41 protein-coding genes, 1 tRNA gene and 1 pseudogene (1 of these 43 running past the window's edge) are annotated in these 40,576 nt (G+C 55.2%); 17 read left to right on the forward strand and 26 right to left on the reverse strand.

What is annotated here, in order from left to right; genetic code table 11:
* A protein-coding gene (gene ybaL / locus E5C26_RS05800; protein ID WP_135315446.1) for a YbaL family putative K(+) efflux transporter crosses the window boundary here: on the reverse strand, positions 1-1,211 show its 5' portion. 481 nt of this gene lie to the left of the window's left edge; only the first 1,211 of its 1,692 coding nucleotides appear in the window; it begins with the start codon at positions 1,209-1,211; its stop codon lies beyond the left edge, outside the window.
* 245 nt (positions 1,212-1,456) lie between these two features.
* Positions 1,457-2,677, reverse strand: a complete 1,221-nt coding sequence (locus E5C26_RS05805) for an MFS transporter (protein WP_135315447.1) — start codon at positions 2,675-2,677, stop codon at positions 1,457-1,459.
* 181 nt (positions 2,678-2,858) lie between these two features.
* Here E5C26_RS05805 and ushA point away from each other — a divergent pair, with 181 nt between their 5' ends.
* A complete protein-coding gene (gene ushA / locus E5C26_RS05810) occupies positions 2,859-4,514 on the forward strand; it encodes a bifunctional UDP-sugar hydrolase/5'-nucleotidase UshA (RefSeq protein WP_135315448.1) in 1,656 nt (551 codons plus the stop codon).
* A gap of 39 nt (positions 4,515-4,553) precedes the next feature.
* On the opposite strand, the gene ybaK is transcribed toward ushA, so the two are convergent.
* The 3 genes and pseudogenes from ybaK to E5C26_RS05825 form a co-directional block, all read right to left on the reverse strand.
* Positions 4,554-5,033 carry a Cys-tRNA(Pro)/Cys-tRNA(Cys) deacylase YbaK gene (gene ybaK / locus E5C26_RS05815; protein WP_135315449.1) on the reverse strand — a complete coding sequence of 160 codons (480 nt, stop codon included), beginning with the start codon at positions 5,031-5,033 and terminating at the stop codon, positions 4,554-4,556.
* A 225-nt stretch (positions 5,034-5,258) separates the two neighbouring features.
* Positions 5,259-6,062 carry a TraB/GumN family protein gene (locus E5C26_RS05820; RefSeq protein ID WP_135315450.1) on the reverse strand — a complete coding sequence of 268 codons (804 nt, stop codon included), beginning with the start codon at positions 6,060-6,062 and terminating at the stop codon, positions 5,259-5,261.
* Positions 6,063-6,255: 193 nt separating this feature from the next.
* A pseudogene (locus E5C26_RS05825) lies at positions 6,256-6,453 on the reverse strand (cation transporter); the annotation flags it as partial.
* A 105-nt stretch (positions 6,454-6,558) separates the two neighbouring features.
* Here E5C26_RS05825 and cueR point away from each other — a divergent pair.
* On the forward strand, positions 6,559-6,960 hold the full coding sequence (gene cueR / locus E5C26_RS05830) for a Cu(I)-responsive transcriptional regulator (protein ID WP_012005590.1): 402 nt from the start codon (positions 6,559-6,561) through the stop codon (positions 6,958-6,960).
* On the opposite strand, the gene E5C26_RS05835 is transcribed toward cueR, so the two are convergent.
* Both E5C26_RS05835 and E5C26_RS05840 read right to left on the reverse strand, forming a co-directional pair.
* Entirely contained in the window at positions 6,957-7,418 is a 462-nt protein-coding gene (locus tag E5C26_RS05835; protein WP_135315452.1) for an NfeD family protein, read from the reverse strand. The genes cueR and E5C26_RS05835 overlap by 4 nt on opposite strands.
* Before the next feature lie 2 nt (positions 7,419-7,420).
* A complete protein-coding gene (locus tag E5C26_RS05840; RefSeq protein WP_135315453.1) occupies positions 7,421-8,326 on the reverse strand; it encodes an SPFH domain-containing protein in 906 nt (301 codons plus the stop codon).
* A 240-nt stretch (positions 8,327-8,566) separates the two neighbouring features.
* Here E5C26_RS05840 and cfa point away from each other — a divergent pair, with 240 nt between their 5' ends.
* Positions 8,567-9,718: a cyclopropane fatty acyl phospholipid synthase gene (gene cfa, locus E5C26_RS05845; protein WP_135315454.1), complete on the forward strand. Its 1,152-nt coding sequence runs from the start codon at positions 8,567-8,569 to the stop codon at positions 9,716-9,718.
* A gap of 36 nt (positions 9,719-9,754) precedes the next feature.
* Here the strand turns inward: cfa and E5C26_RS05850 are convergent, their stop codons facing one another.
* From E5C26_RS05850 to tesA, 3 genes are all read right to left on the reverse strand, one after another.
* Entirely contained in the window at positions 9,755-10,609 is an 855-nt protein-coding gene (locus tag E5C26_RS05850) for a co-chaperone YbbN (protein WP_135315455.1), read from the reverse strand.
* A gap of 80 nt (positions 10,610-10,689) precedes the next feature.
* Positions 10,690-11,466 carry an SDR family oxidoreductase gene (locus tag E5C26_RS05855; RefSeq protein WP_135315456.1) on the reverse strand — a complete coding sequence of 259 codons (777 nt, stop codon included), beginning with the start codon at positions 11,464-11,466 and terminating at the stop codon, positions 10,690-10,692.
* A 25-nt stretch (positions 11,467-11,491) separates the two neighbouring features.
* Positions 11,492-12,130: a multifunctional acyl-CoA thioesterase I/protease I/lysophospholipase L1 gene (tesA, locus tag E5C26_RS05860; RefSeq protein ID WP_167796618.1), complete on the reverse strand. Its 639-nt coding sequence runs from the start codon at positions 12,128-12,130 to the stop codon at positions 11,492-11,494.
* Between tesA and ybbA the strand changes: the two genes are divergently transcribed.
* The 4 genes from ybbA (at position 12,101) to galE (ending at position 18,065) form a co-directional block, all read left to right on the forward strand.
* Positions 12,101-12,787 (forward strand): putative ABC transporter ATP-binding protein YbbA, encoded by a 687-nt coding sequence (ybbA, locus tag E5C26_RS05865; RefSeq protein ID WP_135315458.1) that lies wholly within the window; start codon positions 12,101-12,103, stop codon positions 12,785-12,787. The genes tesA and ybbA overlap by 30 nt on opposite strands.
* Positions 12,784-15,216 (forward strand): putative ABC transporter permease subunit YbbP, encoded by a 2,433-nt coding sequence (gene ybbP / locus E5C26_RS05870; protein ID WP_135315459.1) that lies wholly within the window; start codon positions 12,784-12,786, stop codon positions 15,214-15,216. Before ybbA ends, ybbP begins: the two co-directional genes overlap by 4 nt.
* Positions 15,217-15,619: 403 nt before the next feature.
* The gene (locus E5C26_RS05875; RefSeq protein ID WP_135315460.1) at positions 15,620-17,026 is read left to right on the forward strand and encodes a sugar porter family MFS transporter; all 1,407 of its coding nucleotides are present in this window, start codon (positions 15,620-15,622) and stop codon (positions 17,024-17,026) included.
* A gap of 22 nt (positions 17,027-17,048) precedes the next feature.
* On the forward strand, positions 17,049-18,065 hold the full coding sequence (gene galE / locus E5C26_RS05880; RefSeq protein WP_135315461.1) for a UDP-glucose 4-epimerase GalE: 1,017 nt from the start codon (positions 17,049-17,051) through the stop codon (positions 18,063-18,065).
* A 127-nt stretch (positions 18,066-18,192) separates the two neighbouring features.
* Here the strand turns inward: galE and purK are convergent, their stop codons facing one another.
* The 4 genes from purK to ppiB all read right to left on the reverse strand — a co-directional run bounded on the left by purK (position 18,193) and on the right by ppiB (position 21,174).
* A complete protein-coding gene (gene purK, locus E5C26_RS05885; RefSeq protein ID WP_135315462.1) occupies positions 18,193-19,260 on the reverse strand; it encodes a 5-(carboxyamino)imidazole ribonucleotide synthase in 1,068 nt (355 codons plus the stop codon).
* Positions 19,257-19,781, reverse strand: coding sequence for a 5-(carboxyamino)imidazole ribonucleotide mutase (purE, locus tag E5C26_RS05890; RefSeq protein WP_135315463.1), 525 nt, complete (start codon positions 19,779-19,781; stop codon positions 19,257-19,259). Before purE ends, purK begins: the two co-directional genes overlap by 4 nt.
* Positions 19,782-19,946: 165 nt before the next feature.
* The gene (locus E5C26_RS05895; protein WP_135315464.1) at positions 19,947-20,669 is read right to left on the reverse strand and encodes a UDP-2,3-diacylglucosamine diphosphatase; all 723 of its coding nucleotides are present in this window, start codon (positions 20,667-20,669) and stop codon (positions 19,947-19,949) included.
* A gap of 10 nt (positions 20,670-20,679) precedes the next feature.
* The gene (gene ppiB / locus E5C26_RS05900) at positions 20,680-21,174 is read right to left on the reverse strand and encodes a peptidylprolyl isomerase B (RefSeq protein WP_012005604.1); all 495 of its coding nucleotides are present in this window, start codon (positions 21,172-21,174) and stop codon (positions 20,680-20,682) included.
* 302 nt (positions 21,175-21,476) lie between these two features.
* Here ppiB and cysS point away from each other — a divergent pair, with 302 nt between their 5' ends.
* The gene (gene cysS, locus E5C26_RS05905) at positions 21,477-22,862 is read left to right on the forward strand and encodes a cysteine--tRNA ligase (RefSeq protein WP_017891882.1); all 1,386 of its coding nucleotides are present in this window, start codon (positions 21,477-21,479) and stop codon (positions 22,860-22,862) included.
* 68 nt (positions 22,863-22,930) lie between these two features.
* On the opposite strand, the gene ybcJ is transcribed toward cysS, so the two are convergent.
* Both ybcJ and folD read right to left on the reverse strand, forming a co-directional pair.
* Positions 22,931-23,143, reverse strand: a complete 213-nt coding sequence (gene ybcJ, locus E5C26_RS05910; protein ID WP_012005606.1) for a ribosome-associated protein YbcJ — start codon at positions 23,141-23,143, stop codon at positions 22,931-22,933.
* A 10-nt stretch (positions 23,144-23,153) separates the two neighbouring features.
* Positions 23,154-24,020, reverse strand: a complete 867-nt coding sequence (folD, locus tag E5C26_RS05915; RefSeq protein ID WP_135315465.1) for a bifunctional methylenetetrahydrofolate dehydrogenase/methenyltetrahydrofolate cyclohydrolase FolD — start codon at positions 24,018-24,020, stop codon at positions 23,154-23,156.
* A gap of 231 nt (positions 24,021-24,251) precedes the next feature.
* Between folD and E5C26_RS05920 the strand changes: the two genes are divergently transcribed.
* The 3 genes from E5C26_RS05920 (at position 24,252) to E5C26_RS05930 (ending at position 25,609) form a co-directional block, all read left to right on the forward strand.
* Entirely contained in the window at positions 24,252-24,461 is a 210-nt protein-coding gene (locus tag E5C26_RS05920) for a hypothetical protein (protein ID WP_135315466.1), read from the forward strand.
* Positions 24,462-24,637: 176 nt separating this feature from the next.
* A tRNA-Arg gene (locus tag E5C26_RS05925) sits at positions 24,638-24,714 on the forward strand.
* A 313-nt stretch (positions 24,715-25,027) separates the two neighbouring features.
* On the forward strand, positions 25,028-25,609 hold the full coding sequence (locus E5C26_RS05930) for a hypothetical protein (protein WP_135315467.1): 582 nt from the start codon (positions 25,028-25,030) through the stop codon (positions 25,607-25,609).
* Between the two features lie 30 nt (positions 25,610-25,639).
* On the opposite strand, the gene E5C26_RS05935 is transcribed toward E5C26_RS05930, so the two are convergent.
* Positions 25,640-26,329 (reverse strand): VIT1/CCC1 transporter family protein, encoded by a 690-nt coding sequence (locus E5C26_RS05935; protein WP_135315468.1) that lies wholly within the window; start codon positions 26,327-26,329, stop codon positions 25,640-25,642.
* Between the two features lie 245 nt (positions 26,330-26,574).
* On the opposite strand from E5C26_RS05935, the gene E5C26_RS05940 reads away from it, so the two are divergent.
* A complete protein-coding gene (locus E5C26_RS05940) occupies positions 26,575-28,119 on the forward strand; it encodes a glycosyltransferase family 39 protein (protein WP_135315469.1) in 1,545 nt (514 codons plus the stop codon).
* On the opposite strand, the gene E5C26_RS05945 is transcribed toward E5C26_RS05940, so the two are convergent.
* Entirely contained in the window at positions 28,104-29,036 is a 933-nt protein-coding gene (locus E5C26_RS05945) for a LysR family transcriptional regulator (protein WP_135315470.1), read from the reverse strand. The two genes, E5C26_RS05940 and E5C26_RS05945, sit on opposite strands and share 16 nt — an antisense overlap.
* A 94-nt stretch (positions 29,037-29,130) precedes the next feature.
* Between E5C26_RS05945 and E5C26_RS05950 the strand changes: the two genes are divergently transcribed.
* Positions 29,131-30,072, forward strand: a complete 942-nt coding sequence (locus tag E5C26_RS05950) for an MBL fold metallo-hydrolase (RefSeq protein ID WP_135315471.1) — start codon at positions 29,131-29,133, stop codon at positions 30,070-30,072.
* A gap of 22 nt (positions 30,073-30,094) precedes the next feature.
* Here the strand turns inward: E5C26_RS05950 and E5C26_RS24760 are convergent, their stop codons facing one another.
* Positions 30,095-30,256 carry a zinc-ribbon domain-containing protein gene (locus E5C26_RS24760; RefSeq protein ID WP_260516239.1) on the reverse strand — a complete coding sequence of 54 codons (162 nt, stop codon included), beginning with the start codon at positions 30,254-30,256 and terminating at the stop codon, positions 30,095-30,097.
* A 449-nt stretch (positions 30,257-30,705) separates the two neighbouring features.
* Between E5C26_RS24760 and E5C26_RS05955 the strand changes: the two genes are divergently transcribed.
* Positions 30,706-31,257, forward strand: coding sequence for a flavodoxin family protein (locus E5C26_RS05955; RefSeq protein ID WP_135315472.1), 552 nt, complete (start codon positions 30,706-30,708; stop codon positions 31,255-31,257).
* A gap of 607 nt (positions 31,258-31,864) precedes the next feature.
* Positions 31,865-33,313 (forward strand): GGDEF domain-containing protein, encoded by a 1,449-nt coding sequence (locus E5C26_RS05960; RefSeq protein WP_135315473.1) that lies wholly within the window; start codon positions 31,865-31,867, stop codon positions 33,311-33,313.
* 5 nt (positions 33,314-33,318) lie between these two features.
* Here the strand turns inward: E5C26_RS05960 and E5C26_RS24765 are convergent, their stop codons facing one another.
* Together E5C26_RS24765 and E5C26_RS05965 are read right to left on the reverse strand one after the other, a co-directional pair.
* Positions 33,319-33,480: a YnfU family zinc-binding protein gene (locus tag E5C26_RS24765; protein WP_240775904.1), complete on the reverse strand. Its 162-nt coding sequence runs from the start codon at positions 33,478-33,480 to the stop codon at positions 33,319-33,321.
* Positions 33,481-33,778: 298 nt separating this feature from the next.
* On the reverse strand, positions 33,779-34,258 hold the full coding sequence (locus E5C26_RS05965) for a cold-shock protein (RefSeq protein ID WP_017891897.1): 480 nt from the start codon (positions 34,256-34,258) through the stop codon (positions 33,779-33,781).
* A 166-nt stretch (positions 34,259-34,424) separates the two neighbouring features.
* On the opposite strand from E5C26_RS05965, the gene E5C26_RS05970 reads away from it, so the two are divergent.
* Entirely contained in the window at positions 34,425-34,934 is a 510-nt protein-coding gene (locus tag E5C26_RS05970; RefSeq protein ID WP_135315474.1) for a VOC family protein, read from the forward strand.
* A gap of 30 nt (positions 34,935-34,964) precedes the next feature.
* Here E5C26_RS05970 and E5C26_RS05975 read toward each other — a convergent pair whose 3' ends face one another.
* The 5 genes from E5C26_RS05975 to E5C26_RS05995 form a co-directional block, all read right to left on the reverse strand.
* Positions 34,965-35,792 (reverse strand): amino acid ABC transporter ATP-binding protein, encoded by an 828-nt coding sequence (locus E5C26_RS05975; protein WP_135315475.1) that lies wholly within the window; start codon positions 35,790-35,792, stop codon positions 34,965-34,967.
* A gap of 9 nt (positions 35,793-35,801) precedes the next feature.
* Complete coding sequence (locus tag E5C26_RS05980) at positions 35,802-36,689, reverse strand: amino acid ABC transporter permease (RefSeq protein ID WP_135315476.1); 888 nt, start codon at positions 36,687-36,689, stop codon at positions 35,802-35,804.
* A 48-nt stretch (positions 36,690-36,737) separates the two neighbouring features.
* Entirely contained in the window at positions 36,738-37,265 is a 528-nt protein-coding gene (locus E5C26_RS05985; RefSeq protein WP_135315477.1) for a GNAT family N-acetyltransferase, read from the reverse strand.
* A 42-nt stretch (positions 37,266-37,307) separates the two neighbouring features.
* The gene (locus E5C26_RS05990) at positions 37,308-38,633 is read right to left on the reverse strand and encodes an LLM class flavin-dependent oxidoreductase (protein ID WP_135315478.1); all 1,326 of its coding nucleotides are present in this window, start codon (positions 38,631-38,633) and stop codon (positions 37,308-37,310) included.
* A gap of 183 nt (positions 38,634-38,816) precedes the next feature.
* Positions 38,817-39,980, reverse strand: a complete 1,164-nt coding sequence (locus E5C26_RS05995; protein ID WP_135315479.1) for a M20 peptidase aminoacylase family protein — start codon at positions 39,978-39,980, stop codon at positions 38,817-38,819.
* A gap of 345 nt (positions 39,981-40,325) precedes the next feature.
* Between E5C26_RS05995 and cspE the strand changes: the two genes are divergently transcribed.
* Positions 40,326-40,535 (forward strand): transcription antiterminator/RNA stability regulator CspE, encoded by a 210-nt coding sequence (cspE, locus tag E5C26_RS06000; protein ID WP_002210315.1) that lies wholly within the window; start codon positions 40,326-40,328, stop codon positions 40,533-40,535.
* Positions 40,536-40,576 lie beyond the last annotated feature (41 nt).

A 40,576-nucleotide genomic window follows, 5' to 3' on the forward strand; every position in this document is an offset into this window, starting at 1 on the left:
TCTTCCAGGATTTGGTCTTCTATGGTCTCGGTCTTGGCCAGATAACGTTCGAGCAGGGTGAACAGCAACGGATTCAGCATGATCGACAAAATAGCCCCGGCCAGCACCAGATTGCGACCGTGCTCCGACATCATGCCCAGCGTGATCCCCAGCCCTGCCAGAATGAAGGCGAACTCGCCAATCTGCGCCAGGCTGGCGGAGATGGTCAGCGCGGTACGTTTGGAGTGGCCGAACATTTTCACCAGCAGGAAGGCGGCCGCCGATTTACCGAACACGATAATCGCCAGCGTGGCCAGTACTGCCAGCGGTTCGCGGATCAGGATCATCGGATCAAACAGCATACCGACCGAGACAAAGAACAGTACGGCGAAGGCATCACGCAGCGGTAGCGTGTCGTGGGCGGCGCGATGGCTCAGTTCCGACTCGTTCAGTACCATACCGGCGAAGAAGGCCCCCAGGGCGAAGGAGACGTCAAAGAAGCCGACAGCGCCATAGGCAATGCCGAGTGCCAATGCCAGCACCGCCAGGGTAAAGAGTTCGCGCGAGCCGGTACTGGCGGTTTTCGCCAGGATCCACGGCACCAGGCGGCGGCCAACTACGATCATCAGCGCGATAAAGGCGATGACCTTGCCGATAGTGATGGCCAGATCAATCAGTAGCTGGCTGCTGCTGGCATTGTTATTGCCCAGCATATTGGCGAACGCGGGCAGCAATACCAGCGTCAGCACCATCGCCAGGTCTTCAACAATCAGCCAGCCGATGGCGATTTGCCCGCGTTGACTGTCAATCAACTGACGTTCTTCCAGCGCACGCAGCAGCACCACGGTACTGGCGGTGGATAAGCAAAGCCCGAACACCAGACCGGAAATCAAATCCCAACCCAATAGCTTCGACAGCCCCATACCCAGCAGAGTGGCGACGGCAATTTGCGCGACGGCGCCGGGAATGGCGATATGTTTTACTGCGAGGAGGTCTTTAAGGGAGAAATGGAGGCCAACACCAAACATCAACAAAATCACGCCGATTTCCGCCAGTTCCGGAGCCAACGAGGTATCGGCGACAAAACCGGGGGTGAACGGGCCGGCGAGCACACCTGCGGCAAGGTACCCGACCAGCGGGGAGATGCGCAGGCGATTCGCCAGCATACCGAAGAGGAAGGCGAGTACTAACCCTCCGACAATGGTGGAGATTAACGGTGTTGAATTATGCATCCAGACTCCTTCTAGCTATGCATGGCAGCAGAGGGGAAACGCAACGGTGTTACGAAAAGATACATTTAGTTTATTGCATTTGTTCGCGACGCGCTTGGCTAAATATGGGTTTTTTGTGAAAAAGCAGAGAATTCCACTTTTGGCATGCCAATGGGGTGATTTAACACTTAATGAGTCAAATAATATGGATTTGCATGGGGGGTGACCCGGTTTTACTGTGGATTCAAACCGGGTCTACAGCAGGGTTACTGTGAGTTATGGTCTGTATTGGGCAGTAATGCGGTAATAATGCCGATCAGTGGCAAGAAAGCGCAAATTTGGTAAACCAGTTCGATGCTGGTCAAATCTGCGACATAGCCAAGAACTGCCGCACCTAATCCCCCCATGCCAAAAGCAAAACCGAAGAATAAACCGGAAACCATGCCCACTTTACCGGGGATCAGTTCCTGAGCGTAAACCAGAATGGCAGAAAACGCCGAAGCGAGAATTACCCCTATAAACACCGTTAAAATGCCGGTCCAGTACAGTGATGCATAGGGTAAAACCAGCGTAAAGGGGGCAGCACCCAGAATTGAGCCCCAAATAACACGTTTTCGACCTATCTTATCGCCAAGAGGCCCACCAATAATGGTGCCTGCGGCTACGGCGAACAGGAAGGCAAACAGATGGAATTGGGCATTTTGCACGGAAACGCCGAACTTGTGCATCAGATAAAAGGTGTAATAGCTGCTAATGCTGGCCAGATAGAAGTATTTGGAGAAAATCAGTATCAGCAGGATGCCAATGGCATAGGTAACCGTACGTTTCGGCAGCGGTTTCACCATGGAGGCGGTTTTAGGCTGGCCTTTTGTGGCCCGATGCTGCTGTTGATACCATTTGCTGACCTGCAACAGCACCACAATCGCCAGCAGCGCCGCCAGGGAGAACCAGGCGACGTTACCCTTGCCATAAGGCGCGATAATCAGCGCCGCAAGCAGAGGCCCGAGGGAACTGCCAAAGTTACCGCCGACCTGGAACAGTGACTGCGCCAGGCCATGTCGGCCACCGGAAGCCATCCGCGCTACGCGGGAGGATTCCGGATGGAATACTGAAGAGCCGGTACCGACCAAGGCCGCCGCCAACAGGACCAGCGGAAAGGTATTGGCCATGGACAGCAGCAGCAGCCCGCACAGGGTAAAGCCCATGCCGATCGGCAGTGAATATGGCTGCGGGTGTTTATCCGTGTAGTAGCCGATTAGCGGTTGCAATAAAGATGCTGTGAGCTGATAGGTCAGGGTGATCATACCGATCTGCACGAAGCTGAGGCTGAAGTCAGCCTGCAGGATCGGGTAAATCGCCAGGATCAGCGATTGAATCATGTCGTTGAGCAGGTGAGAGACGCTGATGGCACCGAGAATCGAGAAGGCAGTCCCTTTAACCGCACTGCCCTTGGCCGGTGGCAGGGCGGTTTCGCTACGGTCGGTCATTTTATTATTAGCCTGGTAAGTTTTAGAGGACAGAGCAGATATCTTAGGCAAGTTGTTCAATATTTACCATATCCGACATAATTTGACGCATATCGCAAAAATTTGAAATTAGTTGCCTTTGTTTCGCGCTACAATTTCGGCCATCTCAAAAAAGCAGTTAATTATCATATGGAGTTCCGCCATGCGCTTCTCGTTAAAGACCACCGCATGCGCTTTGGCCGTGTCCCTGACTTTCCTGTCGGGAGCCGCCAGCGCCTGGGAAAAGGATAAGACCTACGACATCACCATTCTGCATACCAACGATCACCACGGCCATTTCTGGCAAAACGATCACGGTGAATATGGTTTGGGCGCGCAGAAAACGCTGGTGGACAGCATTCGCCAGGAGGTCGCGGCCAAGGGCGGCAGTCTGTTACTGCTGTCGGGCGGTGATATTAATACCGGCGTGCCGGAATCAGACCTACAGGATGCCGAGCCAGACTTCCGTGGCATGAATCTGGTGGGCTATGACGCGATGGCCATCGGCAACCATGAATTCGACAATCCGCTCAGCGTGTTGCGCCAGCAGGAAAAGTGGGCCACCTTCCCGTTGCTGTCGGCCAATATCTATCAGAAAAGCACCCAGCAGCGCCTGTTCAAACCCTATGCCTTGTTCGATAAGCAGGGCATCAAGATTGCGGTGATCGGTCTGACTACCGATGACACGGCCAAGATTGGTAACCCGGAATACTTCACCGACATTGAGTTCCATGTGCCAGCGCAAGAGGCCAAACAGGTGGTGGAGCAACTGCGTAAGGACGAGAAGCCGGACGTGATCATCGCCGCGACTCACATGGGCCATTACGATGACGGCAACCATGGCTCCAATGCACCCGGTGACGTAGAAATGGCGCGCAGCCTGCCTGCCGGCTATCTGGATATGATCGTCGGCGGCCACTCGCAGGATCCGGTTTGTATGGCCGGTGAAAACCACAAGCAGGTGGATTATGTGCCGGGCACCCCGTGCTCGCCGGATCGTCAGAACGGTACCTGGATTGTGCAGGCGCATGAGTGGGGCAAATACGTGGGGCGTGCCGACTTCCAGTTTCGTAACGGTGAACTGAAGCTGGTGCATTATCAGCTGATCCCGGTCAATCTTAAGAAGAAGGTAGAGAAAGCCGACGGCACCAGCGAGCGTGTGTATTACACCCAGCAGATAGCGGAAGATGCCTCGATGATGAAACTGCTGACGCCATTCCAGGAAAAGGGCAAGGCGCAGTTGGACGTTAAAATTGGCAGCGTTAATGGCAAGTTGGAAGGCGATCGCAGTAAGGTGCGCTTTGTTCAGACCAACCTGTCACGGGTTTTGCTGGCAGCGCAGATGGAACGTGCCGAGGCCGATTTTGCCGTAATGAGCGGGGGTGGGGTCCGTGACTCGATTGAAGCCGGTGACATTACCTATAAAAACGTGCTGAAGGTACAGCCGTTTGGCAACACGCTGGTCTACGTTGAAATGAAAGGCAGCGAGGTGGAAAAATACCTGGCAGTGGTCGCTAACATGAAAGTGGATTCCGGTGCCTATGCACAGTTTGCCAACGTCAGCCTGACGGCGGACGGCAAACAGGGCGTCAGCAATGTCAAAATCAAAGGCGAGCCGTTGCAGGCGGATAAAACTTACCGTATGGCCACGCTGAACTTCAATGCGTTGGGCGGTGACGGTTATCCGAAGCTGGATACTTTGCCAAGCTACGTCAACACCGGCTTTATCGATGCCGAAGTGCTGAAACAGTATATCGAGAAGCACTCACCGCTGGATGCGGCGGTCTATGAGCCGAAGGGCGAGATTGTTTATCAGTAAGTCTCCAGTGGGGGGAGGCATAAGTCTCCCCCTGTCGATTCAGTCGCGCTTGGCGATATCGGCAAAATTGCCGGCCAACAGTCGGCAAAGATCCTCTGCCGCCAGCTCGATGTCCAACCCGCGTTTACCGCCGGAGACATAAATGGTGGCGAACTGCTGTGCCGGGCTGTCAATCACCGTCGGCAGGCGCTTTTTTTGCCCCAGCGGGCTGATGCCGCCCACCAGATAGCCGGTGACGCGCTGTGCCAGCAGCGGATCGGCCATTTCGGCCTTTTTAGCCCCCAATGCGCGGGCGACCTTCTTCAAATCCAATTGGCTGGCAACCGGGGTGACCGCCACCGCCAGATGTTTGGCATCACCGTTCAGTGCCACCAGCAGCGTTTTATAGACGCGGTCGGCATCCAGCCCAAGCTTCTTCACCGCTTCGTCACCGAAATTGGTTTCGGCACTGTCGTGATGATAGGGATGAAGAGTAAAGGCGACTTTTTGTTTTTCTAGCAGGATCACTGCGGGCGTCATGTGTTTTCCTATTTCTCCCGGCGCGCAAGGTTGCAACGGGATGCAACAAAATTACAAAAATATAACGGTAACAGCAACCTGAGCAACGGCAGCGTAAAGCGGGTTGCCAAGATGTTCACTCGGTTGCTACCCTGTGTATTGTAACCGTTAACACGGTTGCTATGCGTATAACTACAATACAAGAAATTCCTCTTTGACTGGCCAGTAGCGATATTGGCCACTTTTTTACTGCCCCTGCAGCATTGCCGGCAGATTATCCTCGCCGTACAGATGCAGTGCACCCACCGCTACTACGTAGTTGCCGGCCGGTAACGCCTCCAGTTTTTGTCGCCAGTCGCGGTTGCGCTGATGCATCAGCACGTCGTAAAGATCGGCACTGAAAGTGGCGGGTAGGGTTTCCAGCATGTTGCTGGGTTTGGCGTCCAGCCACCAACTCACCATAGTTTGCAGCAGCCGTGCGTTGGTATGCCAGTGTTCCAGCGTATCACGCAGCAGCGCCATGCCCCCTTCAGGCAACTGCTCCAGCATCGCCATTTGCTGTTCCGCGCCCTCCAGCTCGATCACCTTTTTATGCTGTGCTCTGGCGGCTTGCAGCAGTTGATAATCCACTCCGTATTCGGCGCGCAACCCCAAACGCTGTGCCTGGCGGGCCTGCATCATTAGTGCCACCTGCCAGCCGGGCAGGGTGGAAAAGGTTTCTGCATCGGTGCCCAGTTCCTGACACAGCGTCAGCAACTGCTGAAATTCGGGTTCAGAGAGTCGTTGACCAAGATCTGTTTGCTGTTCGATAGGGTCAAACGGCGAGGCAGAGCCGGTAATATCGGCTTCAACAATCAAGGCATCCGCCTGTTTTAGGCGTGCGGCCAGTTTGGCCGGCAGCGGAGACATATCTACCGTGCCCATATGAATGCTGCCGACCAGATGGAACTGACGATCGCCGGGCAGTCGAATATCCAGCGCCGGGTAGGCGTAGGTCATGGGAGAGATCAGACCGAGAAAGGCGGCGATGCGGCGTAACAGTTGACCCATACAGCGTGGCTCCTGAATAACTTGTTCGCCTTTCGCCTTTCGGCTTGAAAGGTGAGGGGCGTAACATTTACCCCATGCTAAACGCTATCAGGCAGACAAGAAAGTCTGAAGAGTGAAGGAATTATCCCAAAGGAAACGAGGCGCATTGATTTGCGCCCCGTGGTCTTGTCTCGGTCTCGGTCAATGAGAGTCAGGCAAGGGTGGCTTGATAACCGGCCTGTTCCACCGCCGTAATCAGCGTTTGTGGCGCGACATCGCCGGTCACTTTGGCGCTATCAAGGGCGACTTCCACGGCGGTAACGCCAGGCACGGCTTCCAAAGCTTTACGTGTGCTGCCAACACAATGCATGCAGGTCAGCCCCTGCAATGCCAGTACGGTAATTTGTGACATGCTTCGATTCCTCTCAAAAGTGGTGTTTAAAGGTTGACCGCTTTACCCGTTTTCACTAAGAATGAAGGATAAACCTTCCAGCAAGGGGAAGGTCAAGGAGTGAAAATGAATATCAGCGACGTAGCGAAAAAAACCGGTTTAACCAGCAAGGCCATTCGCTTTTATGAAGAGAAAGGGCTGGTGACTGCGCCGATCCGTACCGACAACGGCTATCGCAGCTACAGCCCAAAGCACATCGAAGAACTGACGCTGCTGCGCCAGGCGCGGCAGGTGGGTTTTAATCTGGATGAGTGTCGTGAGCTGGTGGCTCTGTTTAACGATCCGGCCCGCCACAGCGCCGATGTGAAAGCGCGCACGCTGCAAAAAGTGGCGGATATTGAAAAGCACATTGCCGAACTCGGTGAGATGCGCCAGCGTTTAGTGGCGCTGGCGGATCAATGCCCGGGTGATGACGGTGCCGAATGCCCAATCATTAATAACCTGGCGGGCTGTTGCCATAAGCATTAACGGGCAATGGCACGGATCACCAGAGTGATGCCTTCGACGGCGACGACTTCGACCTCGGTGCCCACCGCAAGGTCTTCACTGGCCTGCGCCCGCCAGCTGCTGTCGCCGATGTTAATACGGCCCATACCGTTGTGCATAGGTTCGGTCAGCGTAGCGCGGGTGCCAATCAACTGACGATTGCGCTGGTTCAGCACCTGCGAACCGCTGGAAGCCGCTGCCGGGCGCTGGCGTAACCAGTACCACCACAGGTAGGCCACCACCACGGTCAGTACGGCAAAAATCACCCCCTGCCACTCCCAGGCCAACTGCGGCAGCAGCCAGACGATGGCACCGACCACTACCGCCGATACGCCACTCCACAACAGGTAGCCGCTGGCACCAAGCATTTCTGCCGCCAGCAGCAGCCCGCCGAGGGAAAGCCAAAACCAGTGCGGGTTTGCTGCAATTTGTTCGAGCATGATTACTTGCCTTTGTTGTCTTTCAACAGTTCGGCAATGCCACCAATGGAACCGAGCAGGCTGCTGGCGTCCAGCGGCATCATGATGACTTTACTGTTGTTGGCAGAGCCGATTTTTTGCAGCGCATCGGTGTATTTCTGTGCCACAAAGTAGTTCACCGCCTGGATATTACCGCTGGCGATAGCATCGGACACCAGTTGAGTGGCTCGCGCTTCTGCTTCAGCGGCACGTTCACGGGCTTCTGCCTGCAGGAACGCCGACTGACGCTCACCTTCCGCCTTGAGGATTTGCGACTGTTTGTCGCCTTCGGCACGCAGGATGGCGGCCTGACGCACACCTTCGGCCTCCAGAATATCCGCACGCTTGGTTCGCTCGGCCTTCATCTGGGCGTTCATTGCCGAGACTAACTCTGCCGGTGGGCGTACGTCACGGATCTCGATACGGGTGATTTTAATGCCCCACGGATTGGTGGCTTCGTCGACGATATGCAGCAGGCGGCTGTTGATGCTGTCACGCTGTGAGAGAATTTCGTCCAGCTCCATGGAGCCGAGCACGGTACGGAAGTTGGTCATGGTCAGGTTGACGATCGCCAGTTCCAGGTTGCTGACCTCATAAGCTGCACGAGCCGGATCGACCACCTGGATAAAACACACCGCATCGATGGCTACGTTGGCGTTGTCGCGCGAGATAATTTCCTGCGAAGGAATATCCAGCACCTGTTCCATCATATTAATTTTTCTGCCGATGCGGTCCATAAACGGCACCACCAGGTTTAAACCGGGCATCAGCGTTTTGGTGTAGCGGCCGAAGCGTTCCACCGTCCATTGGAACCCCTGCGGAACAATTTTGACGCCGGCGAATACAATGATCAGCGCGACGACAATCACGATGGGAATAAGGGTAAACATGGCAAACCTCCTGTCAGACATATGTAAACAGATATTACGCCAGCTACCGTGCAAAGACTAATAAATCAGGGGCGCTGAACCATTAACATTCCAAATTGGCATGTTTCCAATAATTTTAATTCATTTCATGACGTTGTCCGTCTTGGCTAGAGTAAAAAGCATTGCCGCTTTTCACTTCGAATATTTGTCATTTTTATTTGCGACTATGCTTTTTGAAATGACATTTCTCCAAGGATTGTTATGGACTCAATCAGTGTTGATGAACTCGCCCCAAAAAAAGATCGTTGGTATCGCATTGTGGAGGAGTTACTGTCCGCTGCCGGTATCGCCATCAACGGCAACCGTGCCTGCGATATCAAGGTACACAACCCGGCGTTGTTTAAACGTATTTTGCAGGAGGGGTCGCTGGGGTTCGGTGAAAGCTACATGGACGGCTGGTGGGACTGCGAGCGGTTGGACGCGTTATTTACCCGTGTCTTGCAGGCCGGTGTTGATGAACGTTTGCCAAAAAACCTGAGCGACATTGCACGCATTGCCTATACCCGGTTGTTCAACCTTCAGTCACGCAAACGCGCCTGGCAGGTGGGTAAAGAACATTACGATATTGGCAACGATCTGTTCCGTGCGATGCTCGATCCCTATATGCAATATTCCTGCGGTTACTGGAAAGAGGCTGATACGCTGGAGCAGGCGCAGTTGGCCAAGCTGAAAATGATCTGCGAAAAGCTGCAGTTGAAACCGGGCATGTCGTTGCTGGATATCGGCTGCGGCTGGGGTGGGCTGGCGCAGTATGCGGCGGAAAACTACGGCGTCACAGTGCACGGCGTGACCATTTCGGCCGAGCAGCAAAAACTGGCGCAGGAGCGCTGTGCCGGTCTTGACGTCGAAATTCTGCTGCAGGATTACCGCGACCTGAACCGCCAGTTTGATCGTATTGTTTCTGTCGGCATGTTTGAACACGTGGGGCCGAAAAACTACGACACTTACTTCCGGGTTGCCGCGCGTAATCTTAAACCCGATGGCTTGTTCCTGCTGCATACCATTGGCGCCAACCAAACCAATCTTCACGTCGATGCCTGGATAAACAAGTACATCTTCCCCAATGGCTGCCTGCCTTCGGTGCGCCATATTGCCGAAGCCAGCGAAGGGCGCTTTGTGATGGAGGATTGGCACAATATTGGCGCCGATTACGATCGCACGCTGATGGCCTGGTATGAGAATTTCAAACAGGCGTGGCCGATGCTGTCCGAGGGCTATTCTGAACGTTTCGAGAGGATGTTCACCTATTACCTGAACGCCTGTGCGGGCGCATTCCGCTCGCGTGATATTCAGCTGTGGCAGGTGTTGTTCAGCCCGAAAGGCGTTGAAGGCGGGGTGCGGGTTTACCGCTGAGAAGATAAGGGGCGCAGTGATTTGCGCCCCAAACTGTCAGTACAACAGCGAATACAGTTGGCGGCGGTATTTGGCGGCCAGCGTGTCGCCGGTGCCCAATGCGGCCAGAATATCCATCAGTGTTTTACGCGCGCTGCCGTTGGCGGCGGCAAGATCTTTCTTCAGATGCCCGATCAACAGCTCCAGCGCTTCTTCATTGCGCCCAACCTGATGCAATTGCAGCGCCAACTGCACGGCTAAGTCGACATTCTCCGGCTGCTGCTCCACTTGCTGTTGCAACAGCTGAATTTCCGGCGTATCGGCAGCCTGTTTCAGCAATTCAATCTGCGCCATCAGGCCCTGATAACGGGTATCTTTATCCTGCAACGGAATGGTTGCCAGCACGGCTTCGGCATCTTCTGTGCGGTTCAATGCGATCTGGGTTTCCGCCAGTGTCAAACCGATATCACTGCGTTGCTGGCTGGCTTGCCAGGCATCTTTTAACAGCGGCAACGCTTCTGCCGCATTGCCTTCGGCCAACAGCTCGGTCGCCTGCGCCAGTTTCAGATCTTCTTCCTTCGGCAGGAAACGCTGCAGGAATTCACGGATCATCTCTTCCGGCTGCGGGCCCTGGAAACCGTCGACCGGCTGGCCATCTTTGAACAGATATACCGTCGGCAGCGAACGCAGGCCAAACTGAGCGGCGATCGCCTGCTCGGTGTCACAATCCACTTTTGCCAGCAGGAACTGACCGGCATATTCCGCCGCCAGCTTATCGAGAATCGGGGTGAGTTGCAGACAGTGTTGGCTGCGATCCGACCAGAAGTAGAACACCACCGGCATGGACATTGACTGTTCCAGCGTCTGGTGCAGGTTTGTTTCGTTAATATCAACAACAGCTTGAGCTAGCATGTAATTTTCTCTCTGATCTTGCGGAGCCATTGGCTTTTAGATGGGGGCGGGGCGGCATTCTTCAACCCCGGGCAGCCAAATTAACCGTTGCTGCGTAACACCCAGTCCAGACAGCGGCCGGGCAGGATGCGGCGTAATACGCTTAGTGCATGCGCCAGCAGGGTCACCGGATACCGCAGTTTGGCTTTTGGGCTTTCCAGCGCGTGGCGTAATTTGGGTAAAATCGCCTCGGGCGGTAGCGTCAGACGTTTGGCAATGCCGGGGTTATGCACCGGTTTGTCGCTCTGCGCCTGATTGACGTTTTGGGTAAAGTGGGTGGAGATCGGGCCGGGTTCAATCAGGCTGACCTGAATGCCGGTGCCGTGCAGCTCCATCCGCAGCGCGTCGGACCAGGCTTCCAGCGCAAACTTGCTGGCGGCATAGGCACCGCGCCCGGCGCTGGACACCAGACCCATCACCGAACTGGTCTGAATAATTCGCCCCTCGCCGTGCGGCAGCATCGCCGGTAACAGCAACTGGGTTAATTGATGGGTGCCGAACAGGTTGGTGGCGAACTGCCGTTCCAACTGCTGACGGGAAATGCTGCTCAGCGGGCCGTAAACGCCAAAACCGCCGTTATTGAACAGGCCATACAGGCGGCCGCCGGTCAGTTCAGTCACCAGTGCGGCAGCGCGTTCGACGCTGGCACTGTCGTCCAAATCCAGCTCAATGCCTTCCAACCCCAGTTGACGCATATTTTCAACGTCCTGCGGCTTGCGACAGGCGGCCAGCACCCGGTAACCACGGTTACGCAGATCCTGCGCGGCAATCAATCCAATCCCGCTGGAACAGCCGGTTATCAATACTGCTTTTTGCATAACTTTACCTAGTGTACAGCCCTATTTAGTTGGACTCGTGTTTTACTAACGGTTCCAGGCGTTCCGCCATCCAGGTGGCGATAAACGGTTGGGCATCCTTATTGGGATGCAATCCGTCATCCTGCATCCATTCCGCTTTCACCACCACCTGTTCCATATAGAACGGCAGCAGTGGAATGTCGAATTGTTTGGCAAGCTGCGGGTAAATCGCACTGAAGGCCTCGGTATAGCGGCGGCCATAGTTGGGCGGAATACGGATTTGCATCAACAGCGGCTGCGCATCGGCTTGCTGCACCAGCGTGATGATTTGGCTGAGGTCGCGTTGCAGATCCTGTGCCGGGAAACCACGCAGACCATCGTTGGCACCCAGTTCAATCAGTACCCAGCGTGGTTTATGTTGTTTCAGCAGCTCGGGCAGACGTGCCAGCCCCTGAGCGGCGGTGTCGCCGCTGATGCTGGCGTTGACCAGCTGCGGTTCACCCGGTTTTTTCTGCCATTGGTCGGCCAACAGCGTCGGCCAGGCTTGCGCCACCGGCAAACGGTAACCGGCGCTTAAACTGTCGCCTAATATCAATAAGGTATCGGCGGCGACAGCGCGTAAACTGAATAATCCCAACAGCAAAAGGAAGGGAAGATGCCAGCGGAAAACGTTCTTGAAGTTCATCATCTTAGTAAACACGTTGGTCAGGGTGAGCATCAGCTCTCCATCCTTACCGGAGTCGAGCTGGTTGTCAAACCCGCACAGACAATTGCCCTGATTGGCGAGTCCGGTTCGGGCAAATCAACGCTGCTGGGGATCCTCGCCGGGCTGGACGACGGCAGTGAAGGGGAGGTGCATTTGTTGGGCGAGTCACTGACCGCGCTGGATGAAGAGGGCCGCGCCGCGCTACGCGCCAAAAATGTCGGCTTTGTTTTTCAATCCTTTATGTTGGTGCCGACGCTCAATGCGCTGGAAAACGTTCAGTTACCGGCGTTGCTGCGTGGTGAAAGCGATCGTCAGAGCCGTGAGCAGGCGGTGCAACTGCTGGAGCAACTTGGGCTGGGCCAGCGTCTTGACCACTTGCCGGCACAGCTTTCCGGCGGTGAGCAGCAGCGCGTAGCGCTGGCACGGGCGTTCAGTGGCCGACCGCGGGTGCTGTTTGCCGATGAACCCACCGGCAACCTCGATCGCCAAACCGGTGAACGCATCGCCGATCTCCTGTTTTCTCTCAACCGCGATTTCTCCACCACGTTAATCCTGGTCACCCATGATGAAACCCTGGCGGCTCGCTGCCAGCGTCGGCTGCGCCTGCGTGAAGGCCAGCTGTGGGAGGAAGCATGATCTGGCGCTGGTTTTGGCGTGAGTGGCGTTCGCCGTCACTGCTGATCGTCTGGCTGGCGTTGACGCTGTCGATGGCCTGCGTGTTGGCACTGGGCAGCATCAGCGATCGTATGGACAAAGGTCTGAGCCAGCAGAGCCGCGACTTTATCGCGGGCGATCGGGTATTGCGCAGTGCCCGGCCGGTACCGGAAGGCTGGCTGCTGGACGCACAACAACAGGGGCTGAAAGTCAGCCGACAGCTGTCGTTCACCACCATGACCTATGCCGGTGATCGACCCCAGTTGGCGGACGTGAAGGCCACCGACCTGGCCTATCCGCTGTACGGTAAGCTGGAGACCCGCCCGGCCAACGTCAAACTGGAACCGGGGAGCGTGCTGGTGGCGCCGCGTTTGCTGGCGCTGTTGAACGTGAAGGTAGGTGACAGGTTGGACGTGGGTGATACCAGCCTGCGCATCGCCGGTGAAATTATTCAGGAACCGGATTCCGGCTTTAACCCGTTCCAGACGGCACCGCGCATCATGATCAATCTGGCGGACGTGGACAAAACCGGGGCGGTGCAGCCGGGCAGCCGCCTGACCTACCGTTATATGTTTGCCGGTACTCCGCAGGATATCCAGCGTTACGAAGATCGCCTGACGCCGCAGTTGGGGCCTGACCAGCGCTGGTTTGGCTTGCAGGAGTCCGGCAGTGCATTGGGTAAATCGTTGCAGCGTTCGCAGCAGTTCCTGTTGCTGTCGGCGCTGTTGACCTTACTGCTGTCGATTGCCGCCGTCGCGGTAGCGATGAGCCACTATTGCCGCAGCCGTTACGACCTGATTGCGGTGCTGAAAACGCTGGGGGCCGGTCGCAGCGCATTGCGCAAGTTGATCGTCGGCCAGTGGCTGGCGGTAATTCTGCTGGCCGCTGTTGGCGGGGGCATTATCGGACTGGGGTTTGAAGCGGTGTTGATCCGCCTGCTGGCACCGGTGCTGCCGGCGGAACTGCCTGCAGCCGGGGCCTGGCCATGGCTGTGGGCAGTCGGCGCATTGCTGATGATTTCGCTGCTGGTGGGGTTGCGGCCGTACCGTCAACTGCTGGCGACCCAGCCACTGCGGGTGCTGCGCCGTGATGTAGTGGCCAACGTCTGGCCGCTGCGTTATTTCCTGCCGGTGACGGCGGTGATTGTGGTGGCGCTGCTGACCGCATTGATGGGGGCCAGCACGCTACTGTGGTCGATCCTCGCTGGTATCCTGGTGCTGGCGCTGCTGTTGGGCGGTATCGGCTGGGGCAGCCTGTTATTGCTGCGGCGAATTACGCTGAAGAACCTGGCACTGCGACTGGCGGTTAACCGGCTGCTGCATCAGCCCTGGGTCACGGTCAGCCAACTGGCGGCTTTCTCGCTGTCGTTTATGCTGCTGGCGTTACTGCTGGTGCTGCGTGGCGATCTGCTTGAGCGTTGGCAGCAGCAATTGCCACCGGACAGCCCGAACTACTTCCTGCTGAACATGACTGAGGCGCAGGTGCCACAGGTGAAAACCTTCCTGCAACAGCATCAAATCAAACCGGAAACCTACTATCCGATTGTCCGCGTGCGCCTGACCGAGATTAACCAGCAGGTGGCGACCGAGCGGGTGCATGAGGACGATCCGGGCGGCGAGGCGGTGAATCGTGAGCTGAACCTGACCTGGCTGGCAGATTTGCCGGCGCACAACCCTTTGCTGGCAGGCAGTTGGCCACCGAAGGCCGGCGAGGTGTCGATGGATCAGGGCATTGCCGGACGACTCAAGATCAAACTGGGCGATACGCTGACCTTCAGCGGTGATACCCAGTCGTTCAGCGCCAGGGTCACCAGCCTGCGCCAGGTGGATTGGGAAAGTCTGAAACCGAACTTCTATTTCATCTTCCCGCCGGGTGCGCTGGACGGCCAGCCGCAAACCTGGCTCACCAGTTTCCGTTACGACGGCGACGGGCAGATGCTGACCCAGCTTAATCGCCAGTTCCCGACGCTCAGTCTGCTGGACATAGGTTCGATCCTTAAACAGGTGGGCGGCGTGCTGCAGCAGGTGAGCCGTGCGCTGGAAGTGATGGTGGTGCTGGTGGTGCTGTGCGGCGGTCTGTTGCTGATGGCACAGGTGCAGGTGGGGATGCGCCAGCGGCGTCAGGAACTGGTGGTGTATCGCACGCTCGGCGCGGGCAAACGCCTGTTACGCAGCACGCTGTGGTGTGAGTTTGCCCTGCTGGGGCTGGTGGCGGGCATTGCCGCCGCGGTGGGCGCAGAAGCGGCACTGTGGTTGCTGCAAAGCCAGGTGTTTGACTTCCCGTGGGCGCCCACACCGGTGCTGTGGTGGGCACTGCCGCTACTCAGTGCGTTGCTGTTGTCGCTGTGCGGTGGTTGGCTGGGCGTGCGCTTGCTGCGCGGGCAGGCGCTGTTCCGCAGTTACGACGGTTAACTCACCCTAAATATCGAGCTGGCCCAGGTTAGCGGGCCAGCCGAACAACGATCGATCTTTCCCTCTATCTCTCCTTCGCTACTCCATCCAACTGCCGGTCTTTAATCCACGGCACCCGGACGTTTGTTGTGTGAAATCGGTTACATATGGCGGTCGTTTTATTAAAGAGGACGCCCTGCGATATGGTAAAAAGATGTTGCGGTCATCTTCATTTTAAAACAGCAAATACGGTTATTATCTTTTTTAATCAAGGTTATTTTACTGTTTTATCGCTTTCAGGATTTTATAACGCTTAAGATAAAGTGGTGTAATCGTTTCCACTAATGTGATCGCACTCACTTACCTCTGACGGATTGCCTCCTATCATAACGGCAACTTAAGAACGTTATCGATTGGAGGCAGTATGAGTACTACCGTCAAAGTGTCGGCGGCTGAGAAAAGCCAAAGCAATGCAGGCATGACTTTCTTCGTCTGTTTTTTGGCCGCACTGGCCGGGCTGTTATTTGGTCTGGATATCGGCGTTATTGCGGGGGCTCTGCCGTTTATCACCGATTCGTTTCATATGACCAGTTCCCAGCAGGAGTGGGTGGTTAGCTCAATGATGTTTGGCGCTGCGGTGGGCGCTGTGGGTAGCGGTTGGATGAACTTCCGCATCGGGCGTAAGTACAGCCTGATGATTGGTGCCGTGCTGTTCGTGCTGGGATCCTTGTGCTCAGCGGCAGCGCCTAACGTCGAAGTCTTGTTGGTGTCCCGCATTTTGCTCGGGCTGGCTGTGGGTGTCGCATCCTATACGGCGCCCATTTACCTGTCTGAAATAGCACCGGAAAAAATTCGCGGCAGCATGATTTCCATGTACCAGCTGATGATAACCATCGGCATCCTGGCGGCCTACCTTTCGGATACCGCGTTCAGTTACACCGGTGCCTGGCGCTGGATGCTGGGGGTGATCACCATTCCTGCCGTGCTGCTGCTGGTTGGGGTGTTCTTCCTGCCGGATAGCCCACGCTGGCTGGCTTCGCGTAACCGCCATGAGCAGGCGCGTCAGGTGTTGGAGAAACTGCGTGACAGCAGCGCCCAGGCGCAGCATGAACTGAACGAAATTCGTGAGAGCCTCAAGCTGAAACAGAGCGGCTGGTCGCTGTTTAAAGACAATAAAAACTTCCGCCGTGCCGTTTTCCTCGGCGTGCTGCTGCAGGTGATGCAACAGTTCACCGGTATGAACGTCATCATGTATTACGCTCCGAAGATTTTTGGTCTGGCGGGTTTTGCCAGTACCGCACAGCAGATGTGGGGGACGGTGATTGTGGGGCTGGTTAACGTGCTGGCCACCTTTATCGCCATCGGGCTGGTTGACCGCTGGGGCCGTAAACCGACGCTGACGCTGGGTTTTATCGTCATGGCGGTGGGCATGGGTGCCCTGGGGACGATGATGCATGTGGGGATGAATTCGCCTGCCGAGCAATACTTCGCCGTTATCATGCTGCTGATGTTTATCGTCGGTTTTGCCATGAGCGCCGGCCCACTGATTTGGGTACTGTGTTCTGAGATCCAACCGCTGAAAGGCCGTGACTTTGGTATCACCTGTTCCACAGCCACCAACTGGATCGCCAACATGATCGTCGGGGCAACCTTCCTGACCATGCTCAATTCGCTGGGCAGCGCCTACACCTTCTGGGTCTATGCGGCGCTTAACCTGGTGTTTATCTTCATCACGCTGGCGTTGATCCCAGAAACCAAAAATATTTCTCTGGAACATATCGAACGCAATCTGATGGCTGGCAAACCGTTACGTAATATTGGTTCTCGCTAAGCTATCTTAAGGGGAAAAGATTATGACGATTTTGGTGACCGGCGGTGCCGGCTACATTGGTTCGCATACGGTGCTGGCCTTGCTGGAACGTGGTGAAGATGTGGTGGTGCTGGATAATTTGATCAACGCTTCCGAAGAGTCTTTGCGCCGCGTGGAGCAACTGACGGGCAAGGCGGCGACGTTTTATCGGGGAGATGTGCAGGATGCCGGTTGCCTGAAACGTATCTTTGATGAAAACAAGGTTGCCTCGGTGATCCACTTTGCCGGTCTGAAGGCGGTGGGGGAGTCGACTCAAAAACCTCTGGAGTATTATCAGAATAACGTGGCCGGTACGCTGGTGCTGCTGGAGGCGATGCGCGAGGCGGGAGTTCATCAGTTTATCTTCAGCTCTTCCGCCACGGTGTACGGGGAACATGCGCCGGTACCTTACCGGGAAGATATGCCGATCGGCGGCACGACCAGCCCTTACGGCACTTCCAAATGGATGGTTGAACAGATCCTGCAGGACTTTGCCAGGGCCGAACCGGCGTTTTCGATTATCGCGCTGCGCTACTTCAACCCGGTGGGAGCGCATGAGTCGGGCCTGATTGGCGAAGACCCGAGCGGCATCCCCAATAATCTGCTGCCATATATCGCGCAGGTGGCCATTGGTCAGCGGGAAACTCTGAGCGTATTTGGCGGTGACTATCCAACCAAGGACGGTACGGGCGTGCGCGACTACATTCACGTGATGGATGTGGCACAGGGCCATCTGGCGGCGATGGATCATTTACCGCAGATTGCCGGGTTTAAAGCTTATAACCTGGGTTCCGGGGTCGGTTACTCGGTGCTGGAAATGGTGCAGGCGTTTGAAAAAGCCTCGGGCGTCACCATCCCCTATCAGATTTTACCGCGCCGTGCGGGCGACCTGCCTGCCTTCTGGGCCGATGCCGGCTTGGCAAAACAGGAGCTGGGTTGGCAAGTGCAGCGCGGGCTTGACGTGATGATGCGTGATACCTGGAATTGGCAAAGCAAAAATCCGCAGGGCTATCGCCGCTAACAAACCTGCATAAAGGCTAAATCGGTAGGGGGCGAACATGTTCGCCCCGACTTAACCCGTAGATTATATGATAGGGCGCGGCATGCAGCGCCCCTACCATGAAACAACTTTTGGCACGGAGAAACGTTTAAGCCAGCTTTTGCTGAGCCCAGGCCAGACCGCTTTGGTATTCGCTCGGCAGCAGCGGTGCCAGTGCCTGCAAGGTCTGCTGCAATACAGCCGCGTCAGGATCGTTCAGGTTCAGGTGCCCGACTTTACGACCTTCACGCACCTCTTTCTCATACCAGTGCAGATGTACCAGCGGTAACGCCAGCCATTGCTGATTCACTGCGGTGCCAATCAGGTTGACCATCACCGACGGCGTGCTGACTACCGGTTTTGGCAGCGGCAGGGCGAGAATAGCGCGCAGATGCAGTTCGAACTGGCTGATGGAAGCGCCGTTCTGCGTCCAGTGCCCACTGTTGTGTACCCGCGGGGCCAGCTCGTTAATCAACAGGCGATCGCCAACGATAAAGCACTCCATCGCCATCACGCCGACGTAGTTCAGCTCATCAAGGATGGCCGTCAGCATTTGCTCCGCCTGCTGTTGCAGGGCAGGGTTGGGCTGCGGCAGCGCCACGCTGGTGCGCAGAATGCCTTCTTCATGCAGGTTATGGGTCAGCGGATAGAACACTGACTGGCCGTCATGCCCGCGTGCGCCGACCAGTGACACCTCACCGGAGAAGTTAATCCCTTGCTCGACGATACATTCGCCATAGGCATCGGCCGGCAATTCGGCTTCCTGGCCTGGGCGCAAGCGCCACTGGCCGCGGCCGTCGTAACCGCCTACGCGGCGTTTGACGATCGCCAGTTCACCCAGGGTAGCGAACACCTGTGGCCATTCGGCGGCGTCAGCCAGCAGTTGCCACGGCGCGGTGGCCAGACCAAGCTGGTCGAGCAACTGCTTTTGCGTCAGGCGGTCTGCCAGACGTGGGAAGATATCGCGGTTGACGAAGCTGTTATGGGTTGCCAGTTCGCGCGTCAGCGCGGTTTCCGGCCAGCGTTCAATTTCGGCGGTGATCACGCTGTTCTGGTAGGGCACGGCTTCCGGTTCGGCGTCGAGGCCTACCGGATATACGGCGATGCCCAGCGGTTCACCGGCCTGGCGCAGCATGCGCCCTAACTGACCGTTGCCCAGTACGCAAACCGGCTTCATGCTTCCTCCCGCGGATCCGGGTGGTTCAGCACCTCGTCAGTTTGTGCCTGACGCCAGCCGGCCAGGCGTTGCGCCAGCGCGGTGTCGTGCAGCGCCAGAATTTGCGCCGCCAGCAGGGCGGCGTTGGCAGCACCGGCTTTGCCGATGGCCAGCGTACCCACGGGAATACCGCGCGGCATTTGCACGATCGAATACAGGCTGTCTACACCGCTCAGTGCGGCGCTTTGCACCGGAACACCCAGCACCGGAACCAGCGTTTTCGCCGCCAGCATGCCCGGCAGGTGCGCAGCACCGCCAGCACCGGCAATGATCACGTCAAAGCCATTGTCAGTTGCCTGCTCGGCAAAGCTGAACAGCTTGTCTGGCGTGCGATGAGCGGAAACGACTTCGACATGGAACGGGACATCGAGCGAGGTCAGGACTTCGGCGGCAAACTGCATGGTGGCCCAGTCACTTTTCGATCCCATTACAATTGCGATTTTAACCCCAGCGTGGGTGGCTGAAGCGGCGTTGGCTCCCATGGGTGTAAGGCTCCTGTATTGTACAAACGACGGCCGGTTGCCTGCGGCGGGAGGCCGAATGAGGGCACAGAGCATACCATGAGCGCACGGCGAGGAAAACGGTTGCGTCGCCGGTTTTCATCGCCAAAAGCGTGAATTTTTTTACCTGCGCGACAAGTCAGGAACTTAGAACGGGAATTGGATCAGCTCGACGGCGTCGGCACTGACTTTGATCATTGAGCCTTCAACGTGCCAGGCTCCCAGCACCACGCGGTGGGCCTCGCCGTTGCTCAATGCCCATTCATGCACCGCTGGACGGTGAGTGTGGCCGTGGATCATCCAGTGAACCTGGTGGCGCAGCATCGCCTGCTCAACCGCCTGTGGGTTGACGTCCATAATGGAGTCCGACTTGTACTGGTTACTCTGCTGGCTGCGGGCACGCATTTTGGCCGCGATCTTAAGACGCCAGCGCAGCGGCATTGCCAGAAACAGTTTTTGGATCAGCGGATTGTGTACCTTACGGCGAAACTGTTGGTAGGCCTGATCGTCGGTACACAGCGTGTCGCCATGCAGGATCAGGATTTTTCGGCCATACAGCTCCAGCACTTTCTCTTCCGGCAGCAGTTGCATACCGCTGGCACGGGCAAAGCGTTTGCCGACCAGAAAATCACGGTTGCCGTGGATAAAGTAGCAGGGGACGCCAGCCTGTTGCAGCGTCTTCAGTGCCGCGGCGATTTCGCCGTGCAGCGGTTCTGGATCGTCATCGCCGATCCAGGCTTCAAACAGGTCGCCAAGAATGTACAGGGCGTCGGCGTGAATGGCATCTTGCCGCAAAAAACGCAGAAAACCGGCAGTGATTGCCGGTTCCTGTGCGCTTAAATGCAGATCTGCGATGAACAGCGTGTTCATGCAGCCGCGATTACTCGCTGACGGTAACGCTAGTGACGATCACGTCTTCTACCGGTACGTCCTGGTGCATGCCGCTACGGCCGGTTTTCACCGCTTTGATCTTGTTAACCACGTCCATGCCTTCAACCACTTCAGCAAATACGCAGTAGCCCCAGCCCTGTGCGTTTTCGCCGCGGAAGTTCAGGAAGTCGTTGTCTGCCACGTTGATGAAGAACTGTGCGGTCGCAGAGTGTGGATCGTTGGTGCGAGCCATTGCCAGGGTACCGATGGTGTTTTTCAGACCGTTGTTGGCTTCGTTCTTGATAGTCGCTTTGGTGTCTTTCTGGGTCATGCCAGGCTCAAAACCGCCGCCCTGAACCATAAAGCCATTGATAACACGGTGGAAAATGGTGTTATTGTAGAAACCTTCACGGCAGTAGTTCAGGAAGTTTTCAACGGTAACCGGCGCTTTGTCAGCAAAGGTGTTGATAACGATATCGCCGTGATTAGTGTGGAAAGTAACCATAGTTTTAGTCCTAACAAGATGAATTGAGATGTCACAAGGATCGAGTGAACAATCAGACCGCCGTTATAACATATCTCCTTTAATCAGTCAGCAGCGGGTAAACCGCACGCTGGCTGTGGTAAAACGTTAATTGTTATATTATAACATTAATGGCGATCGCTGATTTCTCACCGTTTTCCACCTCTCAGCTTAGCAAAGCGCGGCCTTAACCTTGCATTAGATCAGGCTTCGGGTTTCAATACGCTGCTGGGTGAATCGCCTAATTACTATTTTTGTTATCACGCACACCACGGAATGTCCCGATGCTAAAGATTTTTAATACCCTGAGTCGTCAAAAAGAGGAATTTAAACCCATTCATGCCGGTAAAGTGGGCATGTACGTGTGCGGGGTAACCATCTATGACCTGTGTCATATCGGCCACGGGCGTACCTTTGTTGCTTTCGACGTAGTCGCGCGTTATTTGCGTTACCTCGGTTATTCGCTGAACTACGTGCGTAACGTTACCGACGTTGACGATAAAATTATCCGCCGTGCGACAGAGAATGGCGAAAGCTGTGATCAACTGACGACGCGCATGTTGGCAGAGATGCACGCCGACTTCGATTCCCTGCTGATTGAACGCCCGGACATCGAACCACGCGCCACTCAGCATATCGCCGAGATCGTTGAGATCACCCAGCGCCTGATCGATCGCGATCACGCCTACGTGGCCAGCAACGGTGACGTAATGTTCTCCATCGACAGCGATCCGCAATACGGCCTGCTGTCACGCCAGGATCTGGATCAACTGCAGGCCGGTGCGCGGGTAGAGATCGATGACGTAAAACGCAACCCGATGGATTTCGTGCTGTGGAAGATGTCCAAGCCGGGCGAACCGAGCTGGGAATCACCATGGGGCGCAGGCCGTCCGGGCTGGCACATTGAATGTTCTGCGATGAACTGCAAGCAGCTGGGCACCCATTTTGATATCCACGGCGGCGGTTCTGATCTGATGTTCCCGCACCACGAGAACGAGATTGCCCAGTCGAGCTGCGCGCACGACGGCCCGTACGTCAACTACTGGATGCACTCCGGCATGGTGATGATCGACAAAGAAAAAATGTCGAAATCGCTGGATAACTTCTTCACCATCCGCGACGTACTGGGTTACTACGACGCCGAAACCGTGCGTTACTTCCTGATGTCTGGCCACTATCGCAGCCAGCTGAACTACAGCGAAGAGAACCTGAAACAGGCGCGTACCGCCCTGGAACGTCTGTACACCGCGCTGCGCGGTACCGACGTTAACGCCCAACCGGCCGGCGGCGAAGTGTTTGAAGCCCGTTTCCGCGAAGCCATGGATGACGACTTCAACACCCCGGAAGCTTACTCGGCGCTGTTTGATTTGGCGCGTGAGGTTAACCGCCTGAAGGCTGAAGATCTGACGGCAGCCAACGGCCTGGCGGCGGAACTGCGCAAGCTGGCGAAGGTGCTGGGTCTGTTGCAGCAAGAGCCGGAACTGTTCCTGCAGGGCGGCGCACAGGCAGACGACGGTGAAGTGGCGGAGATTGAAGCCTTGATCAAACAGCGCAATGACGCGCGCAAAGCCAAAGATTGGGCGCTGGCGGATGCCGCACGCGATCGTTTGAACGAGATGAACATCGTGCTGGAAGATGGCCCGCAGGGAACCACCTGGCGCCGTAAGTAATTCGCTTTAGGCTGAAAATAAAAAAGGCGCTGGGTTAACCCTCAGCGCCTTTTTCTATGGAGCACGGCTTACGGCTTAACGACAACCTTGCCGCCGTTAAACTCCACCACCTGATCGGCGACGATTTTGCAGCGCTTGCGCGTTTCTACTTTGCCGTTTACTTTCACCTGCCCATCGGCGATGACTTCTTTGGCGGCACCGCCACTTTCACACCAGCCCTGGAACTTGAGCAGGTCGCACAGTTCGACGTGCGGGTGATTATCCAGATTAAAAGTTTCCATACTGCCTTACTTATTTAGGTTGAACGTCGTGATAAACCTCGCAGGCCTGCAAGGTATTTTGGATCAGTGTAGCAACGGTCATTGGGCCAACGCCACCCGGAACCGGAGTAATATAGGCCGCGCGTTCGCTGGCGGCATCGAATTCTACGTCGCCGACTACTTTACCACTTTCCAGGCGGTTGATACCGACATCCACCACGATCGCGCCCGGTTTGATCCAGTCACCCGGAATAAAGCCCGGTTTACCGACCGCGACGATCAGCAGATCGGCGTTTTCAACGTGGTGACGCAGGTTCTTGGTGAAACGGTGGGTCACGGTGGTGGTGCAACCGGCCAGCAGCAGCTCCATGCTCATCGGGCGGCCGACGATGTTGGACGCGCCAACCACCACCGCATTCAGCCCATAGGTATCGATGTTGTAACGCTCGAGCAGGGTGACGATGCCGCGCGGGGTGCATGGGCGCAGTTTAGGCGAGCGCTGGCACAGACGGCCGACGTTGTAAGGGTGGAAACCGTCGACGTCTTTATCCGGATGAATACGCTCCAGAACTTTGACGTTATCGATGCCGGCAGGCAGTGGCAACTGCACCAGGATGCCGTCGATTTCGCCGTCGGCATTCAATTGATCGATCAGTGCCAGCAGTTCAGCCTCACTGGTGGTGGCAGGCAAATCGTAGGAGCGGGAAAGGAAGCCCACCTCATCGCAGGCGCGGCGCTTGCTGGCGACGTAAATCTGTGAGGCCGGGTTCTCGCCAACCAGCACGACTGCCAGGCCTGGCGCGCGTTTGCCGGCGGCCAGACGTTGTTTAACTTGCTCAGCCACTTCGTTTCTAACCTGCTGCGCAATCGTTTTACCATCAATAATCTTTGCTGACATCAGTGAGGAAATCCATCAATTAAGAAAAGCCGGGGATGGCGCTATTTTGTCAGAAGCGGAGCGCGCTGTCAGGCGCTGAATCGTATTCGACAGCGTTTGCCAGGCATGATTTACGCTTTTTTTATGCCAACAGAATGATCCTCTACGCCTTTTTTACTTCGTGCTACCTAAGCTGTGGCTATTCACACTGCGGTATTCGCGCCAGCCGCAGGCGCTAACGGAGCCACCATCATGATGATCATCACCCGGCTACACCCATGGCATCAGCTGATTGCTCACCCGATTAACCCGCCCAAACACGTGGGCGAAACAGTATTCGACTCGTCGATGCACCCGGCGGACGTGGCGCAGCTGATGGCGTTGCATCAGCTCGCGGAACATAAAGCACCGCCATCCTGGCGAGCACGGCTGCGTGCGCTGTACCTCAGGCTATGTAGATAAGATGCATCGGAAGGACATTTGCTGCGAATGATGAGGTGAATTTAGCGAACGGCAAGGGGAATGGTGGAAAAACCACCATAAAGCACGGCCACCGCCGTAACGTCATGAAAAGGCATTGACTCAGTAACCCCTGACCGTATAATCGCACTCCGCAACTCCGGTTGCCGCATCCCAATGCGCCCTTAGCTCAGTTGGATAGAGCAACGGCCTTCTAAGCCGTAGGTCACAGGTTCGAGCCCTGTAGGGCGTACCATTTAGATTCAACTTCTTACATAATTCCTAATCCTGTCTGATTTCTCGCATTCACCGTTAACGCCCAATAGAGCGTCAATTTTTCGTGCGCGCTCGGTTAGATTGTTAGAACCGGATGTGCTCATCCGAAAATTAGCGACTGAGTTTTGCCTGTCGCCAAGTTGTTATATCCAAATGACATGATGCTAATCCGGTGTTAGTCGATGCTCTGATCGGACAGAGTGCAGCTTTGTAAATATTGGCAAAGTGTCTTTTTTCAATACGGTTGTATTGATATGGTTCTGCGCATCGACAGGGACTGAGCCGAGAGTGTCATGGTATTTAAAGCCAGAATGGAAACTGCAAGCCACCAGGAGCTGGGGGCGTTGTTGAGCAATAATTTTGAATTAGTTAAGGATATCCTTGGTTACTCGCCCTACGTCGGGAAATGCTGCGGTCCGGTATGGTTGGCTAACCAAACTGCAATACGGCAGACCATTAATGAATTAAACGTAGAGGATATTCTATCGACTCTGGACGAGATGGGAAAAGGTCACGCAGCCAGGGCATTTTGGTGTTTGCTTGAAGCGGATATTCAACGTCAGCTGGCCCTGAAATTGGATAACTCTCTACTGAAGAATATCTTTAGCGGTCTTCGCTACGGCGAACTGCTCGAGTTCTTGCGTGGGTTTAAACCCGTTGAAATTCCTTCGCTGGTGGCATTGTTGCCAAAGGCGTTAAAGTCACTGATAAAGGAATTTAATGGCAACCTCGAACGTTTGGCTGATTATTTAAGGACTGAAGGACTAACGGAGAAAATAGCGCCTGCAATAGCAGCCGAGACTATTTTACGCTCCAGTATTACCTGGGGAATTATTTTGAATGCATTACCGGTAGTGTGCGTCATTATTTTATAACCAGAATAGGGACTCACAGGGGCGCCGACCTCAGCCGGCTATTGACCCAAAAAGTGCACCAACGCCTGATGAAACACCCATAGCCAGGGCGCTCCAAAAAGTAATGCGAATAATACCGGGACCTATCGGTGCGCCACCGGCCTTGGCGGCAATCCCCCCCAGAATGGCCAGAGAAATTAATGCAGAAAAGGCAATGGCGGGGATCGCCCACTGGGCCGGGACAATCGCGGCCACCAATAAAGGCAATATGGCCCCCGTCGAGAAACTGGCTGCAGAAGTCAGAGCAGCCTGCAAGGGGCGGGCGGTGGTGATTTCTGAAATGCCCAATTCCTCGCGCGCATGTGCTGCCAAAGCATCATGGCTCATCAGTTTTTCTGCCACTTGTTTCGCCAGCGCGGTGTCCAGGCCCCGATGGACATAAATTGCGGTTAGCTCGCGAAATTCACCCTGAAAATCGGCATCCAGCTCGGCCTGTTCTTCCGCCAGGGCGGCTTTCTCGGTGTCTGATTGAGAAGACACGGAAACATATTCACCGGTTGCCATCGACATTGCACCGGCAACCAAACCAGCAATGCCGGTCAACAGAATACTTTGGTGAGTGACATTGGCGGATGCTACCCCCAACAGCAGGCTGGCGGTAGAGACGATGCCATCGTTAGCGCCAAGGACCGCGGCTCTGAGCCAGCCTATCTTTTCGATACTGTGTCGTTCTCTGTGCATCTCGGCGCCCCCATGTTTCATCCTGTCGATTCAACCGCTCTGCTTTGCGGAACTCAGGCTGCTTTATCAGCGCGCAAAGTTCGGAAGCTTTAGTTTAGCCTGCATCGGCCCATGGCAGTAAAGTGAATACTTTACTGAGAGATTTCACTGACTTTTACCTGTTGATTGAGTCGCCATTTACTCGTTCTCGGCAATGATGACGCGGCGTCTCCACATTGTGTGGAGCAATCCGGCGGAATGTGGCTATGTCACTGCAACAAATATCAAATGCCCCCCTGACGAGCAACAGATTAAAAGGCATTGGCTATAAACAATACGTGTATTTGATCGTGATGTTTGCGGCCGTGATTCGGGGCATTTCTCTAACCAACAAATATTTTTGGTGTGACGAAGCGTCCAGCGTGTTGACCAGCCGCTATGACCTGTCGGCGTTGCTCTACCATGCATCCTTTGACGTACATCCCCCGCTTTATTATCTGCTGCTGCATGGTTGGATGCTGTTGTTTGGCGACAGCATTCTGGCGGTGCGCTCCCTCAGCATGCTGTTTGGCGTGGTTACGGTGGCGCTGGCGATCAAACTAACCCGCTGGCTGGCCAATGAACGGGCAGCGTTGCTGGCCGGTGGCCTGATGGCAATTATGCCGATGGCGGTACGTTACAGTCAGGAAGCGCGCATGTATGCGCTGATGGGGATGTTGATCATCGCTGCGACCATGGCACTGGTGATGTGGTTGAAGGCACCTGCCAACCGTCGTTATCTGGCGGCCTATGCGGTGTTGATGACACTGAGTTTGTATACTCACTACTTCACCGTTTTTGCTCTGGTGACCCACTGGATGGTGCTATTGGTACTGTCCTGTCGGCGCGATGAGCCGGTTGGTTATTTAAAACAATCGACGTGGTGGCTGGCTAATCTGGCCATCGGGCTGGCTTATATCCCCTGGTTGCTGGTGTTGTTGAATTTGCTGGCTCATATTGCGGAGCTAAGAGTCGGCGGGGACGTCGGCTGGATCCCACAAGTGGCATGGAGCGATCTGCCCGCCATGTTCTGGCGTTTTTTAACCGGAGATGACGGCCGCAATTATTTCTGGGGTATTTTCCTGTTGCTGCCGGCCTTCTTCGTTGGGTTGTCTGCTTTGCTGCTGGTTTCGCGTGGGGTGGAAAACAAATTCAAGCTATTGCTGCTCAGTGGGGTATTTGTCCCGGTCTTGCTGCTGTTTGCGATTTCCTGGCGGATGCCGCTGTTTGTCGATCGCTATTTGTTCTTTGCTGCGTTAGGTATCCCAATCATTTTGGCAATCCTGATTGCAGAAAGTAAAAGTAAGGTTCGTGGGGTTTCGCTGCTGGTGTTTTTTAGCCTGCTGTTCGGCAGTGGGCTGCGTGATGATTATTTATCGGATAAAGATCAGTTTAAGGGGATGGTTCACTATATCAACAGTGGTTATCAGCCTGGCGATGCGGTTGTCGTCAGCAACATGTTCAATTATCTGAGTTATGTCTATTACAACAAAAAAGACTATCGCGCGTTGTTATATACCCCGATAAAACCCAATGGCATTTCCGGTAAACCCAATGCCTACGGGTTTGGGACTTTCTTCCACGATCGGGCGGCGCAAACCTACGTTGATAATCTCAAAGCTCTGTCTGTAACCCATCGCCGGGTATGGTTGGTCAGCGGGGGCGATTTCAATCAGGATTTTGGTCGCTCACCGTCGGGGTGGGTTAATACCCGTACCTTTAAAAGTGGTGGGTTCGAATCGCGGCTGTTTGTGGTTCACCCCGCCAGATAAGCGGCTGCCGCCAGCGCACGTATCCGCTCCATCAGCCACTTTAACGCGGGGTCCTGACTGCGTTTGTGATGCCACAGCATGGCCACTTCGAAAGGCGGGAGATCCAGCGGTAGCTCGCTGCGCTTCAGGCCGTAATCCTGACTCCAGATTTTGCCCAGCCCGGCAGGTACGGTGGCCAGTGTCGGGCTGCGCTGCAGGATCAGCGGCAGTGTGGCGAAGTGCGGGCTGGTGTAACGCACCGAACGCTGCAGCCCATGAGTGGCCAGCTGCTCATCGATAGCGCTGGTGTTTGCGCCACGGTAGGAAACCAGCAAGTGGTCGTTAGTAATGTAATTCGCCAGCGGCAGCAGGGTAGGCAGGTTTAGCTGTCCCGGATGCCACAGAGTGCAGAAGCGCATCTTGGTCAACACTTCTCGCTGCAGCCACTTAGGCCCCGATGGTGCGACGGAAATGGCCAGATCAATACGGTCCTGTTCCAGCGCATCACTATCCTGGAATGGATCGGTGGCCACCACGTTTAGAGTGATGCCGGGTGCCTGCTGTTGCAGGTCAGCCATTAGCACGGGCATCAGCCACATTTCGACCCAATCGGCCATGCCTATCCGGAAGCTGTGTTGCGCCGTGGCGGCAACGAAGTTGGGGGGCTGGAATAGCACCTGCTGCATCTCTTCCAGCAAGGGTGTCAATGCCAGCACCAGCGCTTGCGCCCTTGGGGTGGGTTCCATACCCTGAGCGGTACGGATAAACAGTGGGTCATTGAACATGTCACGCAGACGTGCCAATGCACCGCTGACGGCCGGTTGCCCCAGATACAGCTTTTCTGCCGCCCGCGACACGCTGCGTTCACGAAACAGTACCATCAGCACCGTCAGTAGGTTCAGGTCGATACGACTAAAATCATTTTCTCTGATGTTCATAATCATTCCAATCAATTTGAATGATGTTAACTGCCGCTACCATAATCTCCGTCAGCGTTAAAGGCGACGCATTTTTCTAACTGAAGGGGATGTTATGAAGCTGCTTTCTGCGCTGGCATTTGCCGGCTTACTGTTGAGTGGTGCTGCCACGGCGGATGTGCAGGTCCAGGCACCGGGTTATTACCGCATGCCACTGGGTAAATTTGTCATTACCGCCGTGTCCGACGGCACGGTGACCATTCCGCTCGATAAATTGTTGACCCACATCTCGCCGCAGGAGCTGAAGCAAAGGATGGCCCAGGAGGCGATGACGCCGCAGGCGGAAACTTCAATCAACACCTTTGTTATTGATACCGGCAAGCAGCGAGTGTTGGTCGATACGGGGGCCGGACCGCTATTCGGCAAAGCCGGTGGGCACCTGATGGAAAATCTGCGTGCGGCGGGGTACCCAGCGGAAACCCTGGACGCGGTACTGTTGACCCACATACATGGTGATCACTCTGGCGGAGCGTCGTTAAACGGCAAACCGGCATTTCCTAATGCGCTGGTTTATGTCGATAAAAAAGACGTGGATTTTTGGCTGAACACGGCCAATCCCAGCAAGGTGGAGGCGAGCCAGAGACATACTTTCAAGGAGTCGGCAGATTCGCTTAACCCGGTGATCGCCGCCGGTAAGCTGAAAACTTTCACTGCGCCGCTAAAAATACTGGACGGTATCCAGGCGCTACCGGCACCGGGCCACACGCCGGGTAGCGTGGTCTATCGGGTCGAAAGCGAAGGGCAAACGCTGGTATTGTGGGGCGACATCATTCACGCCAAGGCGGTGCAAATGCCGGACCCTGAGGTGGCGATCCATTTTGATGTGAACCAGCAGCAGGCAGTGCAAACCCGAGAGCGTATTCTGGCACAGGTGGCGCGCGAGGGTGACTGGGTGGCCGCAGCCCATATCTCATTCCCCGGGCTGGGGCACGTGAAGGCCGAGGGCAACGGCTACCGCTGGGTGGCCGCCAACTATACCACTCAGCTTGCGCACTAAAGGCGGTGAGGCGTTGCAGATACTACTTTTCGTCAGGAAGGAAATAGTGGCCGCATTTTGGGCAAATCAGGGTGATGTTGTTACGCACTTTGCGGCTATTTTGCTCAAACACGTGAGCGCATTCTGGACACGTCACTTTTACCGTTGTGCTGCTGAACATCTTAAGGGCATCAAAGATAGACATATCTTTCACCGGGTAGATGTAGGGAACCTCACTCTAGCATTCAGCATTGGCAATAGCCCTTTATTGATTGTTTATTAATCATTTTTGTGAGCGCGGTGAGGGGATTATGGGTGCTCTGCGCAAGCGGGCACAGAGTAAAAATGTCACATTTCCATCCGGCGTTACATCTGCCGGAGCAAACTTACTCAGGGATGACAGTTCTATACATTGGGATTGGTAGTGTAGTCCTACCCGATGATGTTGTGTGTTATCCATTCCCTGTAGTGTATTACCCCATCCCTGTTAAGTTTATCCCGCCTTGAGCGGGATTTTTTTTGTTCGAGCGCCCGGTTTTTTTGAATAACTCTGTCAGATAAATTTGGTATTCACCCCAGGGTCAGTTGATTAGATTGGGTAGGACTATCCTCGGGTGCCGTCGGCACTCTACTGCAACGATCTGGGAGTTCCTAATGGCGAAGACAGTGGTTATTTTTCATTCCGGCTACGGCCACACCGAGCGTTTGGCAAAGGTTGTTGCCGAGGGCGCGCAAGCGGAACTGATCGCTATCGATCAGGAAGGCAATATCAGCGATGAAGCCTGGCAGAAACTCGATGAGGCGGATGCCATTATCTTTGGTTCGCCGACCTATATGGGGGGCCCGTCCTGGCAGTTCAAAAAGTTTGCCGATGCCAGTTCGAAAGCCTGGTTTGGCCGTAAGTGGCAGGACAAGGTTTTCGGTGGGTTCACCAACAGCGCCAGCCTGAACGGTGATAAGCAGGTTACGCTGATCGCTCTGCAAACTCTGGCCTCGCAGCATGGCGGCCTGTGGGTCAGCCTGGGGCTGATGCCCGCGAATACCAAGTCGGCGCAGCGTACCGATGTGAATAACCTGGGCGGTTCGGTAGGGCTGCTGGTGCAAACGCCTGCCGACGCCGGTGTGGATGAAATGTTGTCTGGTGATTTGGAAACGGCCAGCCTTTACGGGCAACGAGTGGCGGGTTTTGCCGCCAAACTGGCTTAATAGCCATTCCCCTTGCGCTCATTTTTTCTACACAATTGCAGCGTAAAGTGGTGAATGTTATTAGCCTGCTTGGGCTAACACTGCATTTCGTACAAACATTCCCGGTTCCTAGACCGGGTTTTTTGTTACTAAGGTGGGCTTAAGCTTTCGGCGATACAATGAGCAGCGACACAGGTATGCAATGGCTGTGTCGTAACTGTCAATTAGCTGCTCTTCAAGCGAGCCCGCACTGTGCGGGCTTTTTTTATATTCCCGGATTTAATTGTTGTCAGGACTCACTGGCTGAAAAATAATAATCAACAGAATGGTTCGTGCAGCAAGTAAAATACCCTTTTTATTTTTATGGTTTTTGCATTGTGCCGATTGGTGATGCTTTACGCTATGCTGGTAGATATCCTTGAATATTATTAGCAGCTCCTTTCGTAATGAGCGATGTCGGTGAAGGCTTGAGCTAAGAACATTCCGTTAAATAAAAGTGAATGTATCTTTGTGTTTGATCTGCCTGTGTTTTTTAAGTCTGCCTCTGGTTTTTATGTCATTTGCATTATGCCGGGCGAGGGAATATGCATAGAATTGCTCTGGTTATTATAAATATATGGGTAAGGCGATGAACGCCAGAATAAGCGACAAACATGGTTTGCCTGCGGCTATCCAGCTGATTACGCTTTTTCTGCTGGCCTTTTTGCTTTCCCTGCTGGGTATTTTTACCCGCCCAATAGGATCGCTTTCGCTGTTTTGGCCGGTGAATGCGATTTTACTCGGCCTGTTATTACGTAAACCCGCCTATGCCAGGCCATCCGGTTGGCTGGCCATCTACATTGGCATGATCGGCGCCGATTTGGCCAACGGCGAGAGCCTGTCGCTGGCGATGTGGCTGAACGCCTGCAATATGTCGCTGATTGCTACCGGTTACGGCGTGATGTCGCTGCTGCCAAAGTCGCAGCGCCGGATGGGGAAGCCCCAGACGATCCTTTATATGTTTACCGCCAGCCTGAGTAGCGCGGCGGTGGCGTCGACCTTATCGATACTGCGTAATGACAGCCTGTACAACAACACGGCCGTTATTGCCTGGTTAGCCTGGTTCAGCGAGCAGTTCTCGACCAACCTGCTGTTATTGCCGGTGCTGCTGGCGGCACCGCGTCTCAAGCAACTGTTGCGAATGCAAATCAACTGGCAGCTGCGCGCCAGTATGCCGCTGCTGGCGCTGCTGTTTTCACTGGTGTTCAGTGTGTATATCGGCGGTCCGGGGGCGATTGCTTTCCCCATTCCTGCGCTGCTGTGGTGTGCGGTGCGCTACCAACTGTTCACGGTGACCTTGTTGACGTTGCTGACGGGGATGACCGAGATCAGCAGTATCTCCGCCAACCTGATGCTGTATGAAACGCCGAACAACCACGTTGCCTTCCTCGACACGCTGATGTCAGCCCGTTTGGGGATCGCCATGCTGGTGATGGGGCCGCTGATCCTTGCCAGCTCAATTGCCGTTAACCGCAAGCTGATGCGGCGACTGGAGCACAGCGCCAATCACGATTTTCTGACTGGTGTATTGGCGCGCAATGCACTGACTCGCAAGGCGGGTGAACTGCTGGAACACAAGCATAAATCGAAGGAGGCGGTGTCGCTGCTGCTGATCGATATTGACCATTTTAAACAGATCAATGATACCCATGGGCATCTGGCGGGCGATCAGGTACTGGCTTCATTCGCTCATATCGTGCGGCGCGAGTTGCGGCACGATCAGCTATTTGGCCGTTTGGGTGGGGAAGAGTTTGCCATTATGCTGCCGCGAGCGCTGGCAGCGCAGGGGGTGGCACTGGCAGAGCATTTGCGGCAATTGGTACAAAAAGCCGATTTGCACCCCACTGGCAAGGTGCCGTTGAACATTACTATCAGCGTTGGCGTCGCCAGTCTGGGGATGAACGAAGTTAAGTCGCTGGAACAGCTAATGAATATGGCAGATATCGCGCTTTATCGCGCCAAGTCGCAGGGACGTAACCGGGTGGAGTCGTTTAACGCGGTGAGTGGCAACAGCGTAGGCCACATCATGTTTAAATAAGGGCTTCAGTTTTGCTTGGGCTTAAACTCGGTACCGCAATTTGGGCAGATAAGCAGGACATTTTGCCGCAGCGTCGCACATTTTTGGGTGGTGACGTAGGCGCATTTGGGGCAGGCGATTTGGGTGGAGCGGTTGATAAAGCCTTTAACACTGCTGGTATCAGACATAATAAAATGGCCTGTGTCAGGTGAAAGCCCACGCTAACACAGGTGGTATCAAATTGCTTAGAATGTTTTATACCCGTCGCCTTTCAAGCTGCAGCGCTCCCGCAGTTACTGTAGGGGGCGAATATATTCGCCCCGATTAATGCGGGCGCAGCATGCAGCGCCCCTACCCTACCTGGGGATGAGCTAGCTGGTCGCCTAGCTGTGCTGTACAGGGATGTACAAATGCCGCGAGCGCATGGACGCGCCAGAGCGGCCAACTCGAAATTCATAGGGTATATGCGGCTGGCGGTGGTTGTGATTACAGGCTTTTCAGCACTTTCAGGGTTTCATCCATGTCGATCTCATGTTCAGAGAAGGTATGGGTGTCGTTCTGGAAGGTGGTGATGGTCAGCATACGCAGCGTCTGCATGGTTTGCGGCGCCTCTTCGGACTGCGGGCGAATGCGGTTCATCAACAGGCCGACCGATAGCACGGTATTTTCTTTATCCACGTCCGCTTTCACCGGCACTTCTTTGGTGAAGGTGTTGAAGGATTTGATGCTGGTGATCTTGATTCTTTCGTTGGCGATGATGATGTACTTGCTCGACGCCAGCACCTTGACCGCAAACGCCGATGGGCCTTTGGTGTTGTTGGTCGGTTCGAAAGTCACCGCCGCGTTTTTCTTAATCAGCTCCGGGTTCTGTACTTTAATCACGTGAAAATAACGATTTTCCCCGTTCTCATCGGTAATAAAGCCGAAGCCTTTGTCTTCAAAAAAAGTCGTTATCTTGCCGTTCATCATCATTCTCATAAAGTCGCTCAATACAGTGCATATGATAGCGCGGAATGCCTTGCAGTGACAGATTGCGTGCCGGGCATTTGATAATGCGATTACGGCATTTAGCGGGGTTGTCGCCACATGCTATTTTCTTTCTGACTTTATTCATTTCTGAAAGGGACAATCGATGGGCATTAAACGGCTAAACCATGCGGTGCTGTATGTCAGCGATGTGCAGCAGAGCGCGGATTTTTATCATCAGGTGCTGGGGTTTAAGCTCAAGCCTTCTGGCAGCTCGGAGAAAGCGGTGTTTACCCAGGCGGCCGATTCGGATAACGATCACGATCTGGCGCTGTTCAGCAAGAACCTGGGGCAGCAGCGGGCCGGGGTATTTCGCGCCAACGGTGAGCCACCGGCGGACAACGAGCCGCCGGCCGGGTTGTACCATTTGGCCTGGGAAGTCGACAGCCTGGACGAACTTGAGCGTATTCGCGACCAGTTGGCGCAGCGCGGTATTCTTGGGCTGGAAGAAGATCATGGCGTGCACAAAAGCATTTATGGGCACGATCCGGATGGGTTACTGTTTGAAGTAACCTGGTTTATTCCCCCAGCGCTACTGACCGAGCAGGATCGTAATCAGCGTGGCATCAAGCCGTTGGATTTTGCCGCTGAAAAACGCCGTTTCGCGTTGCTTTAACCGAGCGGGGCGCCGCTGACGCCCCGCTGATCACAGCACTTTATTGAGGAAGTTGATGGTGCGAGGGTGTTGCGGATGGTTCAGCACCCGACGGGCATCGCCCTGTTCAACGATTTGCCCATCGACCATAAAAACAATCTGATCCGCCGCCTCGCGCGCAAAACCAATTTCATGGGTGACCACCACCAGCGTCACCCCAAGATCTGCCAGCCCTTTGATGACGTCCAATACTTCACCGACCAACTCTGGATCGAGCGCCGAGGTCGGTTCATCAAACAAAATCACCTTCGGGTTCAGTGCCAAAGCGCGGGCAATGGCGATGCGCTGCTGTTGCCCACCGGACAGATGGCGTGGATAGGCGTCTGCCTTGTGGCGCAGGCCGACGGTATCCAGCAGTTGATAAGCCACCTCTTTGGCCTCGGCCCGCGAGTAAATTTTATGCGCTATCGGGGCTTCAATGATGTTCTCCAGTACCGTCAGGTGAGGGAACAGGTTGAAGTTCTGAAACACATAACCGACGTTGATACGCTGTTTGAGAATGGCGTTCTCTTTCAGCTCATACAGCTTGTCACCTTTGCGCCGGTAGCCGACATAGTCGCCGTCGATGCGGATAAAGCCTTCATCAACCCGCTCCAGGTGGTTGATGGCCCGCAACAGGGTGGACTTGCCGGAACCGGAAGGCCCGAGGATCACCGTGACGGTGCCCGGCTGCAGCGTCAGGCTGACGTCGTCCAGTGCCTTGTGCTTACCGAAAAATTTGCTCACGTTGCTGATTTCAATCAGGCCGCGCGCCGGTACTGGCACGATACTGTGTACCGCCGCTTCGCGCAGAGCATAATAATCAATGGCTTCGGACATGGGTTCCTCCTAACGTTTTAACCAGCCGGCCAGTTTCTGCCATGGCGTTGGCGGCAGTTCGCGCACTGCGCCACGGGCGAAATAGCGCTCGATGTAATACTGAATGACCGACAGCGCGGTGGTAATGAACAGGTACCAGACGGTGGCGACCATCAGCAGCGGTATCACCTGCTGGGTGCGGTTGTAGATCACCTGAATGGTATAAAACAGCTCCGGCAGCGCCAGCACGTAGACAATCGAAGTGCCCTTCGCCAGGCTGATAATTTCGTTAAAGCCGGTCGGAATGATTGAGCGCAACGCCTGGGGCAAAATAATGCGGAAAGTGCGGCGATACCCCGGCAGCCCCAGTGCCGCCGCCGCCTCATGCTGCCCATACTCGACCCCGATAATGCCGCCGCGGATGATTTCTGCGGTATAGGCCGACTGCACCAGCGTCAGCCCCAGTACCGCCACCGAGAACTGGCTGAGGATATCGATGGTTGGATAGCTGGCGAACACCAGCGAGGTAAAGGGGATGCCCAGAGAGATGGAGTCGTACAGATAAGAGAAGTTATACAGAACGATCAGCACCAGGATCAGCGGCAGCGAACGGAACAGCCAAATATACCCCCACGCCAACGATGCCAGCAGGTAAGAACGCGACAGCCGCGCCAGGGCCAGCAGCGTCCCGAAGAGGATACTGAACAGCGTGCCGAGCAGCGTCAGCAGCAGGGTTTGTCCCAGCCCCGATAATACCGCCGGGGCAAAGAACCATTCGGCGAAGACCCCCCATTCCCAGCGCTCGTTGGTCGCCACAGACTGGAGGATCGCCGCCACAATAAACACTGAGAACAACGCACCTGCCAACCGCAGCGGGTAACGTGCGGGCACCACTTTTAAGACTTCTTGTTTGGACATCACAACTCTCCTGAAACAGATAAAAGGGTTAGGAAGGGGGAAAGCCCCCTAGGCAATCTTCCTTTCCGGCGCGCAACAGAGTGCGTCCGCTGTTATCAGGCTTTTGCGAAATGGCAGCCGGCCATCGTAAGGGGGGCGGCTGTAGACTTCAGTATCGACGCTGGTATCAAACTGCGGCTGGTAGCCGTTGCTTAAATACAAGCCCACCGCCTCCGGCTGGCGAAAGCCGGTGGTCAGGTAGAGCTGGCGGTAACCCTGTTGCAGCGCCAGCGTTTCCAGTTGCTGCAATACCCGCTGTGCCAGGCCCTGGCGGCGCAGATCGGTTCTTGTCCAGATGCGTTTCAGCTCGGCAGTTTGCGGATCGTAGCGTTTGAAGGCCCCCATGGCGATCGGCTCCCCGGCGCGCAATAGCACGATAAAGGCGCCTTGCGGCGGGGCGTACAAATCCAGTGCTTCCTGTTCCTGGTCACCAAAATAGTCGCCGTAGCGTTGGCGATATTCACCGAATAGCCCTGCAATCACCGGCTGGACCAGCGGATCGCTTGGCAGCGTTTGGATAAAAACGTCGTTTGTCACCCTGTACTCCTCATCGCGGACACCCCTGAAGAATTATTATTGTTATTGAGTGAATTGATTGGCAGGCAGCTTAAGGCCCAGGTGGTCGCGCAACGTGTCACCGCTGTAATCGCTGCGGAACAGGCCGCGTTGCTGCAGGATCGGCACCACGCGATCGACAAAGTGGCCGAATGAATTTGGCGTGCCGCCGCTGATGATGAAACCGTCGGCTGCCTGGGTGTCGAACCAGTTTTGCAGGCCGTCCGCCACCGCTTCCGGGGTGCCGCCAAATACCGGGCGAGGTGAGGCGGCCTCCAATGCGACTTCCCGTAACGTCAGCTTGCGTTCGCGGGCATTGCGTTTGATGGCGTCGGTGGTGCTGCGAAAGCTGTTTTGCCCCAGTTCACCGACGTCCGGAAAGGGTTCATCGAGCGGATGACGGGCGAAATCATAATGCTCGAAATAGCGGCCAAGGTAGTTGAGGGCGTTTTCGATACTGACCAGGCGGGCGGTTTCCCAGTACTGGCGCTCCACATCTTCATTATCGTCACCGACAATCACGCTGACGCCCTGAAAGATCCGCAGGTCATCCGGTTCACGGCCTTGTTCCACCAACTGTTTTTTAACGTCCTGATAAAACGCCTGTGCCTGTTGCTGGCTCTCATGGTGGGTGAAAATGGCGTCGGCGTGTTTGGCTGCCAGTTGTTTGCCGTCTTCCGAAGCGCCGGCCTGGAACACAATAGGCCGTCCTTGTGGCGTGCGGCCAATATTCAGCGGCCCCTGTACCGAGAAGAACTCGCCCCGGTGATTCAGGGTATGCAGTTTACCGGCGCTGAAGAATTCACCGCTGTTCTTGTTGCGCACAAAAGCGTCGCTTTCCCACGAGTCCCATAACCCTTTGGTGACGTCGAGGTATTCGCTGGCAATGCGGTAGCGCAGGCTGTGTTCCGGATGCTCGGCGCGCGAGAAGTTCTTGGCCGAACCTTCCAGCGGTGAGGTCACCACGTTCCAGCCGGCCCGGCCTTTGCTGAGGTGATCCAGGCTGGCGAACTGGCGCGCAACGGTAAAGGGATCGCTGTACGAGGTGGATAAGGTGCCCACCAGCCCGATTTTATCGGTGGCAACGGACAGCGCGGCGAGCAGGGTTAAGGGTTCGAAACGATTGAGAAAATGCGGAATGGATTTCTCATTGATATATAAGCCGTCGGCCACAAACACGAAATCAAATTTACCCTGTTCGGCTTTTTTCGCTGCAGTAATATTAAAATCTAGATTAATGCTGGCATCGGCAGTGGCGTCCGGATGTCGCCAGGCAGACATATTTCCCGATGCGCCATGTAAAATGGCGCCAAGGCGCAATTGTCGTTGTTCTTTCGCACTGTTGCTCATTGCTTTCACCCTGTTAAGTGCCGGTGTGGCGCTATCTTTAGAGCTCCACTATTGACGAGCACCATCAGGATGTAAAACAACAAAACCGCATATTCTAATGTTGAAACTGGCAAATATAGCCGAGGGGAAATAATAACTCGCAGCGCAGAATACACTGCGCCGCGAAATAATAACCGGCGAGTTCTATGCTTCGCTGGTGGCTTTTTCCGCTGTGGTGACTAATTGCTGCAGCGTGCGCTCAGCCAACAGTTCGAAATATTGCGAAGCCGGGAAAATTGCCTGTTCATCCGGGTTGAAGCGCGGGTGGTGCAGACCAAATTCACTGGCCGAGCCGATACTGACAAACACGCCCGGTACGTGGTGCAGATAAAGCGCAAAGTCTTCCCCGCCCATCTGCAGTTCAGCCTCTTCCACCCGGTAACCGGCTTCGGCGGCAACGGTTTTACTGAAGTCTGCCCAGCGTGCGTCATTGACCACCGCCGGTGGGCCGGCCTGCCAGTGCAGCTCCGCTTGCGCGCCAAGGGATGCGGCGACGCCATTAATTACCTGGCGAATTTTATCCGGTACCTGGCGACGGACTTTATCGCTATGGGTACGTACCGTGCCTTCCAGTTCTACGGTCTGCGGCAGGACATTCCAGGTGTTACCGCCCTCAATACGCGTGACGCTTACTACCAACGACTCCAGCGAACTGAAGCTGCGGCTGGGCAAGGTTTGCAGCGCGTTGACAATCTGGCTGGCGGTGACAATGGTGTCCACCCCTTGCTCCGGTTTGGCGGCGTGCGCCCCCTTGCCGGTGATCAGGATCTGGAAGCGATCGACGTTGGCGTAAAACGCCCCGGCGCGAGTGGCAAAGGTACCCGTCGGCAGCTCCGGTGCGTTGTGCAGACCGAAGACCGCTGCCACGTTATCCAGTGCCCCTGCGTCGATCAGGTGCTGGGCGCCGTTGAAGGTTTCCTCCGCCGGCTGGAAGAAAATGCGCACCGTGCCGGGTAGGGTGGCTTCTCGCGCTTTCAACAAATGCGCTGCGCCCAGCATCACCGAGGTGTGGAAATCATGTCCGCAGGCGTGCATCACGCCGCTGTTTTGCGAACTGAACGGCACACCGGAAATTTCCTCAATCGGCAGGGCGTCAATATCTCCGCGCAGTGCAATGATTGGCCCTTTGCCACTGCCGATTTCGGCCACCAGGCCGGTCTTCAGCTCCAGCGGAAGAATACGGATACCGGCCTCTTCCAGCCAGCGGGTCAGGCGGGCGGTAGTAGCAAATTCGTGGTTGGACAGCTCAGGGTTCTGATGCAGTTCACGGCGGTAGGCGACGATTTTTTCGGCCAGTTGGCGGGTCATAGTCTTGGCTCACAGTGGTTAATAAGTTCTAACCCTAGTGCAGAGCCGCCGGAAGCAAAAAGACTGTCTGGTTATATTTCATAGCGTTTGTGTCTGCATCACGCCGTCAATGCGCGTTGACGGTGGAGGAAACAGGCGTTCGACCGTTGTTCGACGTGCTTTGAAGAGGATTGGACTACCTGCAGAGACAATGGCAAAGGGGGCAAGCGATTTACACCGAAGGACACGGACTTTTTCACTCTTTATCGATTTTATGTGATCCAGGTTGTGGACAAAATCCCGTCTAATTGCTGTACTGTATTGGACACATGTTAGTGTCTTTCATTCACGTTAAAGGTAAGTTTGATGTCTAAGATTAAAGGTAGCGTTAAGTGGTTTAATGAATCCAAAGGCTTCGGCTTCATTACTCCGGAAGATGGTAGCAAGGACGTTTTCGTTCACTTCTCTGCCATCGCTAGCAATGGTTTCAAAACTCTTGCTGAAGGCCAGCGTGTAGAATTTGAAATCACGAACGGTGCCAAAGGCCCATCTGCTGCTAACGTTATCGCTATCTAATGCTACAGCCGAAATTCTTAAAACCCGCTCACTGAGCGGGT

This window comes from Serratia proteamaculans, assembly GCF_004684015.1.
Taxonomy (GTDB): domain Bacteria; phylum Pseudomonadota; class Gammaproteobacteria; order Enterobacterales; family Enterobacteriaceae; genus Serratia; species Serratia proteamaculans_F.

Coding starts and splice junctions, on each gene's coding strand:
- E5C26_RS05805 (WP_135315447.1), bottom strand. CDS start 2,677: ATGACCGACCGTAGCGAAACCGCCCTGCCACCGGCCAAGGGCAGTGCG.
- ushA (WP_135315448.1), top strand. CDS start 2,859: ATGCGCTTCTCGTTAAAGACCACCGCATGCGCTTTGGCCGTGTCCCTG.
- ybaK (WP_135315449.1), bottom strand. CDS start 5,033: ATGACGCCCGCAGTGATCCTGCTAGAAAAACAAAAAGTCGCCTTTACT.
- E5C26_RS05820 (WP_135315450.1), bottom strand. CDS start 6,062: ATGGGTCAACTGTTACGCCGCATCGCCGCCTTTCTCGGTCTGATCTCT.
- cueR (WP_012005590.1), top strand. CDS start 6,559: ATGAATATCAGCGACGTAGCGAAAAAAACCGGTTTAACCAGCAAGGCC.
- E5C26_RS05835 (WP_135315452.1), bottom strand. CDS start 7,418: ATGCTCGAACAAATTGCAGCAAACCCGCACTGGTTTTGGCTTTCCCTC.
- E5C26_RS05840 (WP_135315453.1), bottom strand. CDS start 8,326: ATGTTTACCCTTATTCCCATCGTGATTGTCGTCGCGCTGATCATTGTA.
- cfa (WP_135315454.1), top strand. CDS start 8,567: ATGGACTCAATCAGTGTTGATGAACTCGCCCCAAAAAAAGATCGTTGG.
- E5C26_RS05850 (WP_135315455.1), bottom strand. CDS start 10,609: ATGCTAGCTCAAGCTGTTGTTGATATTAACGAAACAAACCTGCACCAG.
- E5C26_RS05855 (WP_135315456.1), bottom strand. CDS start 11,466: ATGCAAAAAGCAGTATTGATAACCGGCTGTTCCAGCGGGATTGGATTG.
- ybbA (WP_135315458.1), top strand. CDS start 12,101: ATGCCAGCGGAAAACGTTCTTGAAGTTCATCATCTTAGTAAACACGTT.
- tesA (WP_167796618.1), bottom strand. CDS start 12,130: ATGAACTTCAAGAACGTTTTCCGCTGGCATCTTCCCTTCCTTTTGCTG.
- ybbP (WP_135315459.1), top strand. CDS start 12,784: ATGATCTGGCGCTGGTTTTGGCGTGAGTGGCGTTCGCCGTCACTGCTG.
- E5C26_RS05875 (WP_135315460.1), top strand. CDS start 15,620: ATGAGTACTACCGTCAAAGTGTCGGCGGCTGAGAAAAGCCAAAGCAAT.
- galE (WP_135315461.1), top strand. CDS start 17,049: ATGACGATTTTGGTGACCGGCGGTGCCGGCTACATTGGTTCGCATACG.
- purK (WP_135315462.1), bottom strand. CDS start 19,260: ATGAAGCCGGTTTGCGTACTGGGCAACGGTCAGTTAGGGCGCATGCTG.
- purE (WP_135315463.1), bottom strand. CDS start 19,781: ATGGGAGCCAACGCCGCTTCAGCCACCCACGCTGGGGTTAAAATCGCA.
- E5C26_RS05895 (WP_135315464.1), bottom strand. CDS start 20,669: ATGAACACGCTGTTCATCGCAGATCTGCATTTAAGCGCACAGGAACCG.
- ppiB (WP_012005604.1), bottom strand. CDS start 21,174: ATGGTTACTTTCCACACTAATCACGGCGATATCGTTATCAACACCTTT.
- cysS (WP_017891882.1), top strand. CDS start 21,477: ATGCTAAAGATTTTTAATACCCTGAGTCGTCAAAAAGAGGAATTTAAA.
- ybcJ (WP_012005606.1), bottom strand. CDS start 23,143: ATGGAAACTTTTAATCTGGATAATCACCCGCACGTCGAACTGTGCGAC.
- folD (WP_135315465.1), bottom strand. CDS start 24,020: ATGTCAGCAAAGATTATTGATGGTAAAACGATTGCGCAGCAGGTTAGA.
- E5C26_RS05920 (WP_135315466.1), top strand. CDS start 24,252: ATGATGATCATCACCCGGCTACACCCATGGCATCAGCTGATTGCTCAC.
- E5C26_RS05930 (WP_135315467.1), top strand. CDS start 25,028: ATGGTATTTAAAGCCAGAATGGAAACTGCAAGCCACCAGGAGCTGGGG.
- E5C26_RS05935 (WP_135315468.1), bottom strand. CDS start 26,329: ATGCACAGAGAACGACACAGTATCGAAAAGATAGGCTGGCTCAGAGCC.
- E5C26_RS05940 (WP_135315469.1), top strand. CDS start 26,575: ATGTCACTGCAACAAATATCAAATGCCCCCCTGACGAGCAACAGATTA.
- E5C26_RS05945 (WP_135315470.1), bottom strand. CDS start 29,036: ATGAACATCAGAGAAAATGATTTTAGTCGTATCGACCTGAACCTACTG.
- E5C26_RS05950 (WP_135315471.1), top strand. CDS start 29,131: ATGAAGCTGCTTTCTGCGCTGGCATTTGCCGGCTTACTGTTGAGTGGT.
- E5C26_RS24760 (WP_260516239.1), bottom strand. CDS start 30,256: ATGTCTATCTTTGATGCCCTTAAGATGTTCAGCAGCACAACGGTAAAA.
- E5C26_RS05955 (WP_135315472.1), top strand. CDS start 30,706: ATGGCGAAGACAGTGGTTATTTTTCATTCCGGCTACGGCCACACCGAG.
- E5C26_RS05960 (WP_135315473.1), top strand. CDS start 31,865: ATGAACGCCAGAATAAGCGACAAACATGGTTTGCCTGCGGCTATCCAG.
- E5C26_RS24765 (WP_240775904.1), bottom strand. CDS start 33,480: ATGTCTGATACCAGCAGTGTTAAAGGCTTTATCAACCGCTCCACCCAA.
- E5C26_RS05965 (WP_017891897.1), bottom strand. CDS start 34,258: ATGAACGGCAAGATAACGACTTTTTTTGAAGACAAAGGCTTCGGCTTT.
- E5C26_RS05970 (WP_135315474.1), top strand. CDS start 34,425: ATGGGCATTAAACGGCTAAACCATGCGGTGCTGTATGTCAGCGATGTG.
- E5C26_RS05975 (WP_135315475.1), bottom strand. CDS start 35,792: ATGTCCGAAGCCATTGATTATTATGCTCTGCGCGAAGCGGCGGTACAC.
- E5C26_RS05980 (WP_135315476.1), bottom strand. CDS start 36,689: ATGTCCAAACAAGAAGTCTTAAAAGTGGTGCCCGCACGTTACCCGCTG.
- E5C26_RS05990 (WP_135315478.1), bottom strand. CDS start 38,633: ATGAGCAACAGTGCGAAAGAACAACGACAATTGCGCCTTGGCGCCATT.
- E5C26_RS05995 (WP_135315479.1), bottom strand. CDS start 39,980: ATGACCCGCCAACTGGCCGAAAAAATCGTCGCCTACCGCCGTGAACTG.
- cspE (WP_002210315.1), top strand. CDS start 40,326: ATGTCTAAGATTAAAGGTAGCGTTAAGTGGTTTAATGAATCCAAAGGC.